Here is a 57671-nt window from a genome sequence, read left to right on the forward strand (position 1 = left end):
AACAGGAGAAAGAAACCTTTACTAAGTCCAGAAAGGTACAAGATAGAGAAGAAGGTTTTGATTTGGAATCAGGATCTCAAATGCGACTTAAGGTAATTGAAATTGATTCTGGAGAGTATGAGTTTATCTGGAGTTATCATCATATCATTATGGATGGATGGTGTATGAGTATATTAATTAATGATTTTTATCAATTAATCAATTCAATAGAGCTTCCTAAACCCTCTAAATATTCAGAATATATAAAATGGATAGATAAAATAAATGAAAAAGATTCTTTGGGATATTGGAAAAGCTATTTAAAAGGATATGATACAGCGGTTAAAATTCCTTTTTCCATTTCAACAGAAAACAGATCATATGTAGAGAATAAAGAGGAGTTTATAATAAAACCTGATGTCTACGATCAAATATCAAAATTATGTAATCAAGAAGGAGTTACTGTTAATACTTTTATTCAGGGTGTATGGGGGTATTTGCTTTCTAGATATAATGATAAGGAAGATGTAGTTTTTGGAACTATTGTATCTGGTCGACCTGGCAATTTAAAGGGGGTTGAAACTATGATAGGTATGTTTAGCAATACTATTCCTGTAAGAATTACTTCAAAAGATGAAACACCTATAAGTTTACTTCAGAAAATACATAAAAGAGGTATTGAAGGAAATTCGCATCACTACCTTGGTTTGGGTAGTATTCAATCCGAAAGCGAATTAGGGATGAATTTAATTAATCATATTATGATTTTTGAAAACTATCCAGTTCAAGAAGTTATTGAGGAAGATTTCAATTCAGGAAATAGTATTCAAAACTCTAGAATAGAATCAGTAGACTTTTTTGATCAGTCAAATTATGATTTCAATATTGTAATAATACCTAATCCAGATTCATTAAGGGTTAAAATCCGCTATAATACTTTAAAGTATAGTGAAGAAGGTATCCGTACAATAGTTGAACATATGCAAGTTATGATCGAGGAGTTTTTATATAACTCTGATCAAGAACTTACCACCTTAAACTACCTTCCAGAGAAAGAGATTAACTCTTTAGTTTCGGAAAAAAATGCTACAGAAGTAACTTATTCGGTGAGTGATTTAGTTTCAGGTTTTGAATCTATTGTGAATTCTCATTCAGATAGTTTAGCATTGTATTTTAATGATACTCGTCTCACCTATAGTGAATTGGATGAGTTGTCTAATCAATTGTCTCATTGTTTACGTGATAATTATAGTATTAAACCTGGAGATCGTGTGGGGGTGCATTTAACACGTAGTGATCGTGTTATTGTTTCGATTTTAGGTATTTTAAAGTTAGGAGCGGTTTATGTTCCTATTGATCCAGATTTACCAGAATATCGCAAATCTCATATTCTTGAAGATTCGTCTGTTAATTTATTAATTACAGAGACGATGTTTATGTTTGATTTGGAGTATTATTCTGGGGATTTATTAGCGATAGATGTTGAGTTTGATGGTTCTGACTATGATTCAGATTCCTTAGGTGTTGTTATTGAAAGTTCTATGTTGGCTTATATTATCTACACTTCAGGTTCAACAGGTTTGCCTAAAGGAGTTATGGTTTCTCATGGTAGTATTATTAATACGATTATGTCACAGATTTCAATATTCTGTATGTTGGATTGTCGCCATAGTTTACAATTTGCTTCTTACTCTTTTGATGCTTCTATATCAGAGATTTTTATCACATTATTATCAGGATGTGGTTTGTTTATAGCGAGTGATAATGAACGTACGGATCCTAAATTACTAGAAGATTTTATTAAGTTACATCAAATAGATATCGCTACATTACCTCCTGCCTATCTTCGATTGATGGATGTAGAGAGTTTACGGGATATGCGATATCTGATTACTGCTGGAGAATCTCCTGATTATGAAAGTGTTAAGTCATATCTATCCTATGGTACTTATTTTAATGCTTATGGTCCTACAGAGACAAGTATTTGTGGCACAATACTTCGCATAGATCAAGGAACAGAATTATCACCAGGTCCTATCAGCATTGGTAGTCCAATCTGGAACACTGAAGTCTATATATTAGATTCGTATAATAATATGCTCCCTGAAGGAGTTATAGGAGAGCTTTGTATTGGGGGTAAAGGGTTAGCAGAAGGATATGTGAATCAGGAAGGATTAACAGCTTTACGTTTTATAACTCATCCTTTTAAAGAAGATGTTAAATTATATAAGACTGGAGATTTAGCACGTTGGTTACCTGATGGTACGATTGAATATTTGGGTAGACGGGATGATCAGGTCAAGATTAATGGTCACAGGATTGAGTTAGGAGAGGTTGAATTTCAACTTCGTAGTAAGAATTCGATTCAAGAAGTTGCAGTTCTGGTGGATTCATCAGGTTTATCAAAAGAACTAGTAGCTTATTTAGTTTCAGAAGAAGAGGAGACTTCAGATAATTTACGTAGTTATTTAAAGAAGTTGCTTCCTGACTATATGATTCCCACTAGTTATGTTCAATTAGATGAGATTCCGATTAATAATAATGGGAAGGTAGATAAGAAAGCTTTATCAAAAGAAGTGTTCACTAAGTTGGATACAGGTATTGTTTATGAGGCTCCTGTTACAGATGAGCAACACGCTTTGGTTTCGGTTTGTCAAGATGTTTTGAATCGAAATCAAATAGGTTTGCAAGATAATTTTTATAATCTGGGAGGTGATTCTATAAAATCGATACAGGTAGTTTCCCGATTAAAACAACAGGGATATCAATTAAGAGTAGAAGATATTTTACGTACACCTGTTCTTGGAGAGCTTTCAGCGTATATTACAGGAGATATTCGTGATATAGACCAAGGTTTGGTAGAAGGAGATATAATTTTAACCCCTATCCAGGAATTCTTTTTTCAGAACTTAGGAAAAGCCAATCCACATCATTATAATCAATCTGTTGTACTTCGTAGTTCAGCGGCAATCGATCGAGATTGTTTAGAACGAAGTATAGCTAAGTTATGTGAGCATCATGACGCTCTTCGTATGGTTTATAAGAATTCATCAGATGATTGGGTTCAGGCGAATGGTGATGTTTCTAAGAATAATTATGAGATCATTTATTATGATCTACAAGGTGATATAAATGCAACTGCTCGAATACAAGAAATAGGTTCTTCAATACAATCAAGTATTAATCTTGAGACAGGCCCTTTATTTAAGATAGGTCATTTTAGATTAGATGATGGCGATCGTTTGGCATTGATTATCCATCATTTGGTGATTGATGGAGTTTCTTGGCGTATTCTTTTGGAAGATTTATCATCACTATATAATGGTTATGCATTAGAGACTTCGGTATCATTACCGCTAAAGACAGACTCATTTCAATATTGGTCCAATTTACTTCAGGATTATGCAAAGAGTGAATCATTAGAAAGGGAACTTGAGTACTGGAAGTCTTTAGTCGAAGAGGGAAGTTTTGGTCGCCTTCCAGTAGATAAGGAAGTATCAGGTCCATTAAAGATTAATACAAATCAGAGTTTTGTGATAAGTGAGGAAGTCACAAACTTGCTTCAAACCAAAGTACATAGTGTTTATAATACTGAGATTAATGATGTTTTATTAACAGGATTGGGATTAGCTATTAAAGATATTTTTGACTTAGACAAGAGTTTAATTAAGATGGAGGGTCATGGTCGAGAACAAATCACAGAAGATATTGATGTTAGTCGAACGGTAGGATGGTTTACTTCAGTATATCCATTTTTGTTAAGGGCTAACGATTTGTTATCAGAAGAGGCATTGGTTCAGGTTAAAGAAGATCTAAGAAGGATACCGAATAAAGGTATTGGTTATGGAGTGCTGAAATACTTAACAGATCAACTACCAGGTGATATACATCCAGAAATACTATTTAATTATTTAGGGGATTTTGGGGATAAAATAGGGGGAAATAAAGATGGTTTCTTTGAATATTCTAATGAAAATATCGGTGCTAGTGTTGCTAAAGAAAATAGTCAAGATACTCTTTTAGATATTTCTGGGATAATGATAGGAGGTCGTTTAAATATTTCTATCCGCTATTGTGATAAAGTATATGAGTCAGATACCATCAAGAGGTTGAGTGAGTCATATAACAAACATTTAGAATCACTTATATTACAATTGTCGGATAAAGAAGCAAGTTGTATTACTCCATCAGATTTAACATTCAAAGGTCTTACTATTCAGGAATTGGCTGAGATAAATAAAGATCAGGCCATAGAAGATATATATAAATTATCACCATTACAGTTAGGAATATATTATCATTGGTTAACAAGTAGTTCTACGTTACTGTATTTTGAACAAACAACATATAGAATAAATTCTTTAGATCTTAATACAAATGATTTAAAAGAGGCTTATGATCAATTGGTTTCTAGATATGCAGTATTAAGAACAAGTTTCACTAACGCATATGCAGGAACACCTCTCCAGATAGTTCATAAAACAGTGCCAAGTAATTTTTTCTATGAAAAAGTATCAGATAGTTTAGATAAAAGCGAACAAGAAAAGTATGTAGAAGCTGCAAAAGAACAAGATAGAGAAGAAGGGTTTGAATTAGAAGCTCCCTCGCAGATGCGATTAAAAATATTTGAACTCAAGAATGGAGAATTTGAATTTATTTGGAGTCATCATCATGTAATATTAGATGGTTGGTGTACCAGTATATTAATTAATGATTTTTATCAAATATTAGATTCCATTCAGCAGAAAAAGGAACTTAAACTATCTAAGCCAGCAGATTATGTTAGCTACATAAAATGGTTGGAGCGAAGAAATAAAAAAGACTCGCTTGATTTTTGGAAAACTTATCTTTTAGATTTCAATCAAGTATCGGAGATTCCTTTTAAAAATATTGAATATGATAATATAGCCTATAAAGAATCAAAAGAACGGTTATCTATTGAAGGAGAATTATTTGATAAGATAAATGAACTTTGCCAAGCAAATGGGGTTACATTAAATTCATTAATGCAAAGTGTTTGGGGATACTTGTTATCTAGATACAATGATGTAAATGATGTGGTTTTTGGAACTGTAGTTTCTGGTAGACCTGGCGATTTAAAAGGGATTGAAGAAATGATTGGTTTATTCAGTAATATGATACCAGTCCGATTATCTTATGAAAGAGATGCTACGTCAGTAGATTTAATATATCAAATGAAGGAGAATTCGATAAACTGCGCATCTCATCACTATTTAAATTTAGCCGAAGTTCAATCACAAAGTGCAATAAAAAAAGATCTTATAAATAGTATTATTGTTTTTGAAAACTTTCCAATTCAAGAACGTCTGAACCAATCAGATTCGGTTGATATCAATGTAGAATCTGTTGGAGGAACTGATCAGTCAAATTATGATTTTAACTTGACAATCTTACCTACTGTTTCTTCTATTAAAATAAACTTCAGGTACAACGAAACTAAATATGATTCTAACGGAATTAAACTATTAGTAAGTCATTTTTATAGATTACTTGAAAGATTTTCAAGTGCTCCAGAAGAACCTTTAGGTTCTTTTAATTATATCTCTGATAAAGAGGTAAATCAAATTACAAATACTTTTAATGTATCAGAAATAAAACCTTCAAGTAAAACAATTCTGGATGACTTTTCTGAACAAGTAAAACGGAAACCTAATGAAATAGCGGTAAGAGATATAAATGGAGAATTGACATATGAAGAAATAAATAAACTGTCAGACCAATTAGCTTATGAATTAAAAAATATTCATGGTATCAGTGAAAGGGATTTAGTAGGTATCCAAATAGAACCTAGTAATTGGATTTTAGTAGCTGTTTTAGGGATATTAAAATCTGGAGCGGCATTTGTGCCTATCGACCAAAAATTGCCAAAGATTCGAAAAGAATTTATTGTTAATGATGCTAACATCAAATTATTGATCACTGATTCAAATAGTATGTTTGATCTTGATTATTATGAAGAAAAAGTATTAGCAATTGATATCGAATTAGATATTTCAAAAGAAATAGATCCTCTAGGTTACAATCTATCAAATGACTTGCCTGCATATATTATTTATACTTCGGGATCTACTGGAAATCCTAAAGGAGTTATTATAGAACATAAATCGTTATATAATTATATATCCTGGGGTAAATCCTATTACTTAGAAAATGATTTGATCAATACTAATTTTGGATTGTTTACATCTCTTTCTTTTGACCTTACGATATCAAGTTTGTTTTTACCGCTTGTGTCTGGAGGTGCGGTACAAGTTTTTGCAGTATCAGATAATTTAACCAATGTATTATCAACATATTTGGGCAGTAATATATCGTGTATCAAACTAACTCCTGCCCACGTTAGCTTATTGGATGGTCTGGATTTAAAATCAGAAACAATAGAATTAGCAATCATTGGTGGGGATACCTTAAATAAACAACATATTAGAATACTTAGAGATATAAACCCTTCTATTAAAATATTTAATGAATATGGTCCTACAGAATGCACCGTGGGATGTATAACTGAAGAAATTAATAAGCATCAAGATTTAATTTCGATAGGTTATCCTATTGATAATACTAAAATTTATATTCTGGATCAAAATAACAATATACAACCTAAGGGAGTTATTGGTGAAATTTGTGTCGCAGGAGTAGGCTTGGCTAACGGATACCTTAATCGTTCTGATCTTACTAAAGAAAAGTTTATTCAAAATCCGTTTAATATCTCCGAAAAATTATATAAAACAGGCGACCTAGGAAGGTGGTTAGAAGATGGGAAAATTGAATTTTTAGGAAGAAAAGATAATCAAGTAAAAATTAGAGGGTATAGAATAGAACTTAACGAGATAGTTTCTTGTATGCAAACTTTAGAACAAATAAGAGATTGTGTTGCCATAGCTAGACCAAATAGTTTAGGAGGGAACGAATTAGTAGCATATTATGTTTCTGAACAAGAGATCAAGTTAGAATTTATACAAAATTATTTATTAGAAAGATTACCGGAATATATGGTTCCTGATCACATCATCCGTATAGATGAAATTCCGTTAACAATTAATGGTAAGATTGATAAAGATCAATTGCCAAAAGTAAATAAGTCCATTTCTTCGAAGAATTATGTTGCTCCAAGAAATGAAATTGAGGAAAGATTAATACAATTAATCGCAGATTTATTGAATAGAGAAAAAAATGAAATCGGAATTAATGATAACTTTTTTGATCTAGGCATGAATTCATTGGAAATGATGAAAATGGAAAATTTAATACGCCGAGAATTTGAGGTAGAGATTAGGTTGGCTTTATTGTTTAAGTATCCAAATGTCAATGAATTAACTAATCTGTTTTTGCACGATAACAACGATAAAGTAGAAAAAGAAGAAGAGAAAGATTATGCTCCTGAGATTGACGAAATTCTTGACATTATATCAGAATAATATTTGATTTTATGAAAAATAAAGTTAGTAAAAAAGACATTGCGGTAATTGGACTTTCTTGTAAGTTTAATAAGGCATCTAATTATATAGAATACTGGGATAACCTTGTAAATGGTGTTGAAATGCTGGATCGTTATGAGGCCAATGATCTTATAAAAAAAGGTATTGATGAAGATATTGTCAATAATCCAAGTTTTATAAAAGTTAGTTCATTTGTAAATAACCCAGAAAGTTTTGACTATCCTTTTTTTGGATATACCAAAGAAGAAGCAAATGCAATGGATCCGCAGATAAGAATCTTGCATGAACAAGTTTGGTTGGCTCTGGAGGATGCAGGTTGTGATATCTCTAAATCTAAGGATAAAATTGGGCTCTATTTGGCAGCTAGTGAAAATCTAAATTGGCTTGCACATTCGATGCTTAATCAAAATGAAAAAATAGCTCCTTTTTATCAATCAAAAATTTCAAATAAAAATTATATAAGTTCATTAATTTCATATAATCTTAATCTAACTGGACCAAGTTATTATATCGATACTGCATGTTCAAGTTCTTTATCTGCGGTTCATATGGCCTGTAGAAGTTTATTATTAAGAGAATGTTCAATAGCCGTTTCTGGAGGAATCAAAATAAATCCAATAAAGAATTATGGTTACTTTTATCAGGATGGAATGACCGCGTCCAAAGATGGTAAATGTAGATCATTTGATAGTGATTCTTCAGGAACTGTTGGAGGAAATGGAGCTGGAGTTGTAGTTCTTAAAAGATTAGAAGAAGCTATTGAGGATGGAGATCCAATTCATGCTGTCATCAAATCCTCTGCAGTAAATAACGATGGGAGAAGGAAAGTTGGATATACTGCACCAAGTGTTACTGGTCAAGCTGATTGTATTAAATCCGCACATAAGTTTGCAGGAGTTGATTCAAAAACGATTACATATGTGGAAACACATGGGACGGCCACAAAATTAGGAGATCCGATAGAAATTGATGCTTTAAATGAGGCTTTTGATTATAATTCAGAGCATAAATGTGCTATAGGTTCTGTCAAAACAAATCTTGGCCATCTAGATACGGCTGCAGGAGTTGCAGGTTTAATAAAAACATGTTTGGCATTGAGTAAAAGATGTATACCTCCTTCCTTACATTTCAATGAACCAAATCCAAACATTGATTTTGATTCAGGACCTTTTTATGTAAATAGTAAAACACAACCATGGAGAACTGAAGACAATTCACCATTAAGAGCAGGATTAAGTAGTATAGGTATCGGAGGAACAAATGTGCATATGGTATTGGAAGAATTTTTAGAAAACAAGAAAGTTCCATCCGTTGATTCTCAATTAATTTTATTATCTGCAAAAACAACCAAATCATTAAAAAGTTATTGTTCCAAATTGACAGGTTTTCTAAAAAAACAGGAGGGAATTAACATTGCGGATTTGTCATATACTTTGGGAACTGGTCGTACCTTTCATAAGTATCGAAATTATATAGTTTGCAAGGATAAAGAAGGTCTTTTAGCTAGTCTAAATAATTTAACTCAAGAAGAGCATTATAAGTTAAATAGTAAAAGAGAAATTGTCTTTATGTTTCCGGGACAAGGAAGTCAATATTTTAGAATGGCAAAAGAGTTATATAATGAAATTAACTTTTTTAAAGAAAATATTGATTTAGGTTTAGAGATTTTAAAAACAAAAACTGGAGAAGATTTTAGAGCTGTTCTGGGATATGAAGAAGAAGAACAGGACTCGGAGTTAATTAATGAGACCAGATATACTCAGCCTTTATTGTTTTTGATTGAGTATTCATTAGCAAAACTATTAATAGAATGGGGAGTATATCCCAATTATATGATAGGTCATAGCTTAGGAGAGTATGTAGCAGCTTGTTTATCAGGTGTTTTCTCTTTAGGAGATGCTATAGAGATCATTTTAAAACGCGCTTCTTTAATGGATAAAATGGAAAAGGGAGCGATGTTATATGTTGGTATTCCTTTGAGCGATATCGAACCGTTATTAGATGATAATATCTCAATTGCGGCTATTAATACTGAAGATTCTGTAGTTGTATCAGGAACAAAACAAAGTATTGATAAATTTCAAAGTTCGCTGGAGAAACAAGATATTCCTAGTAAAGTTTTAAAAACTTCTCATGCATTCCATTCATACATGATGGACGATATGTTGGATGATTTTAAAAACGAATTGGAAATGATCTCACTTTCTGACCCAAAGATTCCTTTCATTTCAAATCTTACAGGAAAACCAATAAAGAGTGAAGAGGTAAAGTCAACAAAATATTGGGTAGATCATTTAAGGCATACAGTTAATTTTGCTAAAGGAATTGAGTATTTAACCAAAAACGATAGCATTTTTATAGAAATTGGAGCTGGTTCAACGCTAACAACGTTTTGTAAGCAAAACAAACATTATTCTAGCATTAAACATGTCTCGGTTAATTTAATGACCAAAGCGCAACAAGATATTGATGATTTACAGTTTTTCATGAATGGGTTGGGTAAACTATGGGTTTATGGTGTAGAGATGAATTGGAGTAAAGTTTATCAAGATAAAAACAGAAAAAAAATTAGTATACCGGGCTATAGTTTTGATCATTATAAACTTGATTTTGATATTAATCCATTTAAAAAAATTGTAAATCAAAATTTTGTAAGTCGGAAACCAATTTCGGAGTGGTTTTACATTCCTAATTGGAAAAAATCTGTTTTGCAGAATAGTGATCTTGAAGATAAGAATGATACTTACTTAATTTTCTCGGATGAGAGCCCCTTGATAGATAGTTTAATAAAAAAAATTAGATCAATGGGTAACACCGTTCTTGTTGCTCTATTGGCTGACGATTTTGAGAAAATTGATAAACAATTATTTGGGATAAATCCAGCTATAAATCAAAATGTAGTAGAATTATTTAAATCTATTGACACCTATAATATTGATAAAATTGTTTTTGGGTGGGATTATGAAGCAAATAGTCAATCAGAAATTATAAATGTTTATAAAAAGTACCTAAATATTAGTAAGGAGTTATTAAAATTTAAGCCGGTAGAAGATAAAAAAGTATATTTTTTGTCGAGTTTAAATAACCGTGTTTTAGGTGATGAAAGTATAAATATTACAATGTCAATATCTCAGATGTTGGGTAAAATAATTGCTCAAGAAAATCCAAATATATCAGCCCGTTTTATAGATGCTAATGCAGCTAATATAGAATCTAATATGATAGATAACATTGTCAAAGAGTTATATATTGATGATGTTCATGAAAGTATTGCTTATAGGAAAAAAGAAAGATGGATTGAGTTCTATGATCCAATCAAAATAAAAGATCATAAAAAACCAGACCTGAACAAGAAATTAATTTTAATTACAGGAGGATTAGGGAAAATAGGGCAATATTTCACAAATTATTTATGTGATACTCATAATGCAGAGGTGGTTTTAATTGGACGAAGCAAGCTTCCTAAAGAAGATGAATGGCAAAATTACTTAGGTAGTAATGTAATTGAAGATTCAGTAAAATCAAATATTTTAAAACTTAAAACTCTTAAGGATAAAGGTTATAAGGTTGCTTACTATGAATCTGATGTCTCTGATTTATTAGATTTTGAAAATACTATTAATGAAATAGAGAAAAAGCATGGGAGTATCTCTGGTATTATACACGCTGCTGGGAACCATGATATAAAATCTTTTAGACCTGTAGAAGAAATCGATGAGAATGCTATCATTGATCAATTTAATCCAAAAGTTGCTGGAACTTTGAATATTCATAAAATCTTTAGTGATCAAAATCTTGATTTTGTATGGATAACATCAAGTCTTTCTTCTATTTTAGGAGGACTCACTTACGGAGCGTATGCAAGTGCTAATAGGTTTATAGATGGATTCATACAGCATCATAAGGAAAGCCTTAGAAATTGGATAAGTATAAATCTAGACGGAGTCGGGGATAACATGATTACCTCTCATGAATTAATAACGATTTTTGAGAAATCGTTAAGTTTGTTGGATTATAAACAGCTAATTATATCTATTAAAGACATAAATAATGTAATTCAAAAAATGTCCAATTCATTAGATCAGGAAATTAAAGAAGATTCAAATAATGAAATAGAGAGACCATTACTCCGCACAGATTTTGTGTTACCAACGACTGATTTAGAAATTCAATTATGCGAAATGTATCAATCTTTCTTTGGGATTAGTGAAATTGGAATAAAAGATGATTTTTTTGAATTGGGCGGAGACTCGCTCAAAGCAATGACATTTATAAAACGTATTAATGCTGAATTTGATGTCGAAATTAATTTGAAAGAATTTTTTTCAATGTCCGATGTTAAAAAACTAGGTTTGAAAATTGATTTATTACAAAAAATGAGTAGAATTCAAAATAAAGAAAAAGGTAAAAATATAATCAAAATATAGTTTATTAAGTAAATATATTGTTATATATTTACAATTCTTTAATATGATAATATATACCTTCTGTGACTGGAGGTAGCGTAGCAATATTTAATTCTTCGATAGGAAATAATCACTATTTATATATTTGTCATCTTTATCATAGAAAACATTATTTATACTCAAAACTCTGTAATAAGTAATATTGCTTTCCAGAATAGAAGTTTAATTGAACATAACGTTCTCACAATTCTCAAAGATAGTTGTCATAACAACTCACATTCTTACTACAATGTGTCTTATAACTGTTTATAAAGGCAAATTTAGCAATCAACATTATTTCCGAAAAATAATATTTGATCATCTCCTAAAAGGTTATTTGATTTATTTCAATTAATATTTAATAAGATCTACAAAAATGTATAGTTTAATTAACGAATTGGATCAGAATGATATTCGTTTATCATTGTCTGATGGTGAATTAGAGGTTAGTTTTGATACAGACGAAATCGACAAAGTTCTTCTTCAAAAGATAAAAGAAAATAAAGAAGAATTGATAGCTTTTATCAAACAAAACTATAATTCGAGAAAGGAAGATATAATTCCACTGCAAAAAAAAGATCGATATTTAGCCTCTAGTGCTCAACAGCGATTATGGATCCAATTAAAACTTGATGGTAATTCTAACACATATAATATTCCTAACTCTATAGAATTAGAAGGTGAGATATATAAAAAAGAATTAATTGAAGCCATCGAAGCGACAGTAGATCGTCATGAAATTCTGAGAACAGTTTTTGTCGAAGAAAACAATGTCCTATATCAAAAAGTTTTAGATAGAAAAGATCTAAATTTTAGAGTAGACTACCAAGATTTGGTAAATGTAAATAAAACTCAAAAAGCAGTTAAAGAATATATTTCAGAAGATTCATTTATAGCCTTCGATTTAGAGCAAGGTCCTTTAATGAGAGTTACATTATTTAAAGTTTCTCAGAGCAAATGGGTACTTTATTTTAATATGCATCATATTATAAGTGATGGGTGGTCAATGCATATCTTAGAAAAAGATATTAAATCCTATTATAGTGCTTTTGTGAGCAATACTATACCAGAATTATCAACCCTGAAAATACAATATAAAGATTATAGTGCATGGCAGTTAGAACAATTAGTGAGCCCAAAATTCGAAGAATATAAAGAATATTGGTTAGAAAAATTAAAGGGAGAATGGACGTATCTAGATCTACCTTTTAGAAAGAAAAATAAAGGTGTCAGATCTAATATAGGCGAGGCTCTTAGAACATATTTATCATCGGAAAGTACTAAAAAGTTAAGATCATTTACTCAAGAAAATAGAGGAAGTTTTTTTATTAGTCTTTTGAGTATTTGTAAAGTATTGTTGCATCGGTATACGTCTCAAAAAGATATTATTATTGGAACCGCAGTAGACGGAAGGGATCACACCGATTTAGAGGGACAGATAGGGTTTTATGTAAATACACTTATTTTGAGAAATACCATTGAACCTTCTCATTCTTTTGGTAGTATCCATGAGCGTATTAAGGATTCTACTTTATCAGCATTTAACAATAAACTTTTTCCATTTGATAAATTACTAGAATACTTAGATTTAAAAAGAGATGTTTCTAGAAACTCAGTTTTTGATGTTTTTATAAATTATAACTCTAACTCTATCAACACCACTAATGAAATTGTAGATGATAAAATAGAGTTTTTAGGCGATAGCTTGGCTAAATTTGACCTTAGTATAATATTTGAAGAGGTAGGCGAAAAAATATTATTTCATGTTAGCTATAATAAAAGTATTTATGATAGGTGGATGATGGAAGAGTTTATGGAACAGTTTAAGCATTTGTTGTCTTCTGTTCTTGAGTTTCCAGAAAAACCTATAAATGAACTTGATTTATTGAATGAAGAGAAAAGAACGAAACTATACCGCAAGTTCAACAACACAGAGGTTGCTTATGATTTAGAAAAAACAATATTAGATTATTTTAAAGAAAACGTTAAAAATAATCCAAATTCAGTTGCACTTATTTTTGAGGATACAACTTTAACGTATTCAGAATTAGATAAAAAGTCTAGCGTATTATCTCACCTCCTTATAAACAAAGGAATAGAACCAGGTAATTTTGTACCTATTTGTGTAAATCGTTCTTTTGAAATGATAATAGGCATTTTAGGTGTTTTAAAATCAGGAGGCTGTTATGTGCCAATAGAACCTTTATATCCTAAAGACAGGGTTGATCATATTTTAAAGGAAATAGAAGCTAAACTTATCTTAAGTGAAAAATCGGTTGAATTTGAGTTTGAAGAGTTAGAGAGGATTGACATAGAAAACTTTAAGAATGAAAATTTCGATGTAGATGACATCGAAGTAGCTTCTAAGGATTTGGCATATATGATATATACTTCTGGTACCACAGGAAACCCTAAAGGTGTTATGAATAGTCATAAGGGAGTTATGAATAGGTTACTATGGCAAAAAGACTATTTAAATCTTGATGAATCAGATACATTTTTGTTAAAGACTCCTTTTACTTTTGACGTTTCCGTTTGGGAGATTTTTCTTCCGCTACTCTGCGGGAGTAAGTTAGTTATTGCATCACCAGATGGACATAAAAACCCCTATTACTTAAGAGATATTATTAAAAAAGAGAAAGTAAGTATAGTACACTTTGTTCCTTCAATGTTAGGAGTTTATATGCAGAGTATAAAAGAAGAATCTTTTGATTCAGTTCGCAATTTAGTATGTAGTGGAGAAGAATTATCAATAGAATATATAGAGGAGTTTAGAAAAAATAACAAAAATTCAAAAATTCATAATTTATATGGTCCTACTGAGGCTGCGATAGATGTTACTGCAATAGATTTGACAGAATCAAGCTTTGATCACAGAGGTGTTAGTATAGGAAGCCCCGTTGCAAATACAGAAATATATATTGTAGATGAATTCAATAGGTTATTGCCTATGGGAGTAATTGGGGAGATTGCAATCGGAGGAATTCAAGTTGCTGAAGGATATTTCAAGAAAGAACAATTATCCAGAGATAAGTTTGTGCCAAATCCTTTTTCCGGAATAGGGAAAGTATATAAAACAGGTGATTTAGGCATGTGGTTAGATGATGGTTATATCTATTATAAAGGGCGAAAAGATAACCAAGTAAAAATTCGAGGTAATAGAGTAGAACTTCGAGAAGTAGAACAAGCGATATTATCCCTGGAAGAAGTAGATCAGGTAGTTGTTTTGGTAGATGGTACTAACACCGATAAAATATTGACGGCATATTTGGTTACCACAGAAATTAATTTGGATCGTTTAAAAGGTTTTTTAAGAAATAAATTGCCCGTTTATATGATTCCAGAGATTTTTTATTCAGTTTCTACCATTCCATTATCAGCAAATGGGAAAATTGATAAACGAGCATTGCTTCTAAATAAAGGGGAGGTGCTTAAGAGTAATGTAAAATTCGAAAGCCCTAAAAATGAAATTCAAAAAAAATTAGCAGAATTATTAAGAACAGAATTGAATGAGGATGCAAAAATAGGTGTTCACGATAATTTTTTCGATTTGGGATTAAACTCAATAAAACTACTAAGATTCTTAGAACTGATTAATTCAACTTTTAATGAAGAACTTATGCCTGAAGTATTATTTGAATACCCAAGTGTTTTTGAGTTGGCTAAGATTCTTTCCAAAGTAACTTTAGAAGAGAAAAATGAGGACTATGAGAGTAAAGTAGAAGAGATGAATGACTTTTTCGATATGATGGCAGAATAATTTTTAAAAGCATAAACGATGGGAAAAAAAGATATAGCTATAATAGGAGTTGCAGGACGATTTCACGGATCAGATAATATTAATCAATTTTGGGAAAATTTATATAATTCAAAAGAACTATTTAAATTTTTTACCAAAGAAGAATTGTTAAAATTAGGAGTAGATAAATCAGTAATTTATGATTCAAAATTTGTTCCTGTAGATTCAATTGTAAATAACGCAGAGAGTTTTGATTTCTCCTTTTTTGGTTACACCAAAGATGAAGCAAATTTGATGGATCCGCAAACCAGGGTGATGCATGAACTCGTATGGACTGGATTAGAGGATGCGGGCTGTGATCCGTTTAAATATTCCGAAAATATAGGTTTGTTTTTATCTGCATCTAACAATTTAAGATGGGTAGCACATGCATTAACTCAGAATACCGATGTAAATCCTTTCTTTATTTCGCAAGTAACAAATAAAGAGTTTTTAAGTTCTTTAATATCCTATTCGTTAGATCTTAAAGGACCTAGTTATCATACTTCTACCGCTTGTTCAAGTTCTCTTACCTCTGTTCACTTGGCTTGCAGAAGTTTGTTAATGAGAGAATGCTCAATCGCAATTGCAGGTGGTATAAGTTTAAATTGTAAAAAGGACGTAGGGTATTTTCATAAAGAAGGAATGATAGAATCAATCGATGGGCATTGTAAACCATTTGATAAGGATTCTACAGGAACTGTAGGAGGTAATGGTGGTGCTGTTGTTGTTTTTAAGAGATTAGAAGAAGCAATTAGAGATAAGGATAATATCTATGGCGTCGTTCGTGCTACAGCATCAAATAATGATGGTAAAAGAAAAGTAGGTTATACAGCTCCAAGTATAAAAGGACAGGTAGAATGTATCAATTTTGCACATAAAATGGCTAATGTCACCCCTGATTCAATTTCATATATTGAAACTCATGGTACAGGGACAAAGTTGGGAGATCCTATTGAAATTTCAGCTTTGAATAGAGCCTTTAATAATAATAACACACATAGATGTGCAATTGGGTCAGTAAAATCAAATATAGGACATCTTGATGCGGCAGCAGGAATAGCAGGTTTTGTTAAAACTTGTCTTTCCTTAAAAAACAAAAAAATACCAGCTTCTTTACACTTTAAAGAATCAAATCCTAAAATAAGCTTCAAATCGGGACCATTTTATGTGAATGATGAACTTAAAGAGTGGCATAGTCCTGATAATTCACCACTTAGAGCTGGGGTTAGTAGTTTTGGAATTGGAGGAACCAACGTACACGTGATAATGGAAGAATATCCTTCTAAAAAACAAATACAAAATAAACCATTAAGATCGAATCATATATTCCCCTACACAGCTAAAACACTTTCTGCACTGGAAAGGAACAAGAAGAATATTGAAAATTTTATTGAAGAATCTAGTCTAAATGATTTGCTAAATCTGTCCTATACATTAAGTAAGGGGCGTAGACATTTTGATTATCGTAATTTTTTGATGAGCTATGTTGATGAAAAGGAGTTAGAAAAAAAGGAAGTATATAAATCAACGATTAAAAAGAGCGCTAACAGAATAACTTTTTTATTTCCAGGACAAGGAAGTCAATATTTTGAAATGGGAAGAGGACTCTATCACGAAGAACCTTTTTTCAAGTCAATTTTAGACAAAGGATTTAAGAAGCTGGAGGTTTTAACAAACAAAAATTTTAAGTCAATTCTGGGTATAGAAATAGACCAAAATGAAAATGATGAATTGATCAACGAAACACGTTATACACAACCTTTAATTTTTTTAATTGAGTATGCTTTGGCAATCTATTTAAGATATTTAGGTATTGAGCCAACTTATATGATTGGTCATAGTCTTGGAGAATATGTTGCCGCTACAATTGCTGAGGTATTTTCTTTTGAGCAAGCTCTAGAAATTGTTGTGAAAAGAGCAGAACTCATGAATAGTGTTTCATCAGGTACAATGGTATCGATAGGTGTATCTGCCAAAAAAGCTCTTTCGTTTATTGGAGAAGATCTTTCTATTGCAGCAATAAACTCATCAGACTCTTGCGTGATTTCGGGAAGAAATGAAAAAATACAGGAATGTATTCAATATTTAGAGACAAATGATATTAACTACAAAATACTCAAAACATCCCACGCATTTCATTCAGATATGATGAATGATATTTTATCTGAATATGAAGAATTTTTGAAAGAGTGCTCTCTTTCAATTCCTACCATTGATTTTATTTCTAATCTTACAGGAAAACCAATAAAAAATGAAGAAGTAACTTCGACATCATACTGGGTTAAACATCTTAGAGAAACAGTTCGTTTTTCGGAAGGATTAGAATTCTTAAATAAAAAAGAAAACAATATTTTTATTGAAATCGGATCAGGAAAAACGCTGATACCTTATATAAGACAGAAGGAAAATATTAGAGATCAAGAAATGTTGCATTTGTTAAGACCAAAGAATGAAACAATAAATGACACCTTTTATTTTACAAGTGCAGTAGGGAGACTATGGAGCTATGGTATTGAAATAGATTGGGAAAAGTATTTTGAAAATCAAGATTCAAGAATAATTTCTGCACCAACTTATAGTTTTGACAGTACCGTTTTGGATTATAAAGTTGATCCATATTCTGGAATTCAAACGCTTACTCAAAGAAAAAATCTTTTTAAAGATTGGTCTTACGAAAAAAACTGGAAAAAATCAAAACTAAATAAAGAGAAACCATTTGATAGCAAAGGATTTTTGATCCTTTCGAATAATAAGTCAAGCTCAGTATTAAAAAAAGAATTAGAAAATCAGGGAGATACCTGTTTAGAATTGTTTTGTACAACAGATGGAGAAGAAAGAACAACTATTGATAGTGTAAAATCATTATTCGAAACTATAAATAAACAAGATACTTGCTTTAATAATATTGTATTAGATTTTTCTTTCGGAAATGATTTATCTCAATTAAGAAAGAACTTTACTTATTGTTTAAATATATGCAAGGAAATATTAGCATATTACCCCGAGAAAAAGAAAAAAATAACGCTTTTATCAGATTTTAAAAATGAAGTATTAGGAGGAGAAATACTTAATATTCCTGTATCCGTAATCAGTAGCCTTTTTAAAGTATTATCACAAGAAAACCCACATATATTATTTTCTGAATTAGATATTGTTGATAGATCAAATTCTTTTGAAGAAACAATTCAGGATATTACAGAAGAGATAAAATATAATTTTCAAGATGTCAAAGTTGCTTATAGAAATAGATATAGATGGGTAGAGTTTTATGATAATATCGTATTGTCTTCTGATAAAAAAATAAACCTAAGTGAAGAGAAAATATATTTAATAACTGGAGGTTTAGGGCATTTAGGATATACAATAGCATCTCATCTAAGTACAAAATATAATGCTACAATAATTTTGACGGGGAGATCAGGAGTTCCATCAGAAAACACATGGGATACTTTTGTTATTAATTCGGAGTCAGAAGAAAGTTTGGTAAAAAAAGTAAAAAGATTAAAGAGTTTAAAGGAACAAAATCAAAACATCCATTATTACCAAATGGATGTTTCTGATATGGAAGAAATGAAATCTGTAGTACAGATTATAGAAAATAATGTTGGCAAAATTTCAGGAGTTATTCATGCAGCTGGAGTCATTGATAATTATTCCTTTAAACCTTTAGAAAATATAGGTATAACTAATATCGAAACACATTTTAACCCTAAGGTAAATGGCACACTTAATCTTTACGAAAATTTTAAAGATAAGGAATTGGATTTTGTTTGGATCAGCTCAAGTCTTTCATCAATATTAGGAGGATTAACCTATGGTTCTTATGCGGCTTCTAATAAATTTATCGACGCATTTATCGAAAATAACAAAGGATTATATAATTGGAAGTCCGTTAATTTAGATGGTTTAGGTAACAGAGCAATTAGAGATCATGAATTAATACAAATATTTGAAGAAACCTTAGCTTCAGATAATTATAATCAAACGATAATCAGCATAAATGATCCAAATAAGTTCAAGTTAGAGCAGAAAAAAGAAAGTAAAGAGGAGAAAGTAACTCTGATACAGGAAGATTATATGCCACCTGTCACTAAAACTCAAAAAGATTTATGCGAAATATGGCAATCTTTTTTCGGGTACAATCAAATAGGAATTACCAACAGTTTTTTTGATTTAGGAGGTGATTCTTTAAAAGCAATGACATTAGTAAAAAGAATTCAAAGAAAGTTTGATATAGAGATTAACTTATTGGATTTTTTTAATAAACCAAATATAGAAGAGCTTGCAAAAGAAATAGATAGAGCAAAGAATATTTTAAGTCTGAAGAAGGAATCAACTAAGAAAAATAAAATCACTATTTAATGGAAGAGTTACTTAAAATATTGGCAAAAGAAGATATTAGCATTTCAGTTACTAATGAAAAGGAACTAGAATTAAATTATGATGGAGATTATATCGATGAAACCTTATTACAAGAAATAAGAAAATACAAAAATGACTTAATAGCGTATTTGAGTAAGTATAAAAAGGCGAATCAACATTGTACTATTCAACCAGTAAATGAAAGGACAAAATATAGAGCATCTTTTGGGCAAAAAAGAATATGGTTATTAAGTCAACGCAAAGAAGGTTCTGCAGCTTACAACCTGTCTAATTTAAGAGAGATTAAGAATTGTGATACTCTAAAATTTAAAAAAGCACTAGAATACTTGATTGAACGTCATGAATCACTAAGAACAGTTTTTAATCTTGGAGAAGATGGTCACTTATATCAACATATACAAGAACCCAATGAAATAAAATCTTTTTTTGAATGTAGAGATTATAGAGATAAATCAGAAGAGGATATCAAAAATGAAATAAGGGAATATGCTAAAGTTCCATTTGATCTAACTACCGGACCACTTTTTAAAGTGTACTTGTTTCAAAAGAATTCTGAAGATTATATCATGTATTATAATATGCATCACATTATTAGTGATGGTTGGTCACTGGATGTAGTTATTAATGACATGATGATTTTTTATAAATCACTGTTGAAAGAAGAAAAAGTGCAAGTAGAATCTTTATCAATTCAATATAAGGATTTTGCGTCATGGCAACTGGAATCTTTTGAGAATGGATCTTTGAATAAAGAAAGAGCCTATTGGTTAGAAAGTCTTAAAGGGAACATTCCTTTATTAAACCTTTCTAAAACAAAAAAAAGACCAGAAGTAAAAACTTTTAATGGAGAAAAGTTACAAACCATCCTTAATATTGAAGTAACCAGTAAAATACGTGAATTCATAAAGGAACATAAAGGAAGCACCTATTCATTTTTATTAACCATGTGGAATATATTATTATATAAATACACTGGTAAAAAAGAATTTGTCATAGGTGTTCCTGTTGCCGGGAGAGGACTGGAGGAGTTGGAAAATCAAATAGGATTTTATGTTAATACCATTCCGTTAAAAAATAACATAAATTCAGAAGATAGTTTTTTGGAAACATTCAGTAGAATTAGTAAAAGAATGCTGGAAGGGATTTCAAATCAGATGTGTCCTTTAGATAAAATTATAGAAGATCTGAAGATTCCGAAGGATATAAGTAGAAACCCTTTGTTTGATATACTGTTGACATATCAAAGTATCAGAAAAAAGAAAATTGAACCTGATCAGGAAATAGCGTTAGAAACTATAAAGCTTGATAAAACAACAACTAATGCTAAGTTGGATTTGGATATTGATTTTCTGGAGCATCAAAATTACATAACTCTTGAGGTAACATATAATACGGATATATGCGAAGAGAATTTTGTAAGAGAGTTGATAAAGCGTTTTAAAAAAGTAGTAGATTTTGTATTAGTTAATAATGAGTCGTATATAAAGGATATTAAGTACTTGTCGGATGGAGAAAGAACATTTTTAATAAATAAATTAAATCAAACAAATGAGAATTTTAATCTTGATCTCACCGTTCTGGATTTATTCAAAAAACAAGTAAAAAGTAATCCAAATGCTATTGCTATTGCATACAATAATGGAACTTTAACCTTTGCAGAATTAGATAAGTTATCAAATCAATTGGCTAATGGTTTAAAGAAAGAATATGGAGTAGGTAAACTACACGTAATAGCTATTTATTTGGAACAAGAAGAGCGGAGCGTTATTTCATTGTTAGGAATATTGAAACTAGGAGCAACCTATGTTTATGTAGCACCTGAAATGCCACAAGAAAGGAAAGAATTTATTCTCAAAGATTCAAAAGCTAAATTAGTCATAACAGATGTTGAGTTTAAACCTGATATTAATGATATTCATTTTTCGGGGGAAATATTTGTAATTGATGCAAATTTTGAGTCTTCCTGGGATACTTCGATAGTATATTCTATTTCTTCCAAAGAAATTCCAGCGTATCTTATTTATACGTCAGGTTCAACAGGAACTCCTAAAGGTGTAGTAGTTTCCCATGGCTCTCTTGTCAATTATTTGGAATGGGCTAGAATTTATTATTCAGATAATGGAACGGTGAATCTTAGTTTTGGTCTATTTACATCATTGACCTTTGATCTTACTATAACTAGTTTGTTTTTACCTCTTGTTAGTGGAAACACATTGACAATATTTAAAGCTAAGGAAGGTGTTTCTACAAAGCTAGAAAAATATATTAATAGCAATATAGCCTGTATTAAATTAACACCAGCGCATATTGATGTTTTAAATTTAATAGAAATACCAAATCAAAGTAGAATTTCGGTTGCGATTGTAGGTGGAGATACATTAAAACCCCATCATATCGGTATTTTGAAAAATATCAATCCTGATATTAAAATTTATAATGAATATGGCCCTACAGAAGCTACCGTTGGCTGTGTGGTTAAAGAAATTACAAGTCAGAATGAAAAAATACTCATAGGAAAACCTGTAGCAAATACCCAAATAATGATTTTATCAGAAGATCTGGAACTAATGCCTTTTGGAGAAGTTGGGGAAATTTGTATTGGCGGAGTACAATTAGCACAAGGTTATCTAAACAAACCCAAACTTACCAAAGAAAAATTTGTTGTGAATCCATTCAATATAAATGAGAGATTATATAGAACAGGTGATTTGGGACGATGGTTACCAAATGAAAACATTGATTTTTTAGGAAGAGTGGACCATCAGGTGAAAATAAATGGCCATAGAATTGAAACAGGAGAGATCGAATCTGCTTTATTAGATATTTATAATATACAACAAGCTGTTGTTATTGCTGTTGAGAATAGCAACGGAACGTTACAATTGGTTGGATACTTAGTAAGTGATGATGAAATTGACCAACATGAGATTCAGAATGTTCTATCGAAGAAACTTCCAGAATATATGATTCCTAAAATTTATGTAAAGCTGGAAGAGATACCTTTAACCCATAATGGAAAAATAGATCGAAAAGGGCTGCCAGATCCGGTTTTTGATATAGAATATGTACCTCCTTCAAGTCAAATGGAAAAAAAAATTACAGAATTGTGGCAGGAAAACTTGAATATAGAAAAAATAGGAATCCATGATAATTTCTATAGTTTGGGAGGGGATAGTTTAAAAGCGATACGAATTAAAATAGAAATATATAACAAGTTTGATATTGACTTTGAAATAGCAGAACTGTTCATGTACACCACAATCAAAAAACTTTCAGAAGAGATTGTTTCCAGGCAATTAAAAAAAGAAGAAACTCTAGGAGAAGTAGTAGATAAGGTAACGATCTAAATCCAACTTTTACTTAAAAATCATTTTTAAACAATAAATAGTTAGCTGACCTATAGAAATATGGGGTGGTATCTTATTAAATAAAATCAAATAATTAATCATGAGTGAAAATAGTAACAAAAAATCATATTTAAAGTTAAATGTAGCAATAGAAGCATTGATAGACAGGTGGTATGCTTGGTCTCATTTGGTTTCACCAGCAACTGCTGCTCTGAATATTAAAGAAAGACATATTAAAATAATGGAATCTTATATAAAGAATCCAAAAATTCATCAAGCAGCGGTTAAAAAGCCTGAAATGATGGGAGGCCCATTTATAGATTATGATGGCGGTAGAGTAGAAGAAATAAAAGAACTATTAGAAGAAACCAAAAAGAAAAGAACAAAATCTCTTGAATTGACTGAGGCCATTCATGGATTAAATGAATTGTTACAAAATGAGGCTGATGGACATTCTTTAGATTCTTTGTATCCAAAAGTTCCCAACGAACTTAAAGGGCTTGTAGAACTTTATTATGATTTAAATAATCAACCTAATTTCAGGTTTTTCGAATCTTTATTATATAATACAGAATACTATGATCAGTCAACACAAACCATTTCTTTACAACTTGTAGACGCTGATGATTCAAGGTCTTTTGTACTTAGCACACCAAGATTAGATGATAATCACTTATTACATCTGGATATACCTTTTAATAATAAGTTGATTGATGATTTATTCAGGATGAAAAGAATACCTGGAGATTATGAAAAAATAAAAGAAGATATAGGAATTAAACCTGATCAGGAAGAATTATTTGAAAGCCTTTTTACAGAAGAACCTCCTAAAAAATATGAAGGATATACTGGAAATGGAATCAGAACGAGATATTTTGGACATGCTTGTGTTCTGGTTGAAACTAATGAAATATCTATATTGGTGGATCCTGTTATTAGTTACGATGGCTATGAGACTGACGTTAACAGGTATACGGTTAATGATTTACCTGAAGTAATAGACTATGTGTTAATAACACATAATCATCAGGATCATGTATTGTTAGAAACCTTACTTCAATTAAGACATTGTATTAAGAATATTGTAGTTCCAAGTAGCGGAAAAGGAAACTTACAAGATCCTAGCCTTAAATTAATGTTTAAAGCTATAGGGTTTGATAATGTAATTGAATTGGACGATATGGAATCTGTTACACGTGATAAATGTGTCATTACTGGAATTCCTTTTTTGGGAGAACACAGTGATATAGATGTTCGATCAAAACTTTCCTTTCATGTTTCATTACATAATGACTTCAAAGTGTTGTTTGTAGCTGATTCTTGTAATGTAGAACCCAAAGTATACGAAAGAGTTCATGAGGTTTTAGGAGATACAGATGTGATTTTCTTGGGAATGGAGTGTGATGGAGCACCATTGTCCTGGCTTTATGGACCTCTGATGTTTGAAAAATTAGAAAGATCAAAAGATCAATCTAGGAGATTAGCGGGTTGTGATTATGATCAGGGGATATCACTCATTAATATATTTAATCCTAAAAATGTATTTGTTTATGCCATGGGCTTAGAACCTTGGCTACAGTTTATTAGTTCTATAAAATATACCGATGAATCCAAGCCAATTATAGAATCAAACAGGTTAGTAGAAAAATGTATTGAACAAGGTAGAGATGCTGAAAGACTTTTTGGAGAGAAAACAATAGAATACTAATTCTTTAATTTAATTAAGATATAGATATGGAAGCTATAACAAAGGTTCTTCTTGAATTTGAAGAGAAAAAAATAAAACTGGAGTACAAAGAGGATAAGCTGGATATAATTTCTTACGGAGGTATTATTGATAAGGATATTATTGATAAAGTAAAGTTTCATAAAAAGGAAATAATAGAGCATTTGAAATCCAATAATGAAACTAAACGTCTACATATAAGTCCGGTTTCTGAAAAAAACTGTTACCCATTATCGAGTCAACAATTTCGATTATGGGCGGTGAGCCAATTTCAAGAAGCATCTATAGCTTATAATTCATATGGTTATTTTAATTTGGATAAGAACCTTAATATAGAAATATTCAAACAATCTGTATTGGCGACTATCGAAAGATTCGAAATATTAAGAACTATTTTTAAGAAAGAAGAGTCTGGAGAGGTTAAACAGTATATAGTTCCTTTTGATAGTTTTGATTTTCAAATTCAAACATACAATAGTAAAGATGAAAATGATTATTGGCTTACCCTAATTCAAGAAGATATCTCTATAGAATTTGATTTAGAAAAAGGGCCATTGATTAGAGCAAAGTTGTTTGAACTATCAAAAGGAGGATTCATCTTCTATTACAATATGCATCATATCATTACCGATGATTGGTCAAATAAGGTTTTGGCAAAAGAAATTCAATCTCATTATGAAGCTTTATTAAGAAACGTCAATTTTAAGAAAAAACCACTCCATATTCAATATAAAGATTATGCAGTATGGCAGCTTAAAAATTTGAAAAGTGAGAAGTTTAAGGAACATCGGAATTATTGGAAACAGAAATTGTCTGGAGAACTATCTCGAATAGATTTACCGTCTAAGAAAGTAAGACCAAAATTTAAAACAAATAACGGGAAAAAGTTGAGGGTATTTTTGTCAGCTCCTCTAACTAGGGGTATTGATGAACTTACATTAGAAAATAATGGGAGTTTATTTATAAGTCTTCTCTCATTTATCAATGTAGCATTATATAAATATACTTCTCAATCTGATATTATTATTGGTACTCCTATTGAAGGAAGAAATCAGCTAGAATTGCTGGATCAAATAGGTTTTTTTGTTAATACGACTCCATTAAGAAATATTGTTGATCCTAGTGATAGCTTTCTTGATTTTTATGAAAAAGTTAAAAATTCTACTTTAGAATCATATAAGCATTCTTCATATCCATTTGATCAAATTGTAGATGCTTTAGGTTTGGATTATGATATGAGCCGGACTCCTATTTATGATGTCTCAATTACTTTACACGAAGAACAGAAGGGGAATAGTATTGGTGTGAAGAAGGAACCATCAACAATTATGGATATGGGGACAGTAAGTAGCAAAAATGATATAGAGTTTCATTTTCAAAAAGTAGCAGATCAAATTTTATTAGAACTTACCTATAATGAAGATGTTTATGACCAAAAATTAATGGAAGGTCTAGTCATTCATTTTCAACAATTGGTCAAAAATGTAATTGCAACCCCAAAAGAAACAATTAAACAATTAGATCTTCTGAATGAAAGTGAAAAGGAAGAGCTTTTATTTGAATTTAATGACACTAAATTAGAAATACCAGAAGACACATCTATTTTGGAATTGTTTAATAATCAAGTTTTAAAAAAACCTAATAATACAGCCGTATTTTTTGAAAACAAAACCTTGACATATAAAGAGCTGGATGAAATAACCAATCGACTTGGGAATTGTTTAATTGAGAAATATAAAGTTACAAAGGGAGATTTTGTAGGAGTTCATTTAGAGCGTAGCGAGTGGGCCATAATAGCTATTTTGGCTATTTTAAAATCTGGATGTGCTTATGTTTTTATTGATCCAACTTATCCTGAAGGAAGAAAACAATTTATAGTAGAAGATGCAAATATAAATTTGATACTCGTAAGTTCTACCTATATGTTTGACATGGACTTTTATCCTCATTCACTTTTGACTTTGGATATAGAATTCTCAGAAGAAGATTACTCGATCGAAAGACCAAAGGTTTCCTTATCATCTGAAAACATAGGATATGTTATATATACATCGGGATCGACTGGGATTCCCAAAGGAGTAGAGATTACTCACAATAATTTGGTTTCCTCTATTTATGCAAGAAATAATTTTTATGATGGATTAAACTCTTACTTATTAGTTCCATCTTTTTCTTTTGATTCATCAGTTGCAGTTATTTGGGATTGTTTAACAAATGGAAGTACTCTTTATGTGGTTAGTGATTTTGATTTAAAAGATTTAACGTTTATCGAAAGCTTAATTATTCAGGAAAGAATTGAAGGAATTTTATGTGTTCCTTCCTATTATGAAATGATATTAAATCATTTCAGAAAGAAACCAGAATCAATGAAGCGAATTATTCTGGCAGGAGAATCTTTGAAAGAATATATTGTTCAGAAACATTATGATTTCTTACCATCTTGTAAACTGTATAATGAATATGGCCCAACAGAAAATACAGTATGGTCTACCGTGACAGAAATTGAAAAGGATGTAGAAGTCATTACAATTGGTTCACCGATTGCGAACACAGTTGTTTACATTCTTGATAAGCATGGAAAACTTGTTCCTAAAGGCGTAACAGGAGAAATCTATGTTTCAGGTAAAAATGTTGCGAAAGGGTATCTGAACCGTCCAGAATTAAACGATCAGAAATTTTTGTACAATAAAAGCATTAGCGAGGAAAGATTATACAAGACTGGTGATTTAGGACGTTGGACACAAAATGGAACTATAGAGTTTATAGGAAGAGATGATGATCAGGTTAAAATCAATGGATATCGAATAGAATTAGGAGAGATAGAAAATAAGCTACTGGAAATTGATGGTGTGGACCAAAGTGTAGTTTTAATAAATGAAAATGGAAACGTAGAAAAGGAAATAATTGCTTTTATAGTGTTGTCTGATAACAATTTAACAATCCCTTCTTTAAGAAAACTTTTGTCTGAAAATACTTTGAGTTATATGTTACCTAATCATATAATTGAAGTAGACGAAATGAAATTAACGCATAATGGAAAAATAGATAAAAAAGGATTATTAAGGTACTATAGAGAATCATATTTAGGAAGTAAAAATATAGTTTCTCCTAGAAATGAGTTAGAAGTCAAATTAGTTGAAGCTTGGAAAGAAGCATTGGGAAAAAGCGAAATAGGAATTGAAGATGACTTTTTTGAAATAGGAGGAACGTCTTTGAAATTGATTGAAATTTTAATGAAGCTAAGCAAGGATGGGATCAAAATAGAAGTTCAGGACTTTATTAATAATCTTACTATTAAGGAAATTGCTGCTTTAACATCTGATAAGGTTTTGTCATAAACTCCTGTTTTAATTAAGTTATTAACGTTTTAAATTAAAGATGGTCTTAGATAATATTAGATATTTTGAGCTTTCGGAAAACCAAAAATATATGCTGCATCCGAGTGCTATAGCATTATTTTCATTAATAAAAATAAAAAAAAGATCATTAAAAGATTTTGAAGAAGAGTTTAGAGATTTTATCAGCTATCACCCTTCGCTTTGCACAATTTTTAATACTCGAGGAGATATCGTTATCCAGGCTTATGTAAAGCCAGCTAAGGTTAAAGTTAGGTTTGTTTATGAATTATCAATAAACGATAGCAAAGAAATTAATCAAGTTTTATTAGCTCCATTCAATGTTTTTGATGAAGAAATCATACGAGTAGTTGTAGTAGAAAACAAGAACGAAATTGGGTTATATATTAGCATGCCTTATGCAATAATAGATGCTCAAAGTAAGTTGATTTTAAGCAAAGACATCAAAACCCATTTTGATGGAGATATTAAATTAGAAAGACAATCTTTTTCTAATTTGGACTTTATTAAAAGTCAAAAGAAATTTCTTGTTTCTAAAGAAGGAGAAGCTAATAGACGATACTGGAGAGAGGTATTAAAAAGTTATACCATAGGGAATGGCGTTTTTCTACCACAGGGTGATAAAAATAAATATGTAAGTCAAAAGTTTATAGTAACCGAGGCTCATTTCGAAAAACTTAATTCGGTGACTAACAAATTTAAGTTACCCGTCACTGCAATTATGTTAGGTTTTTTTCAAAATCTAATATCTCTTTTGTACTCAGAGTCGTTGTTTTTTAATGTCAGAATGAATGGTAGAGATAATTCTTACATAGATCTTGATGCTAATAATTTTGTCGGTGTTATGAACAATACACTTCCAATTCCTGTATTAAAAAATACTTCTATTGATATTAAGAAATATTTGTATGAATGTTTTGGAATATATTGTGAGGCAAGAATGAATCAGAGGGTTCCATTTACTGTAATAGATCAAGATTTTAACAAAATTCATAATTCAAATATTGATCAATTCATTGCAGGTACATTCAATTTCAATGTTTTAGAAGGAGACTTAGTTGTAAGTCGAAATCACACGAAAAAAAACAAAGAAATATATGCAAAAGAGTCTATAATTTTAAATTGTTATCAGCATAACAATGCCTTAGAATTAGAATTACTCTGCCTCAACGAAATATATAATAAGAACTCTACTTTGCTAGATCTTCCATCATATCTTGGATTATTCTTAAAGATATTAGAATAATTTAAGTTACCCACAATAATTTTTAAAACAGTTTCAAAGCCATTATTGAAGGTGTCGTGTAAAAAATTACCCCAAAAAAATAGCCTACATCAAATTGAATTTCAAATAAAAAAAATTAAAAATGATTATTAAAAAAAAATCTTGGAAAATTGTAATTAACTTCATAGTATTATTTTTACCATTAATTACATTTTGTCAATATAAGGTTAACGGAACAATAAAAGATAGTAACGGAACTATTCCGTTTGCTAATATATTAGTAAAAAGCACTTCGAATAATCTTGTAACTGGCGCTATAACCGATAAAGCAGGAACCTTTACTATAGATCTTAACCAAGGCTTATATACTTTAACGATAAGTCATGTAGGATATCAAAATCTAGAAAAGCAAATTGAGATAAATAGTGACCTAGATTTAGGAGAACTATCTTTAGTTTTTGATAATGAACTAGATGAGGTTCTTATTGTTAAAAATAAGGAACGCATAGTACAAAAAGTAGATCGTTTGGTGTTTAATAACGAAAATAATGGGATGACCAGCGGTGGAACAGGACTTGATGTTCTTAGAGTAGCTCCAGGAGTTACTATTAGTGATGATCAATTGGTAATGATTGGTAAGAGTGGAATGCGATTAATGGTAGATGGCAAATTAGTACCACTATCTGGAAACGATCTGGTAAGTTATATATCTTCGATTTCGGCAGATGATGTAAAAGAGGTAGAAATTATTACCAACCCTCCAGCAAAGTATCAAGCTGAAGGAAATAGTGGACTTATAAATATCATCTACAAAAGAAATACAGAAAAAATATGGAACAACAGAATAAATCTTTCGTATACTCAAGCAAAATATGCAATATATAATCTGAATAATAACTTTAGCTATAATAAAAACAAAGTAAAACTATTATTAGGGGTTAATGCTACTTTAGGTGATAACGAAGTCCAAAGAAATACAGAAATTAATTATGATCGAGGCTTATGGGAACTTGATCGAGTTGATAAATGGAGAGAAGATAAATTGGCTACTCGTTTAATGATTGATTATAGTATTTCTGATAAAACAACAATGGGAGTACAATATTTAAATAGTTTATGGGTTCCAGATATAGATATTAGGAATGTTAATAATGTATTTGAAGGGAGCCAGTTGGATTCTATTTATAAAGGATCAACTAACTATGATGTATATGGGGCGTACAATGCAGCCAATTTAAATTTTACTCATAAACTAGATACCTTAGGGCGTAAAATATCAATAGATTTGGATTTTTTCAGAAATAAGAAAAATGAAGAAATTGACGTTTTGACCACTTCATTTAATTCTGATGGCGTTAGAATAAACGATGTATTTTCTAATTTAAATATTTCAAATGAGGACTTAAAGAATTATAGTGGAAGAATAGATGTAGAATATCCGCTATCTACCGTGAATCTTTCATTTGGTGGAAGAATAAATCATTCAGAGAGCTTATATAAAATTGATAATTTCAATACATTGTCGGGAAACAACGTGTTGAACCCACAATTTGGAGATGATTTTAAATATCTTGAGACTCAACAAGCTGTATATATAAATGCAACTAAAAAAATAGGAAAAAAAGTTGATATGCAACTTGGATTGCGATTAGAGAACACAGAAACTGAAGGAATTTCTTTTATAGAAGATACTGTTAACGAGTTTGATTATTTAAGATTATTTCCAACATTTTATATATCATATAAAAAGGATAAAAAAAATACATTTTCTTTTAACTATGGGAGACGAATTAGAAGACCGTTGTATTATGAATTAAGTCCTGTTAGAAGATATTATACAAATACATTTTTTGTTGATGGAAACCCATTATTGAGACCATCTTTTTCAGATAATATGGAGCTTTCATATTCCCATAAACGAAAATTCTTTTCAAGAGCTTTTCTAAGTATAGAATCAGATGGTTTTGGAGAAGTAGCTATTATTAACGAAAACTCGGACGAACAGGCTAATAGTATTGAGAATTATTATACCCTATATAACTATGGGATAAATACTTACTATATATTTAATAAATTGAATTGGTTGGAAAGCCAAAATGGGTTTTATATTTTAGGGAGTGATGTTAAGTTTGAAAGAGAAATAAACACTAGAACTCAACAAGGGCTTAGATTTTATTTTGAAACTAATAATACATTACACTTAAATCCTAAAAAAACCATTAGGGCCCAAGTAAATTATAGTTATAGTTCTCCTTATAATAAAAACCAATTTGAATATGCCGAAAGACATAAGTTAGATCTTTCTTTTCAGTTCCAACTACTTAATAAAAGTCTTCAGTTGACCGCAGGTGCTTTTGACATTCTGAGATTAAATGAATTAGGGAAAACATCTTTTGTGAATGATATAAGACAGTCATCCAGAGTATACATGAGGGATCGATCCGTAAGACTTTCTCTGATGTACAAATTTGGAAACAAGAAAATCAAAGTAAGAGAAAGGAAGTTTGGAAATGAAGAAGAAAAGAGAAGATCTGGAAATTAAACATTATAAAATGACTAAAAAAGTACAGTTGTTTTTACTTCATTTTGCGGGAGGGAGCTCTTATTCTTTTGATTTTTTAAAAAAATATAATTCGGAATTATTTGAATTTTTACCCCTTGAATTACCTGGAAGAGGAAAAAGGTTTGATCAAGATTTTTTAGAAAACAAGCAAAGCTGTGTAAAGGATTATGTTCGACAAATTAAAAGTCTTAGAAATAATGACGTACCCTATATTATATATGGGCATAGTATGGGGGCCACTTTAGGGTTAAGTGTCGCTTTCGAAATGGAAAAAACAGGTGATAGTCCAATGCAGTTAATTGTTTCCGGTAATCCAGGTCCAGGTGTTTCAAATGATGTAAACGATGAAGAACCAAAAATCCGTCACAAGTTGAATGATGAAGATTTTAAACAAGAAATTATTTCATTAGGCGGAATACCTAAAGAGGTGATCAATAATGATGAATTTTTTAAGTTCTTTATTCCCATTTTAAGAGCTGATTTTAAAGTGGTTGAAACTGATCGGGAATATGAAAAAAACACTATGATTAAGATACCAATTTATGCCTTAATGGGATCCGAAGAAAGGAAAAAAGAGAATATTGAAAATTGGAATAATTTCACTTCTGGTCATTTTCAATTTCAAATCTTAAGTGGAGATCATTTTTTTATATATGACCATCCACAAAAAATAACAGAGATAATTAAAAAATGCTTGATTAGCACAGGAGTAATATATTAAAAATACCTGCACTAAATCGCAAAATCCTCAATACTCATTTGTTTAATAACCACAACAAGATTATTACTAAGGATTTAAAAATTTTGCGTCATTAAATTTCCTGTTCCGCTTATTAAGCAAAGAGTGTTTCTTTATCGGTGATAAAACAAAAAACAGGAAAACTAATTGAGAAACATTCCTACTCATCATATATTATATAGAATATTTACAGCCTTATTTCATTCTTTTAATACTATTCATAATATCGATCAACTCTAAATCAATAGTAATAAACTGTTGATCTAATTTCATTCATTGACTTTAAAAATAATTACATAGTGATCTAGATCAGATTGCCATGCCAAATAAATACATCGTAGGAATTAATAATCATGCACTTCTAAAAGTGATAAAATAAATCATGTCTTTACAGTAAAAAAATGAATTACATGAAGAAATTATAGACAATATATAATATCGAAAAGTGAAATTGTCTTTTATAAAAATTTATATAAATGTAAATTAAGCAAAAATGAGAAAACAAATTATTATTATCGGAGCGGGCCCTGGGGGGATTCAATTAGCTTACTATCTTGAAAAAAATAATATAGATTATCTAGTACTGGAGCGAAATGATAAATCAGGTTCGTTTTATGAAAAATTCCCTATTCACAAAAAGTTAATTTCTATTAACAAGGTACATACAGGTTTTGAGGATCCAGAGGTTAATATGAGATTTGATTGGAACTCACTATTAAGTGATGATAATGAAGTATTATTCAAAGATTTTTCTGAAGAATATTTTCCAAGTTCAGATTCATTTGTGGAATATATAAATAAATATTCTGAATATCATAATCTTAATATAAAATATAATTCCGAAGTAAAACAAATAAGAAAACTGGATCATTTTGAAATAGAAACGAATGATGAAACATATCAATGTGAGCACTTAGTAATTGCTACTGGTTTGAGTAAACCTTATATGCCAAATATAGAGAATATTGATTTATGTACGAATTATGTTGATCTAGAGTTTGATCCTAAACCATATACAGGAAAACGAATATTAATATTAGGAAAAGCAAATTCTGCTTTTGAAACAGCTGATCACTTAATCCCATATGCAACGTTGATTCATTGTTTGAGTCCAAACCCTTTAAAACTTGCCTGGGGCACACATTATGTGGGTCATTTGAGAGCTGTAAATAATAATTTCTTAGATACGTACCAGTTAAAATCACAAAATGCTGTTATTAATGGAGAAATTGAGTCAATCAAATTCGAAAACAACCAATATTATGTCACTGTCGCTTATGGAAATGCAAATGGTGAGGTTGAAGAGTTAATATATGATGAGATAATCAATTGTACAGGTTTTAAATTTGATACGTCAATGTTTCATGATAGTATAAAACCAGAATTAAGTAATAGAGATAAATTTCCAAAGCAAAACTCTAGTTGGGAATCGGTAAATATCGAGAATTTATATTTTGCAGGTACTATAACTCAAATGAGAGATTACAAAAAATCTACTTCTGGATTTATTCATGGATTTAGATATAATAGTAAATGTCTATACCACATATTAGATAATAAAATTAATGATAGAGAGTGGGTATACGAATCAGAAGAATTGGTTTCTCCTGAAAGTATGGCTCAAAAAATTATCGATAACGTAAATAGGGCATCAAGTTTATGGCAACAATTTGGATATATAGGACATGTTATTGTTTTAACTGATGAGGGTACATTAAAGTACTTTTATGACGTTCCCGTTGATTATTTACACGATAATTATTCATTATTTGGTTCTAGATATTTTGTAATTACACTAGAATATGGAGACGAAATCTTCAAGAATGCTAGTGATATATTTGCAGTAGAACGTGTTCATAAAGATGATGTTGATAATGCACATTTAAGTGCTTTTTTACACCCTATAGTTAGAGAGTATTACGAAGGAGAACTAGTAACAACTCATCATATTATCGAAGATTTTGAAAGCAAATGGGATGAATATGATACGCATGTTCTTCCTTTAATTAAATATCTCGAAGGTAAGTTTGTTACACTAAAAAGTGAACTTCTTAAATGAATTATATAATAGGGTTACACCATTTAGTCCTCAAGGTATTGAAAATGAGTAGTAATTTTATTTTGAAAAATTTTGTTCGATTCGCCGGAGAGCTCAAGACTTTTAATTCTTACGCTTATATTACTAATATAATTCACGCAACTTAACTGGGTAACCCTATTATATAAATAACAGTAATACTTGAATATTTTTTTGACTTCCCTATTTATTCTAAAATGAAACATTCAAATTAGATACAATAGGTAAAGCTTAAAAGTGCCACTAACTCTTATGTTGTAGTGCAATAAAACTATAAGAATAATAGTGAGTGCAGTTCTATTTTAATCCAAAAACTTTACATATGTTAAAATTAAAACCAAAAGATATTATTCTTTTATTATTATATGCCATACCAAATACAATTTTAAGTTTTGGGATCATATATATAATAAACAAGGTTCTTGCAGGGAACGAAGAATTTTTAAAGGATTATATGATTATAGTCTTTTTATCAGCCGTAGGATATACATATTTACTAAATGTAATATTCCAGAAAGCACTTAATAAGTATGCTTTTAAAATATTATACAAAAATGAAAAAAACTTGTTCAATCAAATACTAAGAGCACCTTTAATAACGCTCGAAAAATTTGGCACTCAGCGTTTTTATACAGCCATGGAAGACTTACGAATATTTTCCAATTTGCCCTATACAGTTACTCATACAGTTAGCTCACTATTAATGTTGGTATTAGGAGTTGTATATATGTTCACACTATCAGCTACATCTGCAGGAATTGTATTAGGTTTAATTGTTTTAGTAGCAGCTTGTTACTTTGTTGTTATGAACTCTATGTCTAGTAAAGTAGAAAGGTTAAGAAAATATAATGAACATTATTATAAGTATGTAAATGATTTGATTTCAGGTTTCAAAGAATTAAAATTAAGTGTATCCCGAAGAAAAAACATAATGGGAAAATATTTAGGTCCTAATCGTGATGATGCTGAAGGTTTGGATTTTAAAGTTAACTATGTTTTTCTATCCATCAATATGATTAGTCAATATGGATTGTATATTGTTATTGGAGTTATTTTATTTGGTTTACCAGCCTTGGGGTTATTAGAAAGAGAAGATGTTATAGCTTATGTGGTTGTAATTCTATTTATTTCTGGACCCATAAATAACTTAATAAACTTGCAGCAAATGTATACTCGTTTTATGGTTGCAAATAAGAGAATTAAAAACTTTATGAAAGATTTTCAAATTGAAGATGAAGTTGCGACTTCAATCCAAAATGAAGATCAGAAGTTTGAATCTCTGGAATTTAAAAATATATTATTTAACTATGAAAATGAAAATGATGAGAAGACATTCGCGTTAGGTCCAATAGATCTAACAATAAATCAAGGAGAAGTTCTATTTGTTGTGGGAGGTAATGGATCTGGTAAAAGTACATTTATTAATGTTTTGACAGGTCTATACAAACCTACTGAAGGGGAAATCATTTTAAATGATAATGAATACTTGAATATCAAGGACGATTTACAAGATTCTATGACAGCAATTTTTACAAACAATCATATATTTTCTCATAATTATGATGATTATCAACTTAAAGAGAATGATGAATATAGAGGATTGCTAGAAACCATGCGTTTAGATCAGGTAGTTACTGATGATAAAGAAGAGTCAGCTAGAAGAAAGTTTTCTAAAGGACAAAGTAAACGAATGTCAATGATTTTTGCACTCCTTGAAAAGAAACCGGTTTTAATACTAGATGAATGGGCAGCTGATCAAGATCCACATTTTAGAAAATATTTCTACGAAGAATTGATTCCAAAACTTAGAGCAGAAGGAAAAACGATTATTGCTGTTACTCATGATGATGCCTATTTCCATCTTGCAGATCGTATTATAAAATTTGACTACGGAAAAATCGTAAAAGATGTAGACGTAGATAATAAAGTTGAACTTACCGAGAGTTTGTGGGCCTAGAAAACACTCTTTTTCTCTCTTAATTAACTCTTTTATCTGAGAGTATTTCTTTAATTTATAGAATATCGATATGAGATTGACACTTCCGCAACAAGATGTCTATTTTGAGCAATTGTTATATCCAAATGAACCTATTTATAATATAGGAGCCAAAATAGCTATTAAAGGTGACATAGATTTTGAAACCCTGAACGAAGCTTACATAAAGCTTATCGATCAACATGATGCATACAGAAGTATTGTCGTTCGTACCGAAGGAAATGCTGAAATGAAAATTTTATCTGAACATAAATCCACTCTTGGTTATGTAGATTTTTCTAATCAAGAAGATGCAAATAATAGAGCTGAGGTGTTTATGCAAACAGCTTTTCAAGAACCTTTTGATTTTAATTCTAAAGAATTATTACACAAATTCATTTTAGTTAAGGTAGACAAAATAAATCATTATTTATTCTCTGTATATCATCATATTATTACCGATGGTTGGGGAACATCCTTAATGTTTCAAAGACTAGTCACGAATTATAATGAACTTATGGAATCGGGGCGTATAGAAACAGAATACCCTTATTCCTACCAAGATTTTGTTAGTAATGATGAAGTATATAGCGAGTCAGAAGATTTTTTAAAAGACCGACTTTTTTGGAAAAATAAGTTTCAAAATCTTCCCGAACGATTATTTGAAAAATTAGATGATACGATTGATATTAATAAGAGTAGTCGAAAAGAATTGATAATCAAACGTTCGATATATAATCAACTTTTAGATATTGCAAAAGAGAATAAATGTTCAACTTTTCAAGTCATCCTGGCACTGTTATATCTTTATTTTGGAAAAAAACATCAAAATCGAGATTTTGCAATTGGGCTTCCTGTATTAAATAGAAGCAAATCAGTTTTTAAGAAAACGGTAGGGCTTTTTATGGGAGTTTCTGCTTTGCGAATACCTCTTGATTTTGAAGATACATTTGAAGATTTAATTAGTCAAATAAAACAACAACTTAGACAAGATTATCGTCATCAACGCTATCCACTAGGAAAGTTGATAAAAGAATTAGATGTTTTCCAAGATAAGGAAAGACTGTTTAATATTACATTGTCTTATGAAAAACAAGATTATTCAGATCATTTTACAAATACGGAAACTAGAGTTATTCCCTTAACACATCAATCTGAAAGAGTAGCTTTAGCGGTTTATATCCGAGAGTTTGATGAGCTAGAAGATGTCAAAATAGATTTTGATTATAATGTAAATTATTTTGATAAAAATTCTGCTAGTCAGTTGGTTGCACATTTTGAGTGTCTTATGAAAGACGTTGTTAGAAATACAAAGAAAAAATTATTAGATTATAATTACTTAACAGAGAAAGAAGAGCAACAGTTACTGCGTGGTTTTAATCAGACTCGATCAAGCTATAATAAAGAGACAACATTGTTGTCTAGCTTTGATGATCAAGTCAAGAAAAAACCAAATAGCATTTCAATTCAAGACAGATTTAATACATATACCTATAAGGAATTAGATATTAGATCAAATCAAGTCGCTAATTATATATCTCGGGAGTTTGGAAAAGAGGATAAAGCTCCAATAACTGTTTTGATGAATCGTTCGGCAGATTTAGTAACAGTTTTGTTGGGAGTTTTTAAATCGGGAAGAGCATATATTCCTTTGGATCCAAGTTTTCCCAAGGAACGACTTAAGTATATAATTGGACATAGTGATGTAAAGTGTATTATAGGAGGTGCTGAACAACAAGATATAATAGATACGGAGGTTAGATATATTAATATTGAAACTTTACTCAATGATAAAAGCATTAATAAAACTTCTTTTTTGAGTGGAGTACAATCATCCGATACGGCTTATATAATATATACTTCTGGATCTACAGGGGATCCTAAAGGAGTTGAAGTAGGACATCAATCCCTCCTGAACTTTTTGTTAAGTATGCAGCAAAAGCCTGGAGTTACGCAAGAAGATATACTATTTTCTGTGACCACTCAGTCTTTTGATATTTCGATACTGGAATTTTTCACTCCTTTAATCTCTGGGGCAAGATTATATGTTATAGATAATGATACTTTGATTGATCCATTAGCGATAATTGAAGAACTAAAACAGGTTAATCCTACTATAATACAAGCAACACCTAGTTTTTATCAGATGCTTTATAATGCAAATTGGGGAGGTGATAATATGCTAAAAGTACTATGTGGAGGAGATTTGTTAAGTGAATCTCTAGCGGAAAGTTTAATAAATACTTGCTCAGAGGTTTGGAACATGTATGGTCCGACAGAAACGACTATTTGGTCAAGTATTAAAAAAGTTGAGAAACCTCAAGATGCTTCTAATATTGGAAGGCCTATACATAATACTGATATTTATGTACTTGATGAATATAAAAAATTGTTACCAGTAGGCACTACAGGTGCTATTTATATCGGAGGAGATGGATTGGCAAAAGGATATTTCAAAAACGAAGTATTAACTAAAGAGAAATTTGTAAAGAATCCGTTTAATGAAAATGAGAAAGTTTATGATACTGGAGATATAGGTAGATGGAATACTGATGGTGGAATTGAGTTTTTAGGGCGTAATGATAATCAGGTAAAAATTAGAGGATATCGTATTGAACTAGGCGATATAGAAACCAAATTAAACCAATTAGACACAATAAAATCCTCTGTGGTTGTTGCCCAAAAGAAAACAAATCAAGAAGCTTCTTTAATCGGGTATGTAATTCCAAATCAAAAATTGATTAATGTAGATGAGGTAATTAATCAATTACAAAAAGAATTACCAGAGTATATGATACCATATACTATTATTCCATTAGAGAATTTTCCGTTAACACCTAATAAAAAAGTTAATAGAAAAGTACTAGCGCTAAAAGATATAGAGGTCTCTTCCGTTGCATCTCAGTATAAAAGACCAATATCCTTTCTAGAAATTAAGCTTTGTAAATATTATAAAGAAGTTTTAGAAACAAAGAATGAAATAGGTACAACAGATAATTTTTTCAGACTTGGAGGACACTCATTAAATGCAGTTAGATTAATTGGTAAAATAGAAAAAGAGTTAGGATATCAGATTTCTTTGAAAACCATTTTTGATTATCCTACAATAGCATCATTATCGTCGTTTTTAGAAAGGAAAGAGATCCAAGAATTAAAATCAATACCAAAAACAACAATAAAATCCCATTATCCAATTACATTACCACAATATGCAATATGGTTGGCTTCATTCCAAAGTGAAAAATCAGTCGCATATAATATGTTTAGATCTTATAGAGTAAATGGTGAGTTTGATCATGTATTGTTGGAAAAAGCACTTAGAAAAATCATTGGTAAATATGAAATGCTACGAACAAATTTTGTTGAATTTAAAGGAACTCCTCATCAAATAATTAGATCAAATAAAGAAACGTGTTTTAAAATAGATCGTTTTTTTGTGGATAATTCTAATATAAAGAGAGAATTAGAAGAATATGCCAATCAGGAGTTTGATCTTAAGGAGGAAACTCTCGTACGTTTGGGAATGTTTGAAACATCAACAGGAGATCGCTTATTATTATTTGTAACTCATCATATTATGATGGATGGATGGTCACTAGAGGTTTTGATTAAGGAAGTTATTGGACACTATATTTCATTAACCTCGGGAATAAATTTTCAGCAAGAAAAGCTTAATCTTCAATTTAAAGACTATGCAGTTTGGCAACATAATATTGAGCTTAATAACAGAAATGATAACTATCAATTTTGGAAACAGTACCTCAATAATTATCGATGGAGAAGTCTTGTTTCTTATGATCAAGATGAAAAATTGAGTGAGAAGTATTCTGGAAGTTTTTATCATTTTGATTGGGACAAAGCATTTCTTGAGAAGTTAAATCAAACAGCATTAAGTCAAAAAACTACACTTCATACATTATTGGCGACAGTATTTAATATACTGGTTTATAAGATGCAAGGACTTAAGGATATTTGTATTGGTACTATAAATTCTGGGAGACCTTTTTCAGACCTACATTCTCAGATTGGAATGTTTGTAAAAACATTACCATTACGTTTAAAGGTAGATCCTGATCAATTGTTTACAGACATGTTACAAAATGTACAAAAGGATATGTTGGCAATAGATAAGCATCAAGATATTCCCGAAGAGATACTCAGTTCTTTAAGGTTAGAAGCAATTTTGGTATTGCAGAATCCCACGTTTAACTATGAGAAAATTGAAATAAATCAAGATTTCTCTTTAGAGTTTAATCCAGTAGATGCAAAATACAATAGATTACCATTATTAGTTAGCTTTTCCATAAATGAAGAGCATCTACATGGTTCTATTTATTACGATACAAGTAAATACGAAATAGAAACCATTGAGCTTTTAGTGTTGAAATACAAGAAAATTCTCGAAGAACTTGTACGTAACCCAAACATTTCAATAAATGATATTAATGCTGACTTGGCATTTGAACAAGAGCAGGCTATTAATATAGATTTTAGTTTTTAAACATCACAAATCAATAAAATTATAATAATAAAAAATTATGAGTTTTTATATGAAAAATATAGTAGTAATGGTATTGTTTGTCCTTTGTTGTTTCACATCAATACAAGGTCAAAACACATCGATAGAAGAAACGGAAACTTTTTTTCCGAATGCAGATGTATTAAAAGAAGATACAATAGAGTACAAGTTTCTTTCCGTTCCTGAAAATTGGGATGACCCTAAAAGCAATACAATCAAAATTGCAGTTTGTATATTAAAAAATAAATCTAATAAAGCGAATGCCGATGCAGTTGTTTTTATTCAAGGTGGTCCTGGAGCTAGTGGCGTTCAAAACATTAGATCTTGGTATAGGCACCCTCTAAGGGAAAAGAATGATATTGTCTTATTTGATATTAGAGGAACTGGGTTTTCAGAACCTAGACTTTGTCCTGATCTAGGGAAAAAATTTATGGAAATCTTGGCTAAAAATCAATCAGAGACAGAAGATGAAAAACAAAAAACTGCAGAAGCATTGTTTTGTAAACAAGATCTTTTAAATCAAGGAGTAGATATTGAGGCTTATAATAGTTTGTCGGTTTCCCGAGATTTACACGCTTTAAAGACTTTATTGGGATATTCTAATTGGCATGTATATGGAGCTTCATATGGGACATATATGGCTCAGGTTTATACAAGTATGTTTCCAAAAGATATTAAAACATTATCATTGGATTCTCCCATTTCCGAGATATCAACATACTATACAAAGAATACAACTAATTATATAAGCAGTCTTTCTAAAGTATTTAAAAGATGTTTGAGCGATTCAGATTGTCATAATCAATATCCTGATTTGGAGACGATATATTATAAAACTATTGCAGATTTGGAAGAACATCCGATAACAGTAAAAGTTGATAAGAAAATAATTGCATCTGGAGAATTTACATATAATTCAGAAGATTTTAAAATAGCAATACAGCAGGCATTATATAACAAAAAACTTGTGGAGGTAATTCCGCTTTTAATCTATCAATTTCATGAAAGAAATGAAGATGCTCTTGGAAATTTGGTAGCTGCATTTTCTAGCTTGCTTGGAATGGATTATGGAGTGTATTTTTGTGTAAGCTGTAATGAAACACTTCCTAACAATAAAATTTCAGAATATCAAACTGATGCATCCAAGTATAAGGGACTGAAAGGAGGGGTTGCATTTTATAAATCAGATTTTAAGGTTTGCGAGAAATGGAATCTTAATCGACAGGACACAATAGTGCCTCATGATTTATCTAAATTGTCAAGTATATCATCTCCAGTACTCGTGTTTTCTGGCGAGTATGACCCTATAACTCCACTTACAAATGGTGATAAAGTAGCTCGAAAATTTAAAAAAGGATACACCGTAGTAGGACATAATCTTGGTCATGTTCCAGGTTTTACTAGAACTGGTAGTAAGGTAGCTGAGTTTTTTATTAATAATCCAAATAAACAATTAGATATATCGGCATTTAAAAAAGAAGCTACAATAGATTTTGTTGGAGGAGTTGCTCTCAATCCAGGTGTTTCTAAAGTTGGAAATAACTTAAGTAAAATAAATTTAGTCTTTCTACTTCCATTGTTTGTAGCGTTGTTAATAATGTTTGTTTTTATTTTTACATATGTCATCAAGTTGATAAGAAAAAAATATAAAACTAATTCGGATAAAATAATAAGAGTTCTTAGCATTTTGACATCTATTGTTGGTATTACAGGTTTGATTAGCCTTGTTTTGGCTTTAACCAAAGTGGCTGGTCAAAACTATTTTGTTTTAGCATTCGGTCTGCCCGAAAATTTCAATTATATATTTACCGTATTACTTATATTTAGTGCATTGCTCTTTATCACAATGTTATATTTCATAGTACGGATTAAAATTATCAATGACAGAAGCATTGTTTTTTCAGTGTTATTCTCAAATATTTTACTAGTTACTTACCTATTTTATTGGGGTATTTTATAAATATATTATTTAGAAATATAATAAGATTCTCTACAAGATTGTTGCCTTCATAATAGCCTGAAATACTGTGTGGAATCCACAACATTCTCCATTTTACAATTAAAATAACGATTATGAAAAGTGATAAACCAAAAATTCTGGATAAAGAAGGTATGCCTATATGTAAAAGAAAATTAGACTTAATAGCAAAGGGTGACATATCTCTGGCTGAAGTTTCAAATTTTTCCTGCTCATGCAGATGCTCGCTTAAAAATGAATTAAGTAATTAATAATTTTAGATCATGACGCAAATACTTTATTCTTATATATCTGAGAAAAATCATGAATTCCTTTTGAAAGAACTATTACCAGGGTTTTCTACTGATTTCCAAAATAAACTCTTAAAATACAGAAGATGGCAAGATGCTCAATTGTCATTATTGGGAAGAACTCTTCTAGGTAAGGGATTAGAAAATATAGATTTACCTTTTTGCGAGAATAACGTAATATATACTAGCTATAACAAGCCTTATTTTAAGGAAGGTAAAGTGAAGTTTAATATCTCTCACTCAGGGAATATGGTTGTTTGTGCAATAACAGAAACTTGTGAAATAGGAATAGATATCGAAATGTTACACAGTCTTCATATTGAGGATTTTAAAACTCAAATGACAGCCTTAGAGTGGCAACGAATAATTTCTTCAGATAATCCTGAAAGCTCTTTCTTTGATTACTGGACACAAAAAGAAGCTGTTATAAAAGCTCTTGGTATTGGGCTTTCACTTCCATTAGATTCTTTTGAGATAATAGACAATAAAACTATAATTGATAAAGAAAGTTTCTTCCTAAAAGAAATTCTATTAGATAATAAATACAAATGTCATATAGCATTTAAAGATGAAGTTGATTCAAGAGTATTAAACCTTCAAATGGTAAATCCAATTCCAATGTTCAAACAATATTGAAGCTCGTAAATTTTGATGATGGATTTCATACGCTGTGTCAAAAAAAAATGAAACGAAGCTCCTTCAAACTCATTATAATGAACAAAACCATTCATTCATTTGAATGGTTTTTTTATGTCCGTATGTTAGTGATTTAATAAGCTGGTTAATAAAGTGAACAATTTCAGAAAGAACACTATTAGTATTTCTGAATAAAAATGAAGATTAAAATAGAAGTAAAAACTTAGAATGTTTAAATGCTTATATGATGTGTTTTTATTCAAGAACAATTATTTTTGAATAATAATAAATTACGTTAAAATAAAATGGAGAAATTAGGGCTTACGAAGGAAAATTGGGAGCAATTTGTAACTTGGATTTGGGATTTTTTACCAGGATTAATTTCGGCAATTATTATATTTCTGGTAGGGATTTGGATTATTAATATTTTTAGTAAAGCACTTCGTAAATTTTTTCAAAAGAAGGATTATGATGAAACATTAGAAAAGTTCTTATATGATCTGATAAATATAGGTCTCAAGATTTTGCTTATAGTATTAGTGGTAACGCAATTAGGTGTTCAAACTTCTTCTCTTGTTGCAATATTAGGAGCGGCTGGATTAGCTATTGGTCTAGCATTGCAAGGATCTTTGTCTAATTTTGCGGGTGGAGTTCTTATTTTATTCTTTAAACCTTTTAAGATTGGGGACTTTATAGAAGCACAAGGCATTTCGGGTACTGTTAAGGAAATTTCCATATTTACTACTAAGGTAAATACTTTTGGAAATCAATTGGCAGTAATACCAAATGGTAAGATATCTAACGGTAATATAATTAATTACTCGGCAGAGGATAAAAGAAGAGGTAAGATAGAGATAGGGGTTTCTTATGATAGTAATATCAAAGATGCTAAAGAAATTCTATTGGATTTAGTCAATGGGCAGGAAAAGGTTATTAAAAATCCAGCTCCCGAGATATTTGTTTCTGAACTAGGGGATAGTGCTGTGACCTTATCTTTGCGTTTTTGGGCACTTAATGATGATTTTTGGACTGTTCATTTCTATACTATGGAGGAAGCTAAAAAAAGACTTGAATCTAATGATATCTCAATACCATTTCCGCAAAGAGATGTGCATTTATATTCTAAAGAATCTCAATAGTAAATCAGATATTTTTCTAAAGTTCCTTGTAAAACCTGATATTTCGTATTACTTTATTTTCCTAAATAATTTATAAAACCGCTACGTCTTAGAAGGAAATTGTTAGATTTAGTAAATACTAGCATAAAACTATGTTTAATGGCTGAATCTTTATTATTTATACCAGATATATCTGGGTACACAAAATTTGTTCAAAATACAGAAATAGAGCACAGTCAGCATGTGATTGCAGAGTTGTTAGAGGTTTTGATTAAGGCTAATACTCAAAATTTAAAGTTAGCCGAAGTTGAAGGAGATGCACTTTTTTTTTATAAAGAGGGCGTGGTTCTTTCTCAGGAGAAGTTATTGGCGCAGATAGAAACAATGTTTACGTCTTTTTATAGTCATCTTAAGGTGTTAGAAAAAAATAGAATCTGCCCATGTAATGCGTGTGCAACAGCACCAGATCTTCAGTTAAAAATTATTGCACATTCTGGAGAATTACAATTCATAACGGTTCAAGGTAAACGAAAGCCTTTTGGGCAGATAGTGATAGAGGCACATAGATTACTTAAGAATTCGATTTCTAGTAATAATTATGCTTTGTTAAGTGAAGACTTGTCTAAAGTGATTGGGATTTCTAATAAATATAAAAGCCAACTTTTTAATTTTTCGAAATATGAGGATGTTTATGATGAGAAAAACATTAAATATTTGTTCTCAGAGATAGATAAAGAAAATTTAAAGCTTACTTCATATGAAACCCCATATGAGGTACATTTTGATAAATCTCCAGTATTGGAGTTTCAAAAAGAATACCATGTTTCCGCAGAAGAATTGTTAGAGTACATTACTAATTATAGTTATCGACATCATTGGGTAAAAGGAGTTAATGAATTTGTTTACAATCCAGACGAAGTAACTCGTTTAGGTACAGAACATGTTTGTGTTATAGATGGGAAACGATTAAATTTTACTACCGTAACAAAAGCTGTAGAACCTGATAAATTGATTTACGGAGAGCATACTACTGATATTCCGATAATTGATGGGATGTATCAATTTTATATACTTGTTCCTACTTCTCAAAACTCTTGTAAATTACTTCTGGAATTGTATCCAGAAGCAAGGTCAGTTTTAAAAAAAATCATGTTGCATTTAGTTATGAAGAGATCGTTCCGAAAATCAATAAAAGAATCTCTAGATAATCTAGAAGTGTATGTGAATAACAAATAATATAACGTTATTCTTTTATTTGATTATATCAAGAATACGTTCGAGTTGCATTCCGCGGGATCCTTTGATTAAAATAGCATCTTTAATATCGGAAAAAGATTCATTTTCCTTTAATGTTTCAAAAGATCTGTATTTTCTTATCCGCACATCCTTTATAGATGTTTCGAAAAAGTTATTGCCGATTAAATAAATTGTGTCAAAAGATGTTTTAGTTGCTTTTTCTGCAATTTTTTCGTGTTCAGCAGCAGCAGAATCTCCAAGTTCAAACATGTCACCAAGAAATACAGTTTTGTTGTTGTAATCTAAGTTATGGAAATTGTCTATGGCAACACTCATACTTGATGGGTTGGCGTTATAGGCATCTAATATGATAGTTAATTCTTCTTTATTAATTATTTGCGATCTATTATTAGATGGAATGTAAGATTCAATTGCAGTTTTGATTTTTTCAGGATTGATTTTAAAATAAAAACCGATAGCGATGGCTGCTGAGATATTTGTAAAATTATACGCACCTATTAAATTACTGTGGATGTTTTGATTTTTGCATAATACATTAACCATCGGGTCAACGTCATCTAGTTGTATGGTGATATCACTTTCTTGTTTTTGAGAGAATGTGTATACTTTGATTCCTTCTGCTGCTTTAGAAAGCTTAGTGTCTTCTGTGTTGAGAAAAACAGTTTTATTATATTTTTTTAGATGTCGATAAAGCTCAGTTTTGCCTTTTAATACACCTTCTAAGCTTCCGAATCCTTCCAGATGTGCTTTTCCTATGTTTGTTATATAGCCGAAATCTGGTAGAGCAATATTGCATAAGAATTCAATTTCCTTTTGATGATTTGCGCCCATCTCTACAATTCCGATTTCGGTATTTTCGTTCATTGACAATAGAGTCAAAGGAACACCTATATGATTATTTAAATTTCCTAAAGTAGCAGTTGTTTGGTAGTTAGCGGATAGTACACAATTAATTAACTCTTTAGTCGTGGTTTTTCCATTGCTTCCTGTGAGTGCAATAATTGGAATTTTTAGATGTTTTCGATGATGTGTAGCTAGACTTTGTAGTGCTTTAAGCGTGTCTTTAACTAGTATATATTGATCTGATATAGCAAATTTTTCATCGTCAATTACAGCGTATAACGCACCCTTATCAATTGCTTGTTTGGCATAAGTGTTACCATCAAAATTGCCGCCTTTTAAAGCAAAAAAGATACTGTTGTTTTCGATTTTCCTAGTATCGGTGGAAATACCATCACTTTTTAAAAATAATTCATGTAGCCTTGTAATATCCATGTATTATAGTTGTATTAAAAAGCCCTGTACATATTGACAGGGCTTTATTTTATAACGAACTGATAAATTTTAATTTATCTTGGTGCTCTATGTTTTGGTGTCTTTTTGTTTTTGGCTTTTTCACCAACACGTGACATTGCATTTCTAAATCCAATATAATCGGTAGCCATATCCTGAGGGAAGAATCTTCTCTGTGCAGGATCTAACCAATATGCTCTATCTTTCCAAGAACCACCTTTATATACTCTTACTTCTTCACTTACAATCGTAGTTCTCTTACTAGACTCATCATACCTTCTGTCTAGTTTCGTACTATCGGCTGCACTTGGCTCAACACTATGGATTGGAGAGTTATACATCCTTCTATTAGGAATGTTTTCGTCTTGGAAACCTTCATAGTATCTAGAAGAACTTTTATCACCATCTCTAAAGTTACGGTTATCACTTTGAGTAAAGTTAGTTCTCAAATATGTTTCATTTTCGTCAACAGGAGTTTGTAAAATACCGCCTGGTAATACTCTTGCTACAATTTTACCATTACTTAATGTATCATAGATAATAGAATCTGTAGTAACAATCTTAACAGTTCCGTCAGGATTGATAGCGTTTTTAGTATAAACGTTACCTCTATAGTAGTTAAAGTCATTATACTCATCATCTACAATTGGTCTGTATACATCAGCTACCCATTCTGCAACGTTACCAGCCATATCATAAAGACCATAATCATTAGGGTCATAAGATGCTACTGGAGCAGTAATATCAGCACCATCATCACTCCATCCTGCAATACCACCATAATCACCATCACCTTGCTTAAAGTTAGCTAATTGATCTCCACGCGTTCTTCTTTTTCCAGAACGTGTGTATTGACCATCCCAAGGATATTTTTTTCTACCTCTGTAGATATTATAGCTTCTAAGTTCAACTAAACCTAAAGCGGCATATTCCCACTCAGCTTCGGTTGGTAGTCTGTATTTTGGTAAAAGTAATCCATCTTTACGTTGAACGTATAGACCTGTAGAATCATTTCTTTTTTCATACTGTTCAGATCTTTTTCCTCCTCTAATAGCTTCATCATTACCTCCATAGGTTTGTGAGGGAGCATTTAGATAGGTGTCAGTGTTAAATGTACTTTCTGCAGAAACATCCTCGAAAGGTGCATTTTCTTTTATAAAACTCTCTTCTTCCAATATTCTTTCATTCACACGGTCAGTTCTCCATTTACTGAACTCAACAGCTTGAATCCAGTTAACGCCAACTACTGGATAATTAGCATATGCTGGGTGACGTAGATAATTATTAGTCATCATTTCATTGAAACCTAAACGATTTCTCCATACCAATGTATCTGGTAATGCTCCATGGTAAATGTTTTTGTATTTTGGTTCAGTAGGCGGGTATACAGCTTTTAACCAATCAAGATATTCTAGATACATAACATTGGTAACCTCAGTCTCATCCATATAAAAGGATTGTACGTGTTGTTGTGTCGGAGTATTATTCCAGTCATGCATCACATCATCCTGAACTCGTCCCATGGTGAAGGTTCCACCTTCAACAAAAACTAATCCTGGACCTGTTTCTTGTTCTTTATAATTAGTGTTTACTTGGAATCCACCATCCTTGGAGTTGTATTTCCAGCCAGTGGCTCTAGAACTGTTGCCATAATCTGTCTTGTTACAGCTGAACAGTAAGATACTAATGGTAAGGGCCATTAGCGACTTAAAAACTAACGCGTTTTTCATAATTTTAAGTTCGTTAAAGTAGAAATTAGGGCTTGCAATATAATAATTAACGTTAAATTTACCCTAATATTTTTAAAATAATATCAAATCGCGAAAAATTTATGTTTTTACGATTGACTTTGGTTTAACGCAATATTTTGGTGTTTATTATTATTTTTGAAGAAAAACCATAATTTGGAAAACACTAAAACTGTGTTAAACCCGTTATACGCTATGATGAAGAAAATTATATTTTTTTGCGCTTTACTTATTTCTGCATTTATTTCGGCGCAGAAGACAGTACATGTTGATATTGTCTGGAAAAATGTAGAGATGAATACTTCTAGTACTTCTTTCGCAGTTCCGGGGTTTGATGAAGAAAATTTTGAATTTCAAGACGATATTGGAGTCAGATATACCAAATTTTGGGAAGAATCGGCAGAAATTAATTCAAGAACTGCGAGAATTGAAAATGTTGTTTATAAAACTATTTCCAGAGCAGATCTAAAAGATCTTAGTGTTAATTTAATTCCTAACGAACTTACATATGATATTCAATCTATAAAAGCGAGAAATAAGAAAACCGGTTTTATTAGTCTTTTACCTATAGTTAAAAATGGCAATGCTTTTAAAAAAGTTGTTTCTTTTGATATTGTTTATCAAACCACAACTAGCCGAGCAAATGCTAAAAGGGCTCCAATAAGTAATTCTGTTTTAGCAACAGGAGATTGGTTTCGATTTTATGTTGATAAAACGGGAGTTTTTAAAGTTACACCTGCTTTCTTAAGTAGCTTAGGTATGGATATTTCTTCAGTTAATCCAAATACGATAAAGATATATGGTAATGGAGGAAGAATGCTGCCTTTATTAAATGAAGAAAATACCGAGTTTGATTTAAGAGAGAATGCGATACAAATAGTAGGAGGGGAAGACGGTAATTTTTCTGGGGATGATTATATTTTATTCTATGGTGAAAATACAGAAGGATATAGTGAGGAAAATATAACGAATCTAAATTTGTACGCTGATAAGTCATATTATTATGTAACATCAGGAGGCTCTAATAGTAGACGTGTATCTAATTATAATGAACCTACCGCTGCGGCAGATATTCAGATTAATTCATTTACAGATTATCAATTTTATGAAATAGATGAATATAATATTGTAAAAGTTGGAAGGCGTTGGTTTGGTGATCGTTTTGATGTCCAAAATAATAGGGATTATAATTTTGACTTCCCAAATTTAATTTCGTCAGAACCTATTGAGTTAAGAGTTTATGGAGCAGCTACTTCTACTTCTGTGTCCAGTATGAATATAACTGTTAATGGTGGACAGGTTGGGATCTTAAGTTTTGGGCAAATTTCAGGGACATCTCTAGGTTCTCCGAGGAATATTACACAGGATGTTACTTCTGGTTCTGATCAAGTAACAGTTGGTTTAAGTTATAATAATAATGGTAATCCTTCTGCAATAGGTTATCTCGATTTTATAAGTCTTGAGGCTAACAGAGGGCTAATAGGTACTAATTCCCAAATGCCATTCTTCTATAAAGATGCGCCTACCTTAGCAGGAATTGGACAATATAATATTTCGAATGCGTCTAGTATTTCTCAAGTATGGGATGTAACGAATCCCGAATTAATAAGTAGTATTGTTAATGGTAATGCATCATCTACCTTAAGTTTTAAAGCCACAATGGGCGAAACAAGGCAATATGTGGCAATTGTGCCAACAAATTATTACGACCCGCTATCAGATCAAACTGCAAAAGTTGATAATCAGGATATAAAAGGAACTATATTTCTAAATAATCAAGGGCAGTTTGAAGATGTTGATTATTTAATAGTTTCAAATAATGATTTATTACAATCTGCAAATAGGTTAGCTGATCATCATAGAACTTTAAATAATTATAATGTTAAGGTAGTAACACTTGATCAGATCTATCATGAATTTGGAAGTGGGAAACAAGATATAGCGGCAATACGAAACTTAGTGAGATATGTATACGATAATGCTTCTGATGCAAATGAGCGGTTAAAATATCTTTGTCTTTTTGGAGATGCATCAGTTGATTATAAAGGTTTATTGTTAAGAGAAAATTGTGCGGATAGCAATATAGTTCCAACTTTTCAGAGTTTGAGTAGTTTTTCTTTAGTAAGTTCTTTTGCTACAGATGACTTTTTTGGATCTATGGATCCAGCAGAAGGACAAATGTTATCAAGTGATCAATTAGATATTGCAGTCGGCAGAGTATTGGCTGATTCACCACAATTGGCAGATGCTATGGTCACTAAAATTATTGACTATAATAATGAACAGTCCTTTGGACGATGGAGAAATTCGGTACTACTAATTGCAGATGATGTTGATGTTGATTGGGAAGAAACTATCCAGAGAAATTTAGATGAGCTTGGCGATGATTTGGTTCAAAGAAAACCCTATTTAAACCTTACTAAAATATATGCTGATGCTTTTGAACAAGAATCTTCAGCATCAGGAAGTAGATATCCTAAAGTGAATGAAGCTATTTCTAATGCAATAGAAAAAGGAGCTGTAGCTATTGATTATTTTGGGCACGGTGGAGAAGATGGATTGGCAAAAGAATTTATTTTTAATAAATCGGATGCTAGCGAATTAGCAAATACAAATAAGTATCCCGTTTTTATTACGGTTACTTGCGAGTTTACTAAGTTTGATAATCCTTGTAGAGATTCTGCTGGGGAGTTAACCTATTGGAATACCGGTGGTGGGGCAGTAGGTCTAATTAGTACGACAAGAGATGTAATTGTAACTTTCGGAATTTCGGTTAATGATAGATTGTCAGGATTTTTGTTTCCGGATACTTCTGATTACCCGACTATTGCGGAGGCTGTAAGGCAATTAAAAAATTCATATACTACCAATAGTAGAAGAGTAGTTTTCTTTTTTGGAGATCCTGCGATGAAAATGGCTATTCCTAAACCAAATATTCGTTTAACTAACATTAATGATGTTCCTATTACACAAGAAGTTGATACTCTTAAGGCACTAAGTAGAATAAAAATATCTGGAGAAGTAGTAAGTGAATCAGGAACTTTATTGTCTGACTATAATGGAGTGTTGTCTACTACAATATATGATAAAGAAGTAGATAGAGTTACGCTTGCTAATGATAATGTTAGAAATAGTGCTGGTGAGATAATTAAGTTAAATTATGAAACGTTAGGAGAGATTATATTTAGAGGGAAAGCATCTGTTACTAATGGTCTTTTTACTTTCGAGTTTATAGTGCCCAGAGATATAGGTATTCCAGTTGATACTGGAAGAATAAGTTTTTATGCTTCTAGAAATGGAGTTCTAGAGAATCAAACAGGAGTTGATCAAACAATTTTAGTAGGTGGTCTTAATGAAAATGCTCCCGAAGATAATGTAGGTCCTCAAATTCAGTTGTTTATGAATGATGAAAGTTTTGTTTCTGGTGGTGTAACTAATGATTCTCCGATACTTATTGCTAGATTACAAGATGAGAATGGTATAAATACTGCGAGTGGTATCGGTCACGATATTTCTGCTATATTAGATGGTGATGAAGCGAATCCATTTATTCTTAATGATTTTTATGAAACGGAAATAGATGATTTTACAAAGGGAATCGTTAATTTTAAATTTAGAGATTTAGAACCAGGATTGCATACGCTTACATTCAAAGGGTGGGATGTTTATAATAATTCTTCTACTCAAGAAATTCAATTTGTAGTGGCTGATGCTTCGGGTTTTACACTTAATAATGTTCTTAATTATCCAAACCCATTTGTAAGTCATACCGAATTTTGGTTTGAGCATTCTAGTGCTATTAATGATGTTTTAGAGGTTCAAATTCAGGTGTTTACTGTGTCCGGAAAAGTGATCTGGACAAACAATCAAACATTGTCCGGAAAAACAAGTTATAGAGAGGATATTCAGTGGAACGGAAGAGATGATTTTGGGGATAAATTAGGAAAAGGAGTATATGTGTATAAGATATCTGTAAAATCAACGTTAACAAATCAACGGGTTGAGAAATTTGAAAAACTCGTAATATTATAATAACTAAATAACTATATATTTGTCAAAATCAATTTTCACATGAGAAAAATCATAATCCTTGGGTTTGTGTTTTTAACACTATCAAATTTTAAATTGAAGGCTCAAGACCAGAACCGAGCAATAACTACTGCTACACCATTTTTACTAATTGCTGCGGATGCAAGAGCAGCAGGTTTAGCTGATCAAGGAGTTGCAACTTCAGCGGATGCATTTTCACAACAATGGAATCCAGCTAAATATGCATTTGTTGCAAAACAACAAGGGGTAGGTATTAATTATACACCTTACTTAAGTAATCTAGTAGATGATATATTTTTAGGGAGTGTAAATTATTACAATCGTTTTGGACAGGATGGTAGAAGTGCTGTTGCTGCAAGTTTCAGATATTTCAGCCTAGGAGATATCGAATTTAGACAAGGTCCTAATGATGAGCCTAATGTTCAGAAACCTAATGAATTGACATTAGACGTTTCATATGCATTACAATTAAGTCCTACATTTTCTATGGGTATTGCAGGACGATATTTACGTTCTGATTTAAGATTGCAAGGTTTGGGAGCCGATGCAAGTGCTGCAGGAAGTTTTGGTGTAGATGTTGCTGCTTTTTATCGTAGTGAAGAGATTGCTTATAGCTCTTTTAATGGTAGATGGAGAGCTGGATTAAATATTTCTAATATTGGTCCTAAAATTAAATATGATGACGCAGGACAAGAAAACTTTATTCCTACTACATTTAGATTAGGTGCCGGATTTGACTTCTTATTAGATGAGTACAATAGAATTACACCATCTTTAGAGTTTGCTAAATTATTAGTGCCTAGTCCACAGGATTTTGATGGAGATGGTGATATAGATGCAGAAGATAATGCAGAATATCAAGATATAAGTTCATTTGGAGCTATCTTTTCATCTTGGGGAGATGCTGATGGTGGTTTTAGCGAAGAATTAGAAGAATTTACCTGGTCTTTAGGAGCTGAGTACGTATATAAAGATGTGTTCTCTTTCAGAGGTGGGTATTTCAATGAAGCAGAAGAAAAAGGAGCGCGTAAGTTTGTATCTCTTGGACTTGGATTTAAATATACAATTGTAAATTTAGATGTTTCTTATTTATTCAATGCATCTTCTGTGCAGAGTCCGCTAGAAGGAACGCTTCGATTCGGTCTTTCATTTAATTTCGGAGAAGACTTTTACGATAGGTAATCATAATGATATTCATACCTTAAAAAAGTATCAAGCTTTAATGTTTGATACTTTTTTTGTTTGTAGTACATTGTGAATACTTTATTAGAAGATAGTACTAGTATGTATACTATTGTAAATTTTTGATTGTGAAAGAAATAGAAATAAAATCGACATTGCAAGTGTATGATGCTCTAGAAGAGTTGCCTAAGGATGTTCAGGAATTGATGCAGCAGTCCTTTAAAATTAGAGATAAAGCATATGCTCCATATTCAGAGTTTTTAGTTGGAGCTGCTTTATTGTTAGAAAATGACGAAGTTGTTTTGGGTAATAATCAAGAAAATGCTTGTTATCCATCTGGTTTATGTGCGGAGCGTGTAGCGATATTTTCGGCGGGAGCAAACTTTCCAGGAGTTCCAATTTTAAGAATGGCGCTTTCTGCAAAATCTTTAAAACATCAATTGATTACACCTACTCCTCCTTGTGGTGCTTGTAGACAAGCTATAGCAGAATATGAATTAAATCAGAAGAAGCCAATTGAGATATATTTTATGGGAGAAACAGGAAAAGTAGTTAAATCTTACTCTTTAGCTAATTTATTACCACTTATTTTTGATAATTCGTATTTATAACGTTTTCGTTGATTTTTATCTAAAAACTGCTTTCTCCTTAGTAATGAATATATTATTTTTGTTTTTCGCTTAATTGAAAAATAAGCATAAAAACTCTGTAATTGTTAGAGAGGTCGGCTATAAAGCTGACTTAATTTTGAAATATCATTACATTTTAGATGAAAAAAGTAACTAAAGAAGTTTACCTGAAGTGGTATGAGGATATGCTTTTCTGGAGAAAGTTTGAAGACAAACTTGCTCAAGTTTATATCCAACAGAAAGTAAGAGGGTTTTTGCATTTATATAATGGCCAAGAAGCTATTTTAGCTGGTGCCCTACATGCAATGGACCTTACTAAAGATAGAATGATTACCGCGTATCGTAATCATGTTCAGCCTATCGGAATGGGAGTTGATCCTAAGCGAGTAATGGCAGAGTTGTATGGTAAAGGAACAGGGACATCTCAAGGAATGGGAGGATCTATGCATATCTTTTCTAAAGAACATAGATTTTATGGAGGACACGGTATCGTTGGTGGACAAATTCCTTTAGGAGCTGGTTTAGCTTTTGCAGATAAATATCACAAAAGAGACGCAGTTACTTTAACCTTTATGGGTGATGGAGCTACTCGTCAAGGTTCCCTTCACGAAGCTTTTAATTTAGCAATGTTATGGAATTTGCCTGTTGTTTTTTGTGTAGAAAATAACGGGTATGCTATGGGAACTTCGGTAGAAAGAACCGCAAACCATACTGATATATGGAAACTTGGTTTAGGATATGAAATGCCTTGCGGACCTGTAGATGCTATGAATCCTATAAAAGTTGCTGAGGCAATGGATGAGGCTATTACTCGTGCAAGAACAGGAGGAGGTCCAACTTTCTTAGAATTAAAGACATATCGTTACAGAGGTCACTCTATGAGTGATGCGCAGAAATATCGTACAAAAGAAGAGGTGGCGGAATATCAAAAAATAGATCCGATTACTCAGATATTGGATATTATAAAAGATAAGAATTATGCTACGGATGAAGAAATAGCAGCTATTGACAAGGGAGTGAAAGCTAAGGTTGCAGAATGTCAGAAGTTTGCCGAAGAATCTCCATTTCCAGAAAAGAACTTGATGTACGATGTAGTATACGAGCAAGAAGATTATCCGTTTTTATCACACAAACCACAATAAATTATGGCTACAGTAATTAATATGCCGCGATTGAGCGATACTATGGAAGAGGGAGTAGTCGCGAAGTGGCTTGTTAAGAAAGGGGACAAAATTAGTGAAGGAGATATCCTTGCAGAAATTGAAACCGATAAAGCAACTATGGAATTTGAATCTTTTTATGAAGGAGTATTACTTCATATAGGGATTGAAGAGGGAGAGACAGCTCCAGTAGATCAACTTCTTGCGATTATAGGTGAAGAAGGAGAAGATATTTCTGGTTTATTAAAGGGTGATCAAGGATCACAAACAGAAACAGTAAAAGAAGATAAAGCTGAAGAAACGGCTCCAAGTGCTTCTGCAGCTCCTGCAATTCCAGAAGGAGTAGAAGTTATTACAATGCCTCGGCTTAGTGATACTATGGAAGAAGGTACTGTTGCTACTTGGCTTAAAAAAGTAGGAGATTCTGTAGAGGAAGGAGATATCCTTGCAGAAATTGAAACTGATAAAGCTACCATGGAGTTTGAATCTTTCTATAATGGTACCTTATTACATATAGGTATAGAAGAAGGACAAACTGCTCCTGTTGATCAATTATTAGCAATTATAGGTCCAGCTGGAACTGACGTTTCTGCTATAAAAGATGGAGGAGCTGTTGCGGCTTCTGCTTCAACAAAACCAGCGGATACTCCAACTCCTAAAAAAGAAGAAAAAGTAACTGTAGCTTCTTCATCAGGTAGCGAGTCATCTGGAGGAAGAATTTTTGCTTCTCCATTAGCTAAAAAAATAGCTGCAGA

24 protein-coding genes (2 of these 24 cut by a window edge) are annotated in these 57671 nt (G+C 31.1%); 22 read left to right on the forward strand and 2 right to left on the reverse strand.

Features of this window, described 5'->3' with window-relative positions:
- From J8L88_RS10820 to J8L88_RS10900, 17 genes are all read left to right on the forward strand, one after another.
- Positions 1-7418, forward strand: the 3' portion of a protein-coding gene (locus tag J8L88_RS10820; RefSeq protein ID WP_211060741.1) for a non-ribosomal peptide synthetase. 6673 nt of this gene lie to the left of the window's left edge; 7418 of the gene's 14091 nt are visible here — the last part of the coding sequence; its start codon lies off the left edge, out of view; it ends in the stop codon at positions 7416-7418.
- 11 nt (positions 7419-7429) lie between these two features.
- Positions 7430-11866: a type I polyketide synthase gene (locus J8L88_RS10825; RefSeq protein ID WP_211060742.1), complete on the forward strand. Its 4437-nt coding sequence runs from the start codon at positions 7430-7432 to the stop codon at positions 11864-11866.
- Positions 11867-12260: 394 nt separating this feature from the next.
- The gene (locus J8L88_RS10830; RefSeq protein ID WP_211060743.1) at positions 12261-15644 is read left to right on the forward strand and encodes a non-ribosomal peptide synthetase; all 3384 of its coding nucleotides are present in this window, start codon (positions 12261-12263) and stop codon (positions 15642-15644) included.
- A gap of 18 nt (positions 15645-15662) precedes the next feature.
- Positions 15663-20027 carry an SDR family NAD(P)-dependent oxidoreductase gene (locus J8L88_RS10835; protein ID WP_211060744.1) on the forward strand — a complete coding sequence of 1455 codons (4365 nt, stop codon included), beginning with the start codon at positions 15663-15665 and terminating at the stop codon, positions 20025-20027.
- Positions 20027-23395, forward strand: a complete 3369-nt coding sequence (locus J8L88_RS10840) for a non-ribosomal peptide synthetase (RefSeq protein WP_211060745.1) — start codon at positions 20027-20029, stop codon at positions 23393-23395. Before J8L88_RS10835 ends, J8L88_RS10840 begins: the two co-directional genes overlap by 1 nt.
- A gap of 100 nt (positions 23396-23495) precedes the next feature.
- Entirely contained in the window at positions 23496-25103 is a 1608-nt protein-coding gene (locus tag J8L88_RS10845; RefSeq protein ID WP_108802872.1) for an MBL fold metallo-hydrolase, read from the forward strand.
- A gap of 26 nt (positions 25104-25129) precedes the next feature.
- Entirely contained in the window at positions 25130-28459 is a 3330-nt protein-coding gene (locus J8L88_RS10850) for a non-ribosomal peptide synthetase (protein WP_211060746.1), read from the forward strand.
- 40 nt (positions 28460-28499) lie between these two features.
- Entirely contained in the window at positions 28500-29723 is a 1224-nt protein-coding gene (locus tag J8L88_RS10855) for a condensation domain-containing protein (protein WP_211060747.1), read from the forward strand.
- 121 nt (positions 29724-29844) lie between these two features.
- Positions 29845-32244, forward strand: a complete 2400-nt coding sequence (locus J8L88_RS10860) for a TonB-dependent receptor domain-containing protein (protein WP_211060748.1) — start codon at positions 29845-29847, stop codon at positions 32242-32244.
- Positions 32213-32986 (forward strand): thioesterase II family protein, encoded by a 774-nt coding sequence (locus J8L88_RS10865; RefSeq protein WP_247666463.1) that lies wholly within the window; start codon positions 32213-32215, stop codon positions 32984-32986. Before J8L88_RS10860 ends, J8L88_RS10865 begins: the two co-directional genes overlap by 32 nt.
- Positions 32987-33497: 511 nt before the next feature.
- Positions 33498-35063, forward strand: coding sequence for an NAD(P)-binding domain-containing protein (locus tag J8L88_RS10870; protein ID WP_211060749.1), 1566 nt, complete (start codon positions 33498-33500; stop codon positions 35061-35063).
- Positions 35064-35403: 340 nt separating this feature from the next.
- Positions 35404-37038 carry a cyclic peptide export ABC transporter gene (locus J8L88_RS10875; RefSeq protein WP_211060750.1) on the forward strand — a complete coding sequence of 545 codons (1635 nt, stop codon included), beginning with the start codon at positions 35404-35406 and terminating at the stop codon, positions 37036-37038.
- 70 nt (positions 37039-37108) lie between these two features.
- Complete coding sequence (locus tag J8L88_RS10880; protein ID WP_211060751.1) at positions 37109-41557, forward strand: non-ribosomal peptide synthetase; 4449 nt, start codon at positions 37109-37111, stop codon at positions 41555-41557.
- A gap of 49 nt (positions 41558-41606) precedes the next feature.
- Positions 41607-43535, forward strand: coding sequence for an alpha/beta fold hydrolase (locus tag J8L88_RS10885; protein WP_211060752.1), 1929 nt, complete (start codon positions 41607-41609; stop codon positions 43533-43535).
- Between the two features lie 281 nt (positions 43536-43816).
- A complete protein-coding gene (locus J8L88_RS10890; protein WP_211060753.1) occupies positions 43817-44479 on the forward strand; it encodes a 4'-phosphopantetheinyl transferase superfamily protein in 663 nt (220 codons plus the stop codon).
- A 305-nt stretch (positions 44480-44784) separates the two neighbouring features.
- The gene (locus J8L88_RS10895; RefSeq protein ID WP_211060754.1) at positions 44785-45618 is read left to right on the forward strand and encodes a mechanosensitive ion channel family protein; all 834 of its coding nucleotides are present in this window, start codon (positions 44785-44787) and stop codon (positions 45616-45618) included.
- Positions 45619-45756: 138 nt separating this feature from the next.
- Positions 45757-46833, forward strand: a complete 1077-nt coding sequence (locus J8L88_RS10900; RefSeq protein ID WP_027392666.1) for a DUF2652 domain-containing protein — start codon at positions 45757-45759, stop codon at positions 46831-46833.
- Positions 46834-46848: 15 nt separating this feature from the next.
- Here the strand turns inward: J8L88_RS10900 and murF are convergent, their stop codons facing one another.
- On the reverse strand, positions 46849-48129 hold the full coding sequence (murF, locus tag J8L88_RS10905; RefSeq protein WP_211060755.1) for a UDP-N-acetylmuramoyl-tripeptide--D-alanyl-D-alanine ligase: 1281 nt from the start codon (positions 48127-48129) through the stop codon (positions 46849-46851).
- A gap of 74 nt (positions 48130-48203) precedes the next feature.
- Complete coding sequence (gene gldJ / locus J8L88_RS10910; protein WP_211060756.1) at positions 48204-49877, reverse strand: gliding motility lipoprotein GldJ; 1674 nt, start codon at positions 49875-49877, stop codon at positions 48204-48206.
- A 213-nt stretch (positions 49878-50090) separates the two neighbouring features.
- Between gldJ and porU the strand changes: the two genes are divergently transcribed.
- The 5 genes from porU to J8L88_RS10935 form a co-directional block, all read left to right on the forward strand.
- Positions 50091-53927 (forward strand): type IX secretion system sortase PorU, encoded by a 3837-nt coding sequence (porU, locus tag J8L88_RS10915; protein WP_247666464.1) that lies wholly within the window; start codon positions 50091-50093, stop codon positions 53925-53927.
- Between the two features lie 39 nt (positions 53928-53966).
- The gene (gene porV, locus J8L88_RS10920; RefSeq protein ID WP_027392662.1) at positions 53967-55127 is read left to right on the forward strand and encodes a type IX secretion system outer membrane channel protein PorV; all 1161 of its coding nucleotides are present in this window, start codon (positions 53967-53969) and stop codon (positions 55125-55127) included.
- 128 nt (positions 55128-55255) lie between these two features.
- Positions 55256-55738 carry a cytidine deaminase gene (locus tag J8L88_RS10925; RefSeq protein WP_118387289.1) on the forward strand — a complete coding sequence of 161 codons (483 nt, stop codon included), beginning with the start codon at positions 55256-55258 and terminating at the stop codon, positions 55736-55738.
- Between the two features lie 158 nt (positions 55739-55896).
- A complete protein-coding gene (pdhA, locus tag J8L88_RS10930) occupies positions 55897-56898 on the forward strand; it encodes a pyruvate dehydrogenase (acetyl-transferring) E1 component subunit alpha (protein ID WP_027392660.1) in 1002 nt (333 codons plus the stop codon).
- 3 nt (positions 56899-56901) lie between these two features.
- Positions 56902-57671, forward strand: the start of a protein-coding gene (locus tag J8L88_RS10935; protein ID WP_027392659.1) for a pyruvate dehydrogenase complex dihydrolipoamide acetyltransferase. 835 nt of this gene lie beyond the right edge of the window; the window shows 770 of its 1605 coding nt (coding positions 1-770); the start codon lies at positions 56902-56904; its stop codon lies beyond the right edge, outside the window.

This window comes from Aquimarina sp. MMG015 (assembly GCF_018100855.1).
Taxonomy (GTDB): domain Bacteria; phylum Bacteroidota; class Bacteroidia; order Flavobacteriales; family Flavobacteriaceae; genus Aquimarina; species Aquimarina latercula.

Coding starts and splice junctions, on each gene's coding strand:
- pdhA (WP_027392660.1), top strand. CDS start 55,897: ATGAAAAAAGTAACTAAAGAAGTTTACCTGAAGTGGTATGAGGATATG.
- gldJ (WP_211060756.1), bottom strand. CDS start 49,877: ATGAAAAACGCGTTAGTTTTTAAGTCGCTAATGGCCCTTACCATTAGT.
- J8L88_RS10890 (WP_211060753.1), top strand. CDS start 43,817: ATGACGCAAATACTTTATTCTTATATATCTGAGAAAAATCATGAATTC.
- J8L88_RS10885 (WP_211060752.1), top strand. CDS start 41,607: ATGAAAAATATAGTAGTAATGGTATTGTTTGTCCTTTGTTGTTTCACA.
- J8L88_RS10830 (WP_211060743.1), top strand. CDS start 12,261: ATGTATAGTTTAATTAACGAATTGGATCAGAATGATATTCGTTTATCA.
- J8L88_RS10840 (WP_211060745.1), top strand. CDS start 20,027: ATGGAAGAGTTACTTAAAATATTGGCAAAAGAAGATATTAGCATTTCA.
- murF (WP_211060755.1), bottom strand. CDS start 48,129: ATGGATATTACAAGGCTACATGAATTATTTTTAAAAAGTGATGGTATT.
- porV (WP_027392662.1), top strand. CDS start 53,967: ATGAGAAAAATCATAATCCTTGGGTTTGTGTTTTTAACACTATCAAAT.
- J8L88_RS10870 (WP_211060749.1), top strand. CDS start 33,498: ATGAGAAAACAAATTATTATTATCGGAGCGGGCCCTGGGGGGATTCAA.
- J8L88_RS10825 (WP_211060742.1), top strand. CDS start 7,430: ATGAAAAATAAAGTTAGTAAAAAAGACATTGCGGTAATTGGACTTTCT.
- J8L88_RS10835 (WP_211060744.1), top strand. CDS start 15,663: ATGGGAAAAAAAGATATAGCTATAATAGGAGTTGCAGGACGATTTCAC.
- J8L88_RS10855 (WP_211060747.1), top strand. CDS start 28,500: ATGGTCTTAGATAATATTAGATATTTTGAGCTTTCGGAAAACCAAAAA.
- J8L88_RS10880 (WP_211060751.1), top strand. CDS start 37,109: ATGAGATTGACACTTCCGCAACAAGATGTCTATTTTGAGCAATTGTTA.
- J8L88_RS10850 (WP_211060746.1), top strand. CDS start 25,130: ATGGAAGCTATAACAAAGGTTCTTCTTGAATTTGAAGAGAAAAAAATA.
- J8L88_RS10860 (WP_211060748.1), top strand. CDS start 29,845: ATGATTATTAAAAAAAAATCTTGGAAAATTGTAATTAACTTCATAGTA.
- J8L88_RS10845 (WP_108802872.1), top strand. CDS start 23,496: ATGAGTGAAAATAGTAACAAAAAATCATATTTAAAGTTAAATGTAGCA.
- J8L88_RS10895 (WP_211060754.1), top strand. CDS start 44,785: ATGGAGAAATTAGGGCTTACGAAGGAAAATTGGGAGCAATTTGTAACT.
- J8L88_RS10875 (WP_211060750.1), top strand. CDS start 35,404: ATGTTAAAATTAAAACCAAAAGATATTATTCTTTTATTATTATATGCC.
- J8L88_RS10865 (WP_247666463.1), top strand. CDS start 32,213: ATGAAGAAGAAAAGAGAAGATCTGGAAATTAAACATTATAAAATGACT.
- J8L88_RS10900 (WP_027392666.1), top strand. CDS start 45,757: ATGGCTGAATCTTTATTATTTATACCAGATATATCTGGGTACACAAAA.
- porU (WP_247666464.1), top strand. CDS start 50,091: ATGATGAAGAAAATTATATTTTTTTGCGCTTTACTTATTTCTGCATTT.